This window comes from Microbacterium sp. M1A1_1b (assembly GCF_053345565.1).
Genome location: NZ_JBKFAJ010000006.1, coordinates 109936 through 163919 on the forward strand (window position 1 = coordinate 109936; position 53984 = coordinate 163919).

The window sequence follows — 53984 nt, forward strand, 5'->3', positions numbered from 1 at the left end:
TCCGTGCCCGAGGTGGTGGATGCCGGCACCGTGACCGGCAGCGCCGACGCGGTCGTGCACATGCGGTCGCGTGATCTGCCCGCACTCGAAGAGGCGCTCGACCGCGTCCGGTTGGCCCCCCAGGTCGACCACACCCGCAGCGCCGTGGTGCTGTCCCGCCTGGTTTCCCGCGAGACCGCGTAGCGTCCGGCCCATGGCTCGGATCGCGTCGTCCAGGAGGCCCGACTCGGCTCCCACAGGATCGCGTCACGCCCGCCGCCTGGTCACCGCCGCGACCGCTGCGTACGTCGCGAACTGCGTGTGGGGCACCGCCGTGGCCGTCCGGCTCATCCGGACGAAGAAGCTCCGGATCGTGCACCACGGTCTGTTCGTCGTGACGGCGACCCTGACGGGTGCCGCCGCGACGACCCCGCTGTGGACACACTCGCGCTCGGCGCTGTTCCTGCTCCCCGCTCTGGTCCCGCTGGCCGTCGCGCCGCGCACGAACCCCCGGTCGAGAGCACACTGGAGCGTTGCGGTCGCCGCCGCGCCGTCCTACCTGGGGGCGCTGCTCGCGCGGCGTTGACCGGACAGGAAGGACAGCACGTGGAGCTCTTCGAGGCCATCCGGCGACGGCGCACGACGAACGGGCCGTTCCTGCCCGACCCTGTCTCCCAGGAACACCAGCGGCTGCTGGTCGAGTTGGCCGGGCGGGCACCGTCACAGCTCAACAGCCAGCCGTGGCGGTTCGTCCTGGTCGAGGAGCGGCCGACCATCGAACGCGTCGCCGAGATCAGCGGCCGCTCGATGACCCGAACGATGGCCGAGGGCACGTTCTTCCAGCGCTACAAGCCGTACTTCCGGTTCAGTCAGGCCGAGATGGACGAGCGACGCGACGGCATGCTGTTCGACAAGCTCCCCGGGCCGCTCAAGCCGTTCACCAAGCAGGTGTTCACCAAGCGCGGGCAGACCCTCATGAACGCCCTGCGCGTGCCGCAGACCCTGGGCGAGGAGAACCGGAAGCTGGTCGCCGGGTCGCCGTTGCTGCTGGGCGTGATGCTCGACCGTCACGAGTACCGGGCAGAGGAGTTGTCGGGCTTCTACTCGGTGTTCAGCATGGGCGCGGCGATGGAGAACGTCTGGCTCGCGACGACGGAGCTCGGACTCGGCATCCAGTTCGTGTCCTTCCCGATGGAGACCCCGGGTGCGTGGGTCGAGATCGAGGGCCTGCTGCGGGTCCCGCCCGAGCTCGAGCTGATGGCCGTGTACCGGATCGGCTACCTGCCACCAGAGCGTCGGCGACCCGCGATCGACTGGACGTCGAGCGAACGGAAACGGCCGTCGCAGTACGTCTTCCGCGGGACCTGCGACACCCCGCAGCAGGGATGGGACGACGCGCCGGTCGCCGGCCACATCGACGAACGGAGTGACTCGTGACCGCCGGCCGGATCGACGGAGGCGGGTCGGGCCTCCAGTCCGTGTCGTCGGCCGCGCCGGCCCTGACCGGCCGTCCGTGGATCTCGCAGGACTGGCTCGACGTGGTGTTCGTGCACTGGCGGGTCGACGTGTCGGCCGTGGCGCCGCTGCTGCCCGCCGGCACCCGTCCGGACACCATGGCACTCGACGGCAGCGACGACGACGTGACGACCTGGGTCGGACTGATCGGCTTCCGCTTCACCGACACCCGGTTCCCGCCGCTCGGTCGACTCGGGCGCACCGGCAGCATCGGCGACTTCGTCGAGGTGAACGTGCGCGTCTACACGCGGGACGACCAGGGCCGACGCGGGGTGGCGTTCCTGTCGCTCGACGCGGGGAAGTTCCTGCCCACGCTCGGCGCACGTGTGGCCACCGGCCTGCCGTACTGGTGGGCGGACGCCGAGACCCGCAAGCGCGACGGACGCGTCGGCTACGCGATGCGGCGGCACGGCACCCACGTGCGCTCGACGTTCGACGTGCGGGTCGAGCCGCAGGTCGCCGAGCCGACGGCGCTCGAGACGTTCCTGACGGCGCGGTGGGGCATGCACGTGCACCGCGCCGGGCGCACGCAGTTCTGGCCGAACGAGCACGCGTCGTGGGAGCTGCACCGGGCCTCGGTGGTGTCGCTGCGGGACGACCTGGTCCGTGCGGCCGGGCTGCCCTTCGCCCTGACGACGCTCGAGCCGGACTCGGTGCTGTACTCGCCCGGTGTGACGACGCGGTTCGGCGCTGGTCGGGGCTGACGCGCCGGGCGGGGTGCTGGTGCGACAGGGCCGATGTCGTACGACACCGTGGATGTCGTTCGACCAGCGGACCGGCCCGGCCCGGACCCGCAGACCGTCAGTCGCGCGGTGCCCCCACTGTGCCGGTTCTCCGGCCGAGCCGGTACAACGGGGGCATGAGCGCACACGAAGGCCACTCGTCCGCGACCGCCGTCGAGGGAGCCCGCGCCGTCCTCGGCGCCCTGCACCTCATCCGCTCGGGTCGGGACCGGCGGACGGCGACCTTCCACCGGGTGATCGGTGTGCGCCAGGTCGTGCAGGCCGGGGTGCTCGCCCGCGCCGGCTCCGGGAACGCCCACACCGTCGGAGCCGCGATCGACGCCGCGCACGCCGTGACGATGCTGCCGCTGCTGGTCGCGCCGGCTCCGTGGCGCCGGGTGGCTCTGCGACAGGTCGTGCTCGCGACGGCGTTCGCGATCGCTGAGGTCGCGCTGGTCGGCACGGGTCGTCGACACTAGCCGGTCCTGCGACGGCCGGACGACGGGGCTGTCGCGCTCCGGCTCGAGCACAGGGGACGCTCAAGAGCCGGAGCGTCGACGCTCTGGCGAGCCTCGGTGGGCAGGGGACCCGCCGATCGGGGTTGCTCGCTGACGAAGACACTACCCGGTCCGCACGAAGGGGGACAGACAGGTCCGTACCCCACTTCGGGCGTCAAACGGCCAGACCGCACGGTGCTCACCGGGTCGCCGCGTAGCGTCCGGTCCATGAGCAACAACGAGGAACAGACCGAGCCCGTCATGGACGGTGCCACCGACGCCACCAACCACGAGAAGCTGTCGGGCTTGATCGAGCAGGTCAACCACGACCACGGACACGAGGGCGCCGCGTCGATGGCCGACCACCTGCGCGATCGCATGGACGAGACCGGCGTCGAGTCCGAAGAGGCCGGCGACACCGAGGACTGAACCGGCCGCGCACTCAGGTGACGGGCGCGCGGAAGGTGCGCAGAGCCTCCAGGTCGTCTGCGTCGAGACCGGACCGGGCGGTGAACCGGTCTGCGTCGAAGTCGGCGACGACGGCGCGGAACGCGTCGGCGACGGTGGTGCCGTGCTCCGCGCACAGTGCCTGGATGCGGGCTTCCTGTCCCTGCACGCCCATCGCGGCGAACAGGTCGTTCGACACCGACAGGGTGCGCAGGTAGTCGTCGACGATCGCCTGCGGCTCGACGTCCGCCAGGGCCAACAGCACCAGCGCGACGATGCCCGTCCGGTCCCGGCCGCCGGCGCAGTGGAACAGCGCGCCTCCCGGTGCGGCCCGGGCCAGCGCCACCAGGGCCGCGGCCGTGCGCTCCGGCTTCCGGTCCAGGTGCGGGCCGTAGTACAGGGGCGTGCCGACCAGGCCGTTCGACCAGTAGCCGGACCAGAACGCGGTGTCCTGCAGGTCGTCGTGGTCCACCGCCACCGTCGTCAGCCAGCCCGGGCGTTCGCTGGTGTCCTGCGCACGCTCCTCGGGCGTCCGCAGGTCGACGACCGTGCGGATGCCCGCGTCGCGGAGTGCGTCCCATCCCCGTTCGGTGAGCCGGTCCACGGACTCGGACCGGAAGTACCGGCCGCGCGGCGTCGTCCCACCCGAGCGTCGTGGCAGTCCGCCGAGGTCGCGCGCGTTGCGCAGGCCGTCGGCGACGAGGGTGCGGTCGTCAGACATCCGGCCACGAAAGTGCATGATCCTCATGGATTCCTGGGAGAGTGAACGGGTGACCGACTGGCGGAACGACCTGCTCGACCGGATGCGCGCGTGGCCCGCGCTCGACGCCGTGCAGCTCTACGGGTCCGTCGCCACGGGCACGGTGGACGGCTGGAGCGACCTGGACGTGCGGGTCGTCGCCCACGCTCCGCTCGACGTCGAGGCCCTGCTCGACGCGCCGCTGTGGGCCTGGCAGCAGGCCGGCGCGCAGCTGCGGCTGGTCACCGGGGACGGTCGTTTCGTGGACCTGTCGGTCCAGGGCGCCGAGATGGTGCTGCCCCGGCCACCGTCCGACAATGCCCTCCGGTTCGACGCGGCACTGGCCGCCGTCCGGCTGGGTCGGGGGAACCTGCTCATCGGGCTCCACCTGGTGCTGGGGATCGGAAGGGAGGCCCTGGTCGAGTCGATGCGCACCGCCGACGCCGCCACGGGGACCGTCCACCACCCGCAGCCAACCCCGTGGGACGCGGACGCTGCCGAAGTGGCCGCGCTGACCACCGCACCGCTGGCGCCGGAGACGGCGCTGCGCGCGCTGGAGCTGGCCGGACGGCGGCGAGCCGCACGACAGGAGGGGTTCGTGCCCGACGAGACGGGCTTGCGTGCGCTGCTGCGGCGCGCCGACGCGTTCAGACGCGCAAGTCGCTGAACTCGGTGTCCACCTCGCCGAAGCGGTGCGCCGTGATCGAGACGGACTGCTCGCGCAGGTAGGGCAGCATCTCGATCAACCCGGCCTCGACCACCGGTGCCGCGTGGATCGCGACGTCGATGCTCGCGCCCAGCGCCTCTTCGAGCGCCAGTGGATCACCGCCGACCAGTCGGATGCGGGCCCCGGGTCCGCCGAACGCGGTGTGACGCGGCCGGTCCTGTCCCTGGGCGAGCACGACGTCGATGGCGTCCTGGGGCTGGTCGTCGGGGTTCGACCAGTCGTCCTGGAACACCGCGCCCGACGCCGCCCGGCGCAGGAAGTCGTCGTCCGACTCGACGACGTGGTCGACCACGTCGAGCGGTGCCCGGCGCGCGGCGAACAGCTGCGTGAGCGGCCCGGGCAGCGGGCGGGCGGTGCTCAGCAGCACGTGCGCACGACTGGCCGTGGCGGCAACGAGGGTCCGGACCAGGTCACCGTTCGAGGCGCCCTCGGCCTGCCGCACGATCACCGACTGGGGACGCCACCGCAGCACGTTCCGCTCGACGACCAGGCCGGCGGGGTCACGTGAGACCCCGAACTCGGCCGCCCGGGCCTGCACGTCGCTCAGAGCCCCGGCACGGACCTGGTCGAACTCCTCGAACGACAGGCCACTGCGCGCTGCCTCGACCACGGCAGTCACGCGGTTCGACAATCCGTGCAGCTGGATGCTCTTGTGGACCGTGCGGGGCGTGGGCTGCCACCGGCCGAGCGTGGCGACGGACATCGAGCCACCCGGCCGGGTACCGGTGCCGACGGCGGAGCGCTTCCACCCGCCGAGCGGGTTCCGACCGACGACCGCGCCGGTGGTGGGGCGGTTGACGACGAGGCTGCCTGCCTGGACCCGCTGGACCCACTCACCGACCTCGTCGGCGTCGAGCGAGTGCAGGCCCGCCACCAGCCCGTGGTCGGTGCCGTTCTGGATCGCGATCGCGTCGCCGAGGGTCTCCGCGTGCATGATGCCGAGCACGGGCACCGGCTGCGCGGTCTGGTGGGCGTCGCTGCCCGGCCGGACACCGTCGCGGATGCCCGGCGACCACAGCCGCCCGGAGTCGTCGAGCGGCGCCGGCTGCACCAACCAGGACTCCCCCGGTCCGAGCTCCGTCAGCGCCTGCAGGACCGCACCCGTCGGTTCGGCGACGAGTGGACCCATCTGTGCCGTCGGGTCGTCCGGCCACGCCACCCGGATCGTGCGGGTGGCGTCGACCAGTCCGCGACGGAAGCGTTCACTGTCGGCGAGGGAACCGACCAGCACGACGAGCGACACCGCATCGACTCCCTGCCCTGCCCGACCGAAGGCCGACCGCACGATGTCCTGCACGGCCAGGTCGACGTCCGCCGACGGGGTGACGACCACGACGTTCGTGCCGCCGGTCGCCGCGGTCAGGGGCAGCCCGGCACGCCACCACGTGAACGACCGGGCGGTGTCGGCAGCACCGGCGAACACGATGCGGTCGACGGCGGCGTGCGCGATGAGCTGACGCCCGAGGACGTCCTCGTCGAGGTCGACGAGCTGCAGCAGGGAGTGCGGGACTCCGGCGTCCCAGAGCACGTCGGCCACGACCGCGGCGGACCGCTTGGCCTGGGGCGCGGGCTTGAGCAGCACCCCGCTGCCCGCGGCGAGCGCCGCCAGCACGCCGCTGGCCGGACCGGCGACGGGCTCGGACCACTGCGGGACCACCACGGTCAGGCGGGGCGGGACGAAGGCGGCACCGGTGACGTCCACCAGGTGGCGCGCGCGGTCCGCGAAGTGGTGCGCGAAGTCGACCGCACGGCTGACCTCGGCATCGGCCTCGGTGAGGGTCGCGCCGGTCTCGGCGACGGCGACCTCGACCAGGTCGGCACGGCGGCCCTCGAGCTCGTGCCCGATCAGCTCGAGCAGCTCGGCGCGGTCGACCGGGTCCTGCCGACCCCAGTTGACGCCGGCCTGGGCGGTGCTGCGGACGATCCGCTCGAGCTTGGTGCGGTCGAGCACCCGCGAACCGCGGATGGTCTGCGCGCCGAGCTGCGACCGGGGCACCCGCCGCAGGACGTCCGCGGCCCACTGCCGGTTGGCCGGGACCGTCGGGTCGGTGACGGGCGCGTTGCGGAAGGCGTCGCGCGGGATGGGGTCGCCCGGGGACAGCCGGCGGTCCTGCGTGCGGTTGGTCGGCGGGACGGGCGCGTCGAGCGCGTCGACGGCAGCCGTCCAGCGGGCGTGCTCGCGGTCGAAGGCGGCGGGGTCGTCGCCGATCGCGAAGGCGGAGGACATGAACCCGTCGGCGCTGGCGTGCTCCTGCAGCCGCCGCGCCAGGTACCCGATCGCGGACCGGAAGTCGTCCGGGTGCACGACGGGGGTCGAGAGCACGACCCGTCCGACGTCGGCGCGGACGGCGTCGGCGTGCGTGGCCGTCATGCCGAGCAGCATCGCGACGTGCACGGCGTCGGTGACACCCCGGCGCTGTGCGAGCACCCACGCGGTGGCCAGGTCGAACAGGTTGTGTCCCGCGACCCCGATGTGGACGGCGTCGGTGCGCTCTGGCGTCAGTGCGGCGTCGAGCATGCGCAGGTACGCCGTGTCGGTCTCGCGCTTGCTGCCCCAGGTGGCCATCGGCCAGTCATGCAGGATCGCGTCGACGTGTTCGGTCGCCAGGTGCGCGCCCTTGACGAGCCGCACGGTGATCGGTGCACCGCCACGAGCACGTCGCGTGAGCGCCCACTGCGTCAGGGTCTCGAGTGCTGCGGCACTGTCGGGCAGGTACGCCTGCAGCGTGATGCCGGCGTGCAGTGCGTGGAACTCGGGACGCTCGAGCACGGCGCGGAACACGGCGACCGCCAGGTCCGTGTCACCGTGCTCGTCGACGTCGAGGGTGATCGTCGCGGGCTCGGGACGCGCTGCGGCCAGGCGATACAGGGGCACCAGCCGGTCGACGGCGCGCGCCACGGTCTGGTCGAACGCCCACGGCGCGGGCTGCGGCACGACGGATCCGATGGACACCGACACGCGGTCGACGTCGTCCCGCGCGAGCAGGTCCTGCACGCCCTGCAGCCGGCGGTCGCTGTCGGCGCTGCCGAGCACCGGCCCACCCAGCAGGGAGATGTCGAGGTCCGTGCCGTCGCTGCGGAGCTTGGCGAGCGCCGGTCCGAGCTTGGCGGGCGCGGCGTCGACCACCAGGTGGCCGGTCATCCGGCGCAGGATGCGGCGCGCGGTCGGGATGACGGCCCAGGGCGCCATCGTCGCGAAGCCACCACCGAAGGACACCGCGCCGCGCAGGTACCAGGCGAGCGCGTCCGGCACGCCCTGGCTGAGCTGCTCGAGGTGCCGTGCCGCCACGCGGGGGTCGTCGGGACGGATCACGCGGTCGATGAACCCGAGCGTGAAGTCGAGTCCCTGGTCGTCCTGCAGCACCTCGGCCAGACGGGCTGCACCGGGGTCGGGCTTGACGTCCGCCGATGCCGCGAGCCACCGTCGCACGAGTGCGGTGGCGTCGTCGGTGCAGTCCTTCAGGCGGGCGGTCGGCATGCTCCGATCGTAGGCGGGGGCGCCGACGCCACCTCGGAGCGCGCCGAGTGCTCGCCAAGTGTCAGTGATGTGCCAGCGTCGCGCCGCCTGCGGTCCGCATGGATACGCTGAGGGGATGCCGAAGCAGGGGGCCGACCGTCACGACTGGGCGACGTGGGACGCGTACCACGACGTGTGGCGCCGGTTGGACCGGGCGCTCGACCACGCCGTGCAGCAGGGTGCCGGCATCTCGATCCCGGAGTTCGAGATCCTGATCGGTCTGCACCGACAGCCCGACCACCGGCTGCGGGTCCGCGACGTCGCGGCGGGCATCGGCTGGGAGAAGTCCCGCGTCAGCCACCAGGTCACACGCATGGTCTCGCGCGGACTGGTCGAGCGCGCGGACTGCCCCACGGACGGCCGAGGCAGCTGGGTCGTCATGACCGCGGACGGCCGCCGCGCGGTGCTCGCCGGCATCCGCGCGCACACCGCGGCACTCGAGCACCTGTTCTGGAGGCCCGTGGCCGGTGACGCGGACACGCTGCGGTCCGTCAGTGCACGGATGCAGGACGCGCTCGGCCCCACCGACCCGGGCCTCTGACGCGGCGCGCCCATGCGCGCCGCGCAGGTCCCGCCGCGGACGTCCGTTTCGCACCCTGCTGCGGACATCGCGCCCCGGCAGTACGGGGCGCGATGTCCTCACGCGGGTGCGATGCGAGCCTCTCAGGCTGTGGTGCCCTGCAGGGCGATGGCCTTCCACACATCGAACTCGCGGTCGTTGCCCGTGACCGGCTGCCCCCACGCCTTGATCGCGACCTGCAGTTCTTCCTGGTTCTTGAGGCCGCGGAAGTACCCTGCTCCGACGACGGCGATGCCACGGTTGGTGGACTGGATGAGCTTCATGATGTTCTCCTTGCTGCGTTGATGGGATCGGCCGTCAGGCCTTGGTGCCGCCGATGGCGATCGACTTCCACACGTCGAACTCGCGGTCGTTGCCGATGAGCGGGTCGCCGAGCAGCGCCACGGCGCACGCCTGGAACTCGGCGGTCGGCAGCGCGTTGAAGTAACCGGGGCCCACCACAGCCGCCCCGCGCCCGCTCGACTTGATGATGATCAGCTCGTCATCGAGCTGCTGCGGCGGCGACGACGTGTCGTTGGCGAGCGGCGCATCCTCGATCAGCGGTGCCGGGTCGATGAACGATCCGTCCTTCGTGATGCCGAGGTGCAGGTGCGCACCGGTGGACACCCCCGTGCTCCCGACGAGGCCGATCTTCTGTCCTGCGGAGACCTTCGCCCCGGTGGACACCTGGAAGGCACTCTGGTGTCCGTACCAGCTCACGTACCCGTCGCCGTGATCGATGCGCGTCAGGTTGCCGTACCCGGTGTTCGTGCTGGTCTCGACGACCGTTCCGGACGCGACCGCGTAGATCTGCGTTCCGGTGCCCGCGGCGAAGTCCAACCCCTGGTGGTTGGTACTCCCGATGTCCCCGGGCGACTGACGCGGACCGAACGCCGACGAGATCGTGTGCCGCTCACGGAACGGGTACCGCCAGGCGACCGCGGCGAATGCCGGCGTCGCTCCGAACCCGAGACCGCCGAGCGCCGTTGCACCCGCCGCAATCCCGGCATAGGCGAGGATCTGGCGCCTGGTCGGGCCGTCCTCTCGACGTGATGTGTCCACGTTTCCCCTCTCGGGGGACGACCCCTTCGCCCCCATCCCGACGGTACCGACTTCGGTGAGGAGGTTGCAGTCGGCAACTCGGCCGACCTTTCCTGTACCCTTGTGCAGCCTTTTGTTCAGTGGTGACGGTGGTCCTGGATCGTCATGCGCGGGCCGAACGCGGGCTTGCGGAAGCCGCTCCCGCTGATCAGCCGCACGACGCGCTCCCGGTGTCCGCGCCACGGCTCGAGCAGCTCGAGCATGCCGTCGTCGTCGACCGGCCCACCCGTCAGCGCCCACCCGACGAGCGCCGGCACGTGGAAGTCCCCGACGCTCGGCGAGTCCGGGTCGCCGTGCGCGCGCTGCGTGGTCTCGGCAGCGGTCCACCGGCCGATGCCCGGGATCGACTGCAGCCGTGCGGCGACGACCGACCCGCCGCGGCCGAGCGTCAGCGTCCGTTCGAGCGCGGGCGCGACCTTCACCGCCCGCATCACCGTCGCGGAACGCCCGGGTTCGATGCCCGCGCGGTGCCATTCCCAGCTCGGGATCCGCGCCCACTCGTCGGCGGCGGGCGGCACGATCATGCCGGCCGGGGCCGGACCGGGCGCGGGTGTGCCGTACCGCCGAAGCAGGTACCGCCACGCGCCCCAGGCCTGGCGTGATGTGACTTTCTGCTCCAGGACGGCCGGCACGAGCATCGCGACGACGGTGTTCGTGCGGCACAACCGCAGCCCGGGTTGCCGGTGCCGGGCGTCGGCCAGGAAGGCGTTCCCCGACACGTCGAGGTCGGACCAGTCGTCGCCGCGGCCCACCAGGTCGGGTCCGTGCTGCACCGCCCAAGCCGCGCCGTTGCCCCACGCCGAGATCGCGATCGTGTCGCCGGCCTGCCGGATCGCGACCGAGGCCGGCCCGTCGGGTGTCCGCAGCGCGAGCCACACGTCGGGCCCGACCACGCGGAAAGCCGGGTCGCCGGAGCCGCGCTGCAGGGGCCGCAACGTCGCGGCCACGTCCACCGGGCCTCCAGGTCGGTACACCGTGTCGAGCCGGGTGTCCCCCGACGGACGCGGGGCGAGACGGACCTGGGGCATGACAGGGATGGTAAGCGAAACCACCGTCGGCCAAGATGGGACCTGTCCCACCCACCCGACAACGGAGTTACCCATGCGTATCGGCATCCTCACGTCCGGCGGCGACTGCCCCGGGCTCAACGCGGTGATCCGGGCTGCGGTCCTGAAGGGCATCGCGATCCACGGCTACGAGTTCGTCGGGTTCCGTGACGGCTGGCGTGGCGTGGTCGAGGGCGACATCGTCCCGCTCGGCCGCAAGGACATCCAGGGCATCGCGAAGCAGGGCGGCACGATCCTCGGTACCAGCCGCACCAACCCCTTCGAGGGCGAGAAGGGCGGCGTCGAGAACATCCAGCGGGTGCTCGAGCGCCACGGCATCGACGCCATCATCGCGATCGGCGGCGAGGGCACCCTGGCCGCCGCGAAGCGCCTGACCGACGCCGGGCTGAAGATCGTCGGCGTCCCGAAGACCGTCGACAACGACCTCGGCGCGACCGACTACACGTTCGGGTTCGACACCGCCGTCGAGATCGCGACCGAGGCGATGGACCGCCTGCGCACGACCGGTGAGTCGCACTCGCGCTGCATGGTCGCCGAGGTGATGGGCCGGCACGTCGGGTGGATCGCCCTGCAGAGCGGCATGGCCGCGGGGGCGCACGCGATCCTCATCCCCGAGCAGAAGACGAGCATGGCGCAGATCGCCGCGTGGGTGCAGTCCGCCTACGACCGCGGACGCGCCCCGCTCGTCGTCGTGGCCGAGGGCTTCGTCCCCGACCACGAGGACAACGCGCACACCGAGCGCGGACTCGACGCCTTCGGGCGCCCGCGCCTGGGCGGCATCGGCGAGCGCCTGGCGCCGCTGATCGAGGAGATGACCGGGATCGAGACGCGCGCCACCACCCTCGGGCACATCCAGCGCGGCGGAACGCCCACGGCGTTCGACCGGGTGCTCTCCACCCGGCTCGGGCTGGCCGCGGTCGACTCCGTGGTCGAGGAACGCTGGGGCCGCATGGTCGCGCTGCGCGGCACCGAGATCGTGCACGTGTCGTTCGAGGACGCGCTGGGTGAGCTCAAGACGGTGCCGCAGTCGCGGTACGACGAGGCCGCGATCCTGTTCGGCTGACCGGTCGCGCCCGCCCCGCCGGTGCGTCCGGTCGCGGCCTGGAGGCCCGGGGTAGCGTTCGGCGCGTGACCCGCGCCGTCCTCGTCTCCAGTTCCACCGCCCCCGTCGTCACCGACGTCGACGTCCCCGACCCGGGAGAGGGCGAGGCCCTGGTCGATGTCGCGTTCTCGAGCGTCAACTACAAGGACGGGCTCGCCCTGGCGCGGGACCCCGGTGTCGCGCGCATCGACCCGCTCGTGCCGGGCATCGACGTCGTCGGCACGGTCGCCGCGCTCGGCCCGGGGGTCCACGACGTGCGGATCGGCGACCGGGTGGTGCTGAACGGCGCCGGTGCGGGCGAGAACCGGCACGGCGGCTGGGCCGTACACGCCCTGGTGCCGTCGGCGTCGCTCGTCGTCCTGCCCGACGAGGTCGCCGAGGACTTCGCCGCGGCCGTCGGCACCGCCGGGTTCACCGCGGCGCTCAGTGTCATCGCGCTCGCCCGGTTCGTGGACCCGGCGGACGGTCCCGTCCTGGTGACCGGGGCCTCTGGCGGAGTCGGCTCGGTCGCGATCCCGCTGCTGGCGGGCCGGGGGTACCGGGTGACCGCGTCGACGGGTCGCACGGGGAACGCGGATGCGCTCCGGGCGCTCGGCGCGACCGACGTCGTCGATCGCGCGGCACTCGGCGAACGGGGTCGGCCGATGCAGCGGGCGACCTGGGCCGGCGCGGTGGACAGCGTCGGCGGTGCAACGCTCGCGAACCTGCTCGCGTCGACGCGGTGGGGCGGCGCGGTGACGGCGTGCGGCCTGGCGCAGGACGCCGAACTGCACACCACCGTGCTGCCGTTCATCCTGCGCGGGGTGTCCCTGCTCGGCATCAACTCAGTCGACGCACCCGCGGCGCTGCGCCGTCACGCGTGGGAGGTGCTCGCCGCCGAACTCGATCCGGTGCTGCTGGCCGGGGTGACCCGGACGGTGAGCCTGTCCGAGGCGATCGACGTCGGCCCCGAGGTCGTCGCTGGTCGGGTGCACGGCCGCACGATCGTCGACGTCCGCCGGTGACCGACGTCCCGCTGGACATAGCAAGCGTTTGCACATCAACACGTTAGGATCGGCATGTCAGACACCCGTTGCTGAGTGGAGTTCGTGATGCCGGTACCCAAGTCCTCGATCGAGACCTCACCGCGCAAGCTCCTGCGTGACGTCGTGTACGAGAAGATGCTCGCCGCCCTGCGCGACGGCACCCTGCAGCACGGCGAGCGCCTGAACGACGACGAACTGGTGCAGTGGCTGGGCGTCAGTCGGACCCCGATCCGCGAGGCCATCGCGAAGCTCGTCGACATCGGCCTGGTCGAGATGGAGGCGAACCGCTACACCCGCGTGGCGACGCCCACCCTGGACGACTGGGTGACCGCGACCCGCGCGATGGTCGGGTTCTTCGAACTCAGCCTGCGGTGGGGCGTGCCGGAGTACGACGACGCGACGGCGGACCGGATGGAGCAGCTGCTCGACCGCGCCGACGGCCTGCGCAAGGTCCGCGACAACGGCTTCAGCGGCGCTGTCACCGACATCGTCGAGTTCGCGATCGCGCACTCGGGCAACCCGCTCGTGCAGACCGCCGCGCAGGGTGCCCTCGAACGGGTGCGCTTCACGCTCAACCCGACCCCGGCGTTCGAGCAGTACGGCTCCGAGGCGTTCTTCTCGATCCTCCGCGAGGCCCTGCCGGAGCGCGACGGCGAGACCGCCGCCGAGGCTGGTCGCGCCCTGACCCGCAACTTCGAGCAGCACATCGAGTCGGTCCGCGCCGCGCGCGCCTGACCATGCTGCCCGTCGGCGAGGACGCGGAGCCCCAGCCGTACGAGCAGGCGTACCGCCGGATGCTCGCCGCGATCCGTGACGGCACCCTGGCGCGCGAGCAGGACCACGACGAACTCGAGCTCGGCCACCGATTCGGCGCCGGTCCCACCGAGCTGCGCGGTGCCCTCTACCGACTGACCTACCTCGGCCTGGCACGGCGGACGGGTGCGACGACCGTGCGCATCGAGTCCCTCGCACCCGAGCGGTGGGCCGAGGGCAGCTGGGCGGTCCTCGACCTGCTCGAGATCGCCGTCCGGGCCACCGTCCCGGAGATGACCGACGAGCAGGTCGCGCGCCACGGCGAACTCGTCGCCGCAGCCGGACGCGACGCCCGGCTGCGCTCGGACGCCCTGGACACGTCGATGCTCGCGACCGTGGCGTTCTGGGCGGACGAGACCCCGAACCACTTCGTCGGACGGCTGCTGCACCGCGTGTTGGAGCAGTACCGGTACGGTCTCGAGCCGTCGCCCCGGTGGCGCGTGGCCGGGATCGACCGCTGGCTCGCCGCCTCGGCACAGGCGGTGCAGCTCGGCGACCCCGTCAGCGCCCAGCAGGCCGTCCACGTCCTGGCGCGGATCTGGCCCGAGCACCTGCGGGACGTCGCGGTCGCCAGGGGGATGGACGATCCCGATGCGCTCCGAGCGCCCGCACCAGCGACGGACGCGACGGTCCTGGTCGACGACGAACCGGACCCCGCCTGGTTCGACCTGCTCGGCGCAGTCCGCGACGGCACGTGGGCGCCCGGCGAGGTCGTCACGACGGCGCGCCTCGCCCGGCAGTTCCGCGTGCCCGTCGCCCGGCTCGTCCCGATGCTCCGGCGACTCGAGCTGACGCGCCTGGTCCGTGCCGTCCCGGGCACCGATGACGCCGTCGTCGTGCACACGCCGGACCTGCGCGACTGGTCGGACTCGGTGCAGCTGGCGACGGGCATGTTCGAGGCCGCGTTCCGGCAGCGCGTCACCGACCTGTCCGACGCGGACGCCGAGGTGGTCCTGGCGTCGCTGCGGCGGATCGGGCAGCTCGGTCGCGCCCGGGACTACGGGTACGTCGTCGCGCTGCTGTCGTTCGCGCGCTCGTGCATCGACGGCCTGCGGAACTCGTTCCTGCGCGACTCGGGCCGGATCGCGATGGACCGGACCGCGTACATCATGGAGCGCCAGACGCCCTTCCGGCAGTGGGAGCTCGACGACTTCCTCGCGATGGCGGCGGACGCCGTCCGGGCACGCGACCCCGGGCTCGCGACCGAGGCCATGCACGCGTACGGCCGGCACATCGACGTGCACGTCGCCGAGGTCCGCGCGCGGTACGGCACGATGGAGCGATGACCGACGTCCTCGTCCATGCCACCGGCGTCCGCGTCACCCGCTCGGGTCGCGACCTGCTGCACGACGTCGACCTGACGGTCCGCGCCGGCGAGCACTGGGCGCTGCTGGGACCGAACGGCGCGGGCAAGTCGACCCTGCTCGCCGTGCTCGGCGCGACCGGGCACCCGTCGGCCGGCACCGTCGAGCTGCTCGGACACCGGCTCGGCCGCGTCGACGTGCGATCGCTCCGCGAACACATCGGCCACGTCGACCCGCGACACCGGATGCTGTCCCCGCTGACCGTGCACGAGACCGTGCTGACCGGCCGGACCGGGACGACCGACCTGATGCCACGGTGGGAGCCGAGCGCCGACGACCTGGCCCGGGCCGAGCAGCACATCGCCGACGTCGGGCTCACCGCGCGTCGGGATGCCCGGTGGCCGGTGCTGTCGCAGGGTGAGCGCGGCCGGGCCCTGATCGCCCGGGCGCTGATGGCCGACCCCCGCCTGCTGCTGCTCGACGAGCCGGCGACCGGGCTCGACGTCGCGGCCCGCGAGCACCTGCTCGACACCGTGGACGCCCTGCGGCACCGGCACCCCGACCTGGGCAGCGTGATGGTGACGCACCACCTCGAGGACCTGCCCACCTCGACGTCGCACGCGATGCTGCTGCGGGACGGCGCGGTGGTTGCCCGGGGAACAGCCGACCAGGTGATCACGTCGTCCGCGGTGTCGCACGCCTTCGACTTCCCGCTGGCGGTCGTCCGCGCCGAGGGTCGCTGGCACGCCCGTCGGGCAGGGCACGCCGTGTGATGCCGACCGTCGCGCGTCGGGTCGGCACGGGAGCGTGACGCGAGCGGTACCCAGGTGCCACGTGCCTGGAATGCGACGTCTCGTATTCTGCATGCGTGACGATCGCCGACACCCAGTCCACCACCGCGCACCGGCCCGCAGCGCTCCCGGCACCCACCCGGTCGATCTCGGTCCACACCCGTGCCGTCGCGGTCGTGCTCGCCGGGTACGCTCTCGCGCGGCTGGTGACCGTGAGCCTGCTGGCGGTGGGACACGTGCTCGCGCGGACCGGGTGGTGGCCCTGGACCAACTACGACGCCAGCCGTTCGTTCGGGGGCTTCCTGCAGTGGTGGGACGGCCACGCGTACCAGGTGATCGCGACGACGGGGTACCCGAGCACGCTGCCACGCACCACTGACGGGCTGGTCCAGCAGAACGAGTGGGCGTTCCTGCCCGGTTACCCGGCCGTCACACGCTGGGTGATGGACTGGACAGGGTCCGACTTCCCCGCCGCCGGCGCGCTGGTCAGCATCGTCGCCGGTGCCGCCGCGGTGGTCGCGCTCTACGCCGTGGTCGTGCACCAGTTCGGCGTCGACCGGGCCGTCCGTGCCGCGGTGCTCTTCGCGTGCAACCCCCTGGCGATCGTCTTCCACGTCACCTACGCCGAGACGCTGTTCCTGGCACTGTCGTTCACCGCCCTCGCCCTGCTGGTGCGCCGACGGTGGCTCACTCTGGTGCCCCTCGCGGTCGCGGCTGCGGCGGTGCGCCCCGGTGCGCTCTTCATCCCCGCCGCGCTCGGCGTGGTCTTCGTCGACGCCGTCCTGCGTCGCCGCCGGATGCCGTGGACACGATGGGTGGCCCTGGTCGGCGCGGGCCTGGTCACCGCCGCTGCCGGCCTGGCCTGGCCCGTCGTGGTGTCGGCGGTCACCGGGACCTCGGACGCGTACGTCCTGACCGAGCTCGCCTGGTGGCGGGACATCATCGGGGTGGTCGAGTTCGTCCCGCTTACCCCGTCGTTCCTGCTCGGCTGGTCGCTCGGTGGAGTGCTCGGTGTCGCCGTGGTCGCGGTCGCACTCGGCACCGTCACCGTCGTGGCGGTCCGACGCTCACGGGGCGCCGCACTCCCCCTGCGGGCCGCGGTGCTGTCGTACGGGCTGTACGTGGTCGCGGTGTTCCTGCCGCAGCAGAGCCTGTTCCGGCTGCTGCTGCCCGCGGCGCCGGCGCTCGGGTCGTCGACGTTCACCGGCACCCGCAGGCGGTTCGTCGTCACGTGCGGCGTCTTCGTCGCGCTGCAGCCCGTCGCGATCGTGTTCCTCTGGCTGACCTGGCCGCTCTGAGCGACGTCGGCCCGGCCGCTGGACCCGGACCCGCATCGGACGGGAGGCCCGTGGCGGCGTCGCCACGGGCCTCCCGTCCGATCTGGACTGCGGCTAGGGCCGCGCGCTCGCAGCGGCGCGCGCCGCTGCCGGCAGCGCCTGCAGCACCCGGTCGACGGCACGCTCGTCGTGGGCAGCCGTGACGAACCACGCCTCGAACACGCTCGGCGGCAGGGTCACGCCGGCGTCGAGCATCGCGTGGAAGAACGGCGGGTACCGCCAGGTGTCCTGCGCGCGGACGTCGTCGTAGTTGCGCGGCGCCGTCTCGGTGAAGGCGAACGAGAACAGGTTGCCGGCACGCTGCACGGTGTGGGCCACGCCCGCTGCGCTCAGCGCCTCGCTGGTCGCGGTCGAGATCACCGACGCCGTGCGGTTCAGCGACTCGTAGACCGCCGGGGTCGCTGCCCGGAGCGTCGCGATGCCCGCGGCGACCGCCAGCGGGTTGCCCGAGAGCGTGCCCGCCTGGTAGACGGGACCGAGGGGTGCCAGGAAGTCCATCACCTCGCGCTTGCCGCCGAGCGCGGCGAGCGGCATGCCCCCGCCGATGACCTTGCCGAACGTGATCAGGTCGGGCTTCCACCCGGCCCCGTCGGGCACCGTGCGCGAGGCCTCGAGCCCCCACCAGCCGGCGGACCCGACCCGGAACCCGGTCAGGACCTCGTCGACGATGAGCAGCGCGCCGTGCGACTGCGTGATCTGCGCCAGCGCGCGGTTGAACCCGCGGTCCGGTGCCAGCACGCCCATGTTCGCGGCGGCGGCCTCGACGATGACGGCAGCGATGCGCTCGGAGTGGGTGTCGAACGCCGCGCGCACGGCGTCGAGGTCGTTGTACGGCAGCACCAGGGTCTGCGCGGCGGTCTCGGCGGTGATGCCCGCACTGCCCGGCATCGCCAGGGTCGCGACCCCCGAGCCGGCCTCGGCCAACAGCGAGTCGGAGTGGCCGTGGTAGTGGCCGGCGAACTTCACGAGCAGGTCGCGGCCGGTGTACCCGCGCGCCAGGCGGATCGCGGTCATCGTGGCCTCGGTGCCGGTGGACACCATGCGGATCTTCTCGATCGGCCCGTCACCGTCGACGGACACCCGCTGCTTGACGAGTTCGGCGAGCTCGGTCTCGCCGGGGGTCGATGCCCCGAAGGACAGTCCCCGCGCTGCGGCCTGCTGGACCGCCTGGACCGTCTCCGGATGCGCGTGCCCGAGGATCGCGGGCCCCCACGACGCGACCAGGTCGACGTACTCGCGCCCTTCGGCATCGGTGACGTAGGGGCCCTTCGCCGACACCAGGAAGCGCGGGGTCCCGCCGACCGAGCCGTACGCGCGCACCGGTGAGTTCACGCCCCCGGGGATGCTGTTCTTCGCGCGCCCGAACAGCTGGTCGTTGGTGGTCGCTGTCGTGGTCATTCGGGGGCCTTCCCGGTCGAGGCGATGCCGGCGACGGCAGCGGTGGTGCCGGCGGTGCGCAGGCCGGCTTCCTGGTTCAGTCTGCGTGCGATGTTCACGGCGAAGTACGTCAGGATCGCGTCGGCTCCGGCGCGCTTGATGCCGACGAGCGACTCCATCGCGGCGGCGTCGCGGTCGATCCACCCGTTCTGCGCTGCCGCGGTGATCATCGCGTACTCGCCCGAGATCTGGTAGGCCCAGACCGGCACCGGCGAGGTGGCAGCGGTCTCCGCCAGCACGTCGAGGTAGCTCATCGCCGGCTTCACCATGACGATGTCGGCACCCTCGTCGACGTCGAGTGCGACCTCGCGCAGCCCCTGCCGACCGTTCGCGGCGTCGATCTGGTAGGTCCGCCGGTCCCCCACGAGCGAGGACGACACGGCTTCGCGGAAGGGGCCGTAGAACGCCGACGCGTACTTCGCCGCGTACGCCAGCAGCGCGGTGCCGCTGTGCCCGGCCGTGTCGAGCGCGTCGCGTGCGGCCGCGATCTGGCCGTCCATCATGCCGCTCAGGCAGACGAGCTCGGCACCCGCCCGGGCCTGGGCGACGGCCATGTCCCGGTACCGCAGCAGCGTCGCGTCGTTGTCGACGGAGCCGTCGGCCGCCAGCACCCCGCAGTGCCCGTGGTCGGTGAACTCGTCGAGGCACAGGTCGGACTGCACGACGAGCGCGTCGCCGACCTCGGCCTGGGCGACGCGGATCGCGACGTTCAGGATGCCGTCCGGGTCGGTCGCCCCCGAGCCGGTCGCGTCCTTGTGCTCGGGCACGCCGAACAGGTTCACACCGCCGATCCCCTGCTCGGCCGCCTGCACCAGCGCCCGGCGGAACGAGTCGAGCGAGTGCTGCTGCACGCCCGGCATGCTCGAGATGTCGATCGCCTCGGTCGCCCCTTCGCGGATGAACATCGGCAGCACGAGCTCGGCGGGGTGCAGCCGGGTCTCGGCCACCAGGCGTCGCATGGCGGGGGTCGCACGCAGTCGACGCGGGCGGACCTGGGGGAAGCGTCCAGTCACGGGGGGCCTTCCTGATCGGGAGTGGATGGGTCGAGGGCCTCGACGACGGCGTCGAGCAGGGCTTCGGCGGACCGCGAGTCCGCGGTCACGTGGACGGGCAGCCCGGCGGCACGGGCATCGGCCGCGGTGCCCGGACCGATGCAGGCCACGATCGTGCCCGGGTCGAGCGGGCTCATCCGGCGGGCGACCTCGCGGGCGACGCTGCCGCTCGTCACGAGCACCGCGCGGGGCACGGCGTCGAGGACGACGGGTCCGTCGCCGGTCCCCACGGTACGGTACGCGACCGGGTCGTCGACCTCGATGCCGCGCGCGCGCAACCCGTCGACGAGCGTGGTCGCGGCGATCTCGGAGCGGGGGAACAGGACGGCGCCGTCGGTGTCCGGCAGCGCCTGCACCAGTCCGGCCGCCGACGTGTCGTCCGGTACCAGGTCGACCCGCCAGCCGACAGCACGTGCGGCTCGCGCAGTCGCGTCGCCGACCGCCGCCACCCGCAGGTCGGACGGGAGGCTCGGGGCGCGTCCGGCCAGGACCGTCACGGCCGTCGCGCTGGTCACCACCAGCCAGGAGTACCCAGTCGGGATGGTTCCGTCCTGACCGTGATCTGCTCCGCCGTCCGGGTCGGCTGGTCCGCCCGCGCACAACCGGCCGAGTGCGCGCTCGAGCGGCCCGTCGTCCAGCGGCGGCTCGGTCCGGATGAGCGGGACGATCCGGGGGTCGAGGCCCCGCGCACGGGCGGCCCCGGCGACGCGCTCGCCCCAGTCGCCATCCCGCGGGATGACGACGACGGGCGGGTGCGTGTCCGTGTCGACCTACTTCGTGGAGTCGGCGAGTTCGGCGAGGTCACCGGCGCCGTTCTCGAGCAGTTCGGCGGCGACACGGGTGCCGACCTCGAGCGCCTCGGCCAGACGGTCTGCCGGCGAGCCGTCGAGCACCGCGGCGTGCGACGCCGTCCGGTACTCGGAGCCGTCGGGACGGTACACCGTCGCCGAGACCAGCAGCATCTCGGCGTCGACGATGGCCGTCGCGCCGATCGGGGCCGAGCACCCGGCTTCGAGCTTCGCGAGCACCTGCCGCTCGGCCGACACGGTCAGCCGCGTGGGCGCGTGCTCGATCTTGCGGAGCGCCGCCACCAGGTTCCGGTCGGACTCGTCCGCACGGGTCTCGATCGCGAGCGCACCCTGCCCCGGGGCACTCGGCCAGAAGCCCAGGTCGAGCAGCTCGGTCGCTTCGGACAGGCGGTCGATGCGGCTCAGCCCGGCGGCGGCGAGCACCACGGCGTCCAGGTCGTCGAGCACCCGAGCCAGCCGGGTGTCGATGTTGCCGCGGATGTCCACCACGTCGAGGTCGGGACGCTTCGCCTTGAGCTGCGCGGCACGACGGGGCGACCCCGTGCCGACCTTGGCGTGCTCGGGCAGCGTGTCGATCGTCGCGGCGTTCCGGGCGACCAGGACGTCGCGGGCATCGGCGCGCTTGGGGACTGCCGCGATGGTCAGCCCCGGGTAGGGCGCCGTCGGCAGGTCCTTGAGCGAGTGCACCAGGACGTCGACCTCGCCCGCGACCAGTGCTTCACGCAGGGCGGAGGCGAACACGCCCGTCCCGCCCAGGCTGGCGAGACTGGCGCGGTTGGTGTCGCCCTCGCTGGTCACCGTGACGAGCTCGACGGGGCGACCGGCTGCCTTGGCCAGGCGGTCGGCCACGTCCTGGGACTGGGCGACCGCCAGGCGACTGGCACGGGTGCCGAGGCGGATGGGACGGACGGGGTCGCTCGGGTCGGCGGCCGCGGTCACGGGGCGACGCCGGCGGCGGCCGGCTTGAACCCGGCGCGCTCGTTCTCGCAGCACCCCGGACGGCAGACGTCGTACCAGGGCCCGATGTCGGTGAGGTGCGGACGCTCGGCCTTGGACAGACCGTTGACCCGCTCGAGCACCAGGTCCACGAGCCCGGAGACGTACGCCGGGTCGACACCGGGCGTCTGGGTGCGCAGCGACCACAGCCCGAGTTCACCAGCGGTCTCGGTGGCTTCTTCGTCGAGGTCCCACATGACCTCCATGTGGTCGCTCACGAAGCCGAGCGGCACGATGAGCACGGCGCGGGTCGGGCCGCCCTTGACGTCGTCGTTGAGGTGGTCGTTGATGTCGGGCTCGAGCCACGGCTGCGTCGGGGGGCCCGACCGCGACTGGTAGACGAGCTTCCACGCGGGCTTGGTCGTGCCCTGCAGGTGTGCGTGCTCGGGCTGCTCGACGAGCTCGGACCAGGCCTGGTCCAGCACCACCTGCGCCACCGCCTGGTGTTGGGCTGCATAGGCACCACCGTCGCCGAACCCGCGGAAGTCCGGGCCGGACTTGGCAGCGTCGGACGAGGGGATGGAGTGCGTGGAGAACAGGATGCGCAGCTCGGTCGCGACGTCGAGCCCGTCGTTCTCGGCAATCGCGCGGGCCATGCCGTCACGCACGCCGTCGACGAAGGGCCGGACGAAGCCGGGGTGGTCGAAGAACTGCCGGATCTTGTCGATCTGGATGGTGTCGATCAGCCCGGTGGCGTCGAGCACGCGGGCGTAGTCCTCGCGGTACTGGCGGCAGCTCGAGAACGACGAGTAGGCGCTGGTGGCGATGGCGATGAGCTTGGTGTAGCCCTTCTGCCCGGCCTCGGTGAAGGCGTCTTCCAGGTAGGGAGCCCAGTTGCGGTTGCCCCACAGCACCGGCAGGTCGATGCCGCGCGCGGCCAGTTCGGCCTCGAGTGCGGCCTTGAGCGCGCGGTTCTGCGCGTTGATCGGGCTGACCCCGCCGAAGTGCCGGTAGTGGTGCGCGACTTCTTCGAGTCGCTCGTCCGGGATCCCGCGGCCACGGGTGACGTTGCGCAGGAACGGGATGACGTCGTCCTGACCCTCGGGGCCGCCGAAGCCGGCCAGCAGGATCGCGTCGTACGCGGTCGGGGTCTCGACGTGCTCGGGGCCGGACGCCGCCGCGGGGGTAGCTGCCAGGACGGGCTGTCCGTTGGTGATCAGGCTGGTGTCGGTCACGACAGGATCTCCGGGAGTTCGGCGGTCGTCACGCGACGACCGGTGTAGAAGGGCACTTCTTCGCGGACGTGCATGCGGGCCTCGGTGTAGCGGAGGTCACGCATCAGGTCGACGAGGTCCACCAGGTCGGGGCTCTCGAGCGGCAGGATCCACTCGTAGTCGCCGAGGGCGAAGGACGCGATGGTGTTCGTCAGGACCCGACGGTACTTGGCACCGGCGACACCGTGGTCGCGGAGCATCTTCGAGCGCTCGTCCTCGGGCAGCAGGTACCACTCGTAGGACCGGACGAACGGGTAGACCGTGATCCAGGCCTCGGGGTCCTTGCCGCGCAGGAACGCCGGCGTGTGCCGCTTGTTGAACTCGGCCTCGCGGTGCATGGCCATCGCGTGCCACACCGGCTCGGCGTCCTGGAACACCGCGGTGCGGCGGACCTGACGCAGCACCGCCTGGATCGCCTGGGCGTCGTCGCCGTGCAGCCAGATCATGACGTCCGCATCGGCGCGGAAGCCGGAGACGTCGTAGAAACCGCGGATCGTGACGCCTCGCTCGGCACCGGCGGCCACTACGGCGTCCAGCTCGGACACCCCGTCGGCGCCGACGGTGTCGACGTGACCGGTCGGCCGGCGGAACACGGCCCACAGCGCGTACGCCGTCATCAGGTTGGGGTCGATGCCCGAGTCCGGTGCGGTCTCGTGCGGTGCGGTCTCGTGTGCTGGTGTCGTCGGCTCGGTGGAGCTCATCTGGTCCGTGGTCCCATCAGTTGCAGAACGTGGTCCGCCGGTCCCCGACACCGGCGAGCACCCCTGTGACCGCGGCCGACCCCTTCGGATCTACCGCCGTCGGAGCACCGTCACGACGATACCCCCGACGACCACCGCGCCCGCTGCGAGCCCGACCAGGTACGGGGGACGCTTCTCGCTCACACCACGCTTCACCTTCGCGGCGGCGATGCCGAGCTGCTTCGGGACGTTGAGCTTGTCCTCGATCGCGTCGAGCGTGTCGAAGAGCTGCGCGCGCGTCGACGCGACGTCGGCGGCGAGCTTGTCGTGCGGGTGCTGGTCGGTCACTGGTCCTCCGTGGATGGTGCGTGGGTGCTGACGCGGCAGCGTCAGAACCGGCCGCCGACGTCCGGCGTCCGAGACGCGTGCTGGGTCTCGGGGGTCGGCTTCTTGCCCATGCCCCGGACCGCGCGGATGTCGTTCTTGACGCTGTCGATCGTGCGCTCGGGCGTGATCGGCAGGCCCTTCTTGAAGCGCTTCCACCCGACCAGGCCGAGGATCGCTGCGACGACGAGCATCACGAAGGCGACCACGAGCGCCGCCAGCCAGGCCGGCATCACGGTCGCCAGGCCCATCACGGCCGCGGTCAGCAGGACGCCGATCGCGTACAGGACGATGACGAGCGCCACGACGAGCAGCGCGGCCGCCAGGGCGAAGACCTTCGCCTTGCCGACGAGCTCGGCCTTCAGGAGCGCGATCTCACCCGTGACGAGGTTCTTGACGAGCTGGGGCACGTCCCCGACGAGACCGAACAGCGATCGCGGCTTCCGGTCACGTGTGTCCGTCATGAGGTCGCGGCGTCCTTCTTCTGGCCGACCTTGCGGACGACCTTCTTCGTCTGCTCGCCGACGAACTCGGCGACGTCCGGCGTCTTGTCGGCGACGAACTCCTCGACGTTGTGGACGCCCTTCTGGACGCCGTTGCTGTTCCAGATCTTGCCGCTGACGGTCTTGATCTGCTCGTACCGCGCCCGTCCGGCTCGCGATCCCAGGACGTACCCGAGTGCTGCGCCGGCGACGAACAGGAGCCTGCCTCGCATGGTTCCTCCGAGAGTTCAGTGTGCGGTGGTCATACGTCGAGCGGAATGTCTCGGCGTGAAGACCAACAGTAGCCCTCGGCCGGTGCGGGGTCCGCTCAGGAACCCAGGAGGTCCCGGATGCGCGACCGCGTGGTGCCGACGATCCCCGCCAGACCGCGCCCGTTCGAGGCTTCGCCGATGCCGACGACGCCCTCGTCGAGCCCGGCCGGCTCGGTGTCCGGCCCGTGCCAGCGGACGCTCGCTGCGCCGAGCACCTGGTCGGCACCGATCGGTACCCCGAGCAGCGTCGCCGCGTCCGCTGCGGCACGCGTGCCGGTGGCGTCCGACGGGTCGACCAGGAGGCTCCTCCCGACGTCCGCCGCGTCCGCTGCGGTCGTGCGGTAGCTGAGTCGCAGGACGTGCCGACCGTCGGCCGCCTCGGCCAACCACGGCCACTTGGCCGTCGCGTGGGTGATCGCCTTGGCCCGCACGCCGGTGGCGTCCGGGTGCACGAGGACCCCGGTGCCACGGGGAGCGGCGTCGAGAGCCGGTTGGTCCACGACGAGCGTGACGAGCTCGATGCCCGTCCGCGTCGGGCTCGCCGGACGGCGGGGGTCCGGCACCGTCGACAGGACGTGGTCGGCGACCAGGCGCTCGGTCGTGCCGTCCGCGCCGGTGACCTCGACCGCGGCCCGTTCGATGCGGGTGGCGCGCGTGTGCAGGCGGACGTCGACGTGCCAGGTCTCGAGGTCGGCGACCAGCTCGTCGACCAGTCGGACGATGCCCCCACGGATGCCCTGCACCGCGGAGCCGGCGGTGGCGCGGGCACGCAGGGCGATGACCGCACGCGCGAGCGAGCCCTCGCGCTGGAGTGACGCGCGGAGCCCGGGCGCGACCCGGTCCGGGTCGAGGTCGTCCGGGTGCGTGGAGTGCACGCCGGCCACGACGGGGGTCACCAGGTCGTCCAGGACCTTCGCGCCCATCCGCTTCCGGACGAGCTCGCCGAGCGAGGTCGCACGCGCGCCCACCGGCGACGGCAGCAGCGAGTCCATCTGCGCCCGGAGCGCGGCGCCCTGGCCCACGACGGCGATCACGTCGGCGGCCATCGGGGTGCCGGGGATGCCGAGCAGACCGGTCGCGGGCATCTTCGCCGTGCGTCCGTCGCGCGTCGTCAGCCAGGCGCCGCGGGGGTCCGGGTCGACCAGGTCGTTGCCCAGGCCGAGTTCGACCGCCAGCGTGGCGACGGCGTCGGTGCGGGTCGCGAACGAGTCGGCCGCCATGTCGAGGTCGATCCCGGCGACCGTGTGCCGACGGACCATCCCACCCAGCTCCCCGGACCCCTCGACCAGGACGACGTGCACACCGGCCTTGGCGAGGTCGCGGGCGGCGAGCAGGCCCGCGACCCCACCGCCGACGACGACCGCCTCGGTCATGCGGCCGCTCCGCTGCCCAGGGAGTGCACGAGCTGCACGACGCGGGTCAGGACGTCGGGATCGGTCTCCGGCGGGACCCCGTGCCCGAGGTTCACGACGTGTGCGCGGGCCGCGCCACCCCGGCGGACGACGTCGCGCACGTGCTGCTCGAGCACACCCCACGGTGCGGCGAGCATCGCCGGGTCGATGTTGCCCTGCACGGTGACGTCGTGGCCGACCCGCTCGACGGCGGTGTCGAGCGGCAGCCGCCAGTCCACGCCCACGGCCTCGACGCGGGGACCAGCCGCCTGGTCACCGAGTGTGGTCATGTCGGCCAGGACCTCGCCGCTGCCGACCCCGAAGTGGATGCGGGGCACCCCGAGGTCCGCGACGTGCGACAGCGCCCGGACGGAGTGCGGCGCCACGTGGTCGAGGTAGTCACGTCGGGACAGCGACCCGACCCACGAGTCGAAGAGCTGTGCCGCCGAGGCACCGGCGACCACCTGCGCGCGGAGGAACTGCCCCGACACGTCGGCCGCCCAGGACAGCAGACGCGACCAGGTCTCCGGCTCGGCGTGCATGAGCGTGCGGGCGCGGATGTGGTCCTTCGACGGGCCACCCTCGACCAGGTAGGCGGCCAGCGTGAACGGTGCGCCCGCGAACCCGATGAGCGGTGTCGACCCGAGTCCGGCGACGGTGCGGGCGACGCCCTCGTGGATCGGTGCGAGCGCGGTCGGATCGAGTTCGGGCAGCGCGTCGACGTCGGCCGCGGTGCGGACGGGCGAACCGAGCACCGGACCGCGACCGGGGACGATCTCGACGTCGACGCCCGCCAGCTTGATCGGCACGACGATGTCGCTGAAGAAGATGCCCGCGTCGACCCCGTGCCGACGGACCGGCTGCAGGGTGATCTCCGAGGACAGGGCCGGATCGAGGCACGCGTCGAGCATGGCTGTGCCGACTCGAAGGTCGCGGTACTCGGGCAGCGAACGCCCGGCCTGGCGCATGAACCAGACCGGCAGCGTCTCCGGGCGGTCACCGCGGAGCGCCCGGACCAGTGCGGATCCGGCGGTGCGCCCGTCGGCCAACGGATGCGTGGACGGGAGGGCGGTGGTGGGTGCATCGGTCACGTCCTGATTGTCGCAGCAGCGACTGTCGGACATGCGCGGTACCATCGAGTACGTGCTCATCTGTCTCACGGCGTCGCATCGCAACGCCAGCTTCGACCTCCTGGAGCGACTGAGCATCGGCGCCCCCGCGGCGGCCTCGCGTCTGGTCACCGGATCGGACGTCCTCGACGGCGCCGTGGTGCTCGCCACGTGCAACCGGTTCGAGGCCTACCTCGACATCGCGGGCGACGACGGCGACTCCGCGGTCGCGACCACGGTCGACGCGGTGGCCACCGCCAGTGGCCTCGCCCCGTCGGACGTGCTCGACTCCGTGACCGTGCTCGACGGCAAGGACGTCGTGCAGCACCTGTTCGCCGTCTCGAGTGGCCTGGAGTCCGTCGTCATCGGCGAGACCGAGATCTCCGGGCAGGTCCGCCGCTCGCTCGAGGACGCGCGCGCCAACGGGACGACCACGTCGGACCTCGAACGGCTCTTCCAAGAAGCGGCGCACACGTCCCGCGGCGTCAAGACCCGCACCCGCATCGGTGCCGCCGGCCGGTCGCTCGTGCGCCTCGGCCTCGAGCTGGCGTCCTCGCGGGTCACGGACTGGGGCCGGGCGCACGTGCTGCTGGTCGGAACCGGCAGCTACGCCGCCACCACCATCGCCGCGCTGCGCGACCGCGGTGCCACGCGCATCCAGGTGTACTCACCGTCCGGGCGCGCAGCGTGGTTCGCCACCAAGCACGACCTGGTCGCCGCACACGACCTGCGCCAGGCCATCGCCTCGAGCGACGTCGTGATCACGTGCACCTCGAGCGAACAGCCGGTCATCAGCGCCGGCGACCTCGACGACGGGATCCGCCGCATCGTCATCGACCTCGGCCTGCCGCGCAACGTCGACCCCGAGGCCACCCACGTGGGTGGCGTCGAGTTGCTCGACCTCGAGACCATCAGCATCCACGCCCCCGTCGCCGAGCTGAACGCCGAGTCCGAGGCCCGTGCGATGGTCGACGACGCGGTGTCGCGCTTCCGGGCGCAGGCACTCGAACAGTCGACCACCCCGGCACTCGTGGCCTTCCGCAAGCACGTGTTCGGCATCCTCGACGACGAGATCGAGCGCTCCACCCGGCGCGGCGACGTCACGCCCGAGTCGGCCGAGCAGACCGAACGGGCGCTGCGGCACCTGGTCGGCGTCCTGCTGCACCGGCCCTCGGTCCGCGCCCGAGAACTCGGTCGTGCCGGTCGGGGCGAGGAGTTCGTGGGCGCGCTCGACGCGCTGTTCGGGGTCCGTCCCGAGCCGCAGGAAGTCGCCGACGTCGCGGTGCCGGTGGTGCCGTTGACCGACCGGTCCACCTGCCCGCGTGACACGCCCGAGGCGGACGCGAGCTGAGCCTCCCGTCCGTCCTGCGGGTCAGCGCGCTGCTGCTGCTGCGTGAGGGCCGCGTGCTCATGGTCCGCGCCCGTGGGCGCGACGTGTTGTACCTGCCCGGCGGCAAGGTCGAACCCGGGGAGACCGCGGTGCAGGCGGCGATCCGCGAAGCCCACGAGGAGACCGGGCTGGTGGTGACCGCCGCCGACGTCGACGAGTTCGCCGTGGTCACCGAACCCGCGCACGGACAGCCGCCGGGCACGGTGGTCGCGATGACGCTGTTCCTCGCCCGGTCACCGGGCGCGCTGGACACGGCGACGCCGGTCGCGTCGGCCGAGGTGGACGCCGTCGAGTGGGTCACCGCCGACGATGCGGACCGGTGCCCACCCGCCGGCGTGGCGACGCTGCGACTGCTCGTGGATGCGGGTCTGCTCGACGGACCGTCGCGCGGCTAGCCGTTCTCGGTGTCGTCGGTGCCGGTCCCGGAGTCGACGTAGTGACCGACCTCGTCGGAGAGACGCGGCTCGTTCTCGCCCGGGATGTCCGACTCGACGTACTCGCCGTCGGTGCCGGTGGTCGTGGGGACGTCCTCGCCGGGGATGTCGCTGCCGACGAACTCGCCCACCGGTTCGTCTGAGTGCACCGTCGGCTCGCCGGGGATGTCGCTGTCCGTGAAGGCCCCTGCTCGCGTCTCGACACCGTCCGACCGGTCCGATTCGCCGCGGATCTGCTCGTGCTTGCCTGCCATGGTGGATCCTCCAGGTCTGGGACGGCCACTGCGCCGCCCGCCCGCGAGTGTGCTCGTGGACCCTGAGTGCGCCCTCGGACGTACCGCGATGGAAGTGGTTTCGTGTGGGACATGCACCGCAGCAGACGACCACTCGTGACCGGACTCCTCGCCCTGGCGGCCGCCGGGGTCCTCGCCGGCTGCTCGTCGGGCGGCAGCACCGGCGGCACGCCCACCGCCACCGCGACGACGACGGTGACCGCGGCCCCGTCGGCGGGGGGATCGCCGACGGGGGGCTCGTCGACGCCGTCCCCGTCGCAGGGCAGCGCGACGAGCGGCGGGGACGAGGCGTCCGGCGGTACGGGCACGTCGGGTGGCTCGGCGTCCGGTCGCTGCGCCACCGGCGACCTGACCGGATCCATCGCGCCGGGCGGCGGTGGCGCGGCCGGCAGCGTGGACGTCCACCTCGTGCTCACCAACACCGGGTCCACGACCTGCACGCTGCAGGGGTGGCCGGGCGTCTCGTTCGTCGGCGGGGGCAACGGCACCCAGATCGGCGCTGCGGCGACCCAGGAGCAGGGGTCTCCGCACCCGACCGTCACCCTGGCAAGCGGTCAGGCGGCCGTCGCCCCGCTGAAGATCGGGCAGGCCGGCAACTACGACGTGGCGGACTGCGGCCAGACGTCGCCGGACGGCTTCCGCGTGTACCCGCCCGGCTCGAAGCAGTCGCTCTTCGTCAAGGAGACCGCGTACACCGCGTGCCGCGGGTCCGGCGCCACGCTGCTGTCCGTCCAGGCACTCGTTCCCGAGGGACAGGCGACATCCTGACGACCGGGATGTGAAGATGTCGGTGTGAGCACGTCGTCCAGCAACGGATTCCGCAAGCAGCGGTTCACGGACGACGACGGCTCGGGCTACGACACGATCTTCACCTCGGAGTACGGCGGGTCGGACTTCGCGTCCGACACGTACGTCGCCCCGGGCACGCACTACGAGTACCTGGTCGTGGGCGACGACGACCTGTCGCTGCGGACGATGCGCGCCACGGGCGGTCGTCGGACGGGCGTGATCGGTCCGCGCGAGGACCACGTCGTCTTCTGGCTCGCACAGGGACACCTCGAGATGCACTTCGCCGACCGGGTCCGTGTCGTGCGGCCGGGATCGCCGTACATCGCCTCGGCGTCCGAGGCGTACCGGTTCGAGTCCGAGGAGACGATCTACAACGGCGTGCACCTGGCGGATGCGTTCCTGCGACGCGTCGGGCGCGAGCTCGGGTACCACCAGCCCGAGGGCCCGATGCTGTTCGAGCAGCAGGACGAGGTGATCGCCCGCCGCGAGCCCCTGCGTCGGCTGATCCGCGAGCTGAGTCCCGCGCTGATGGACGACCGCGTGCAGGGCGCCATGCGGACCGCGTTGAACCGCCGGCTCGCGGTCGTCGTCCTCGACACCTTCCCCCTGCGCGACCGCGGCGACGACGTCCCCGTGGCCAACCGCCTGCGCGACGCGATCCGGTTCATCGAGGAGCACGCGCGCGAGCGACCGGCCGTCCGCGCGATCGCCGACGCCGCGGGGCTGTCCGAACGCAGTCTGCAGGACGTCTTCGTCCGAACCCTCGGGGTCACCCCGAGCCGCTTCCTGCGCGACCACCGGCTGGACGAGGCGCGCCGGTCCCTGCTGCACGGTGTGGGGGAAGGCGGCGTGGCGGACGTCGCGAGCGCGTGGGGGTTCTCGAATCCGGGACGCTTCGCCACCGCCTACCGCGAGCGGTTCGCCGAGAGCCCCGGCGCGACCATCCGCGCGGCACGAGGCCCCCGGCCGGAGAACGGCACCGTGTCCGCCCGGGTCCGCCGAGCCCTGTCGTTCATCGAGGACCACGCCGACGAGGCACTCACCGTGGAGCGCATCGCCGATGCCGCCGGGGTACGTCCGCGCCGGCTGCAGCAGCTGTTCCAGGCCGAGTGCGGAACCAGCCCGATGGCCCGGGTCCGCCATGTCCGCGCGGAACGTGCAGAGCGCAACGCGGCGGACGAAAAACGCGTCGACCACTGACCCGTCCGGCATCCGGGGGACAAACCAGCGGCGGAACGGCCCGAGTCTGGCAGGTGCCTGGGAAGCGTGACGGCGGCGTGACTTCTCTCTGAGTCAGCCCGTCTCATCCGTGAACAGCAACCGCTGGGAACACCCGGCGGGCACATCGGAAGGAGACCCCATGGCCGACACCACGAACACCACCGCCACGACCGCCACCCCGGCGACGCGCGCCCAGAACACCTCCGGCACGACCACCGGCAAGACCGTCATCGACGACACCGTCGTCTCGAAGGTCGCCGGCATCGCCGCCCGTGAGGTCAACGGCGTGCACGGACTCGGCGGCGGCGCAGCCCGCGCCATCGGCGCCATCCGCGACGCCATCGGCCAGCGTGACCTGGGCCAGGGCGTCAAGGTCGAGGTCGGCGAGAAGCAGGTCGCCGCAGACATCGTGATCGTCGCCGAGTACCCGGTGCCGCTGCAGCAGGTCGCCGACGGCGTCCGCTCCTCGGTCGCCCGTGCGCTCGAGCAGATCGTCGGCATGGAGGTCGCCGAGGTCAACGTCACCGTCCAGGACGTCTACATCCCGGGTGACGACGACAACGACGACGACAAGAAGGAGTCGCGAGTCGCATGAGCAACACACTGAGCGGCGCCCTGATCGGCGCCATCCTGGCAGTCGTCGCACTGCAGTTCGGGTTCTGGGGCTTCGTCCTGGTCATCGTCTTCGGTGCGATCGGTGCGCTCGTCGCAGCCCTCGTGTCCGGCAAGATCGACCGCGGCGCCCTGACCGACGTGCTGACCGGACGCCGGAGCTCCCGGTGACCGGCGGCCCGGTCGTCCCGGGCCGCGCCGAGATCGGTGGTTCGGACGTCCCGGGCCGCGTCGAGATCACGGCGCGGGCCCTGACCTCGTGCGCCCGCGCCGTCGCCGCCGAGCGCCTCGGCGCTCCGGCCAAGCAGGTCCGCGTCGCCCTCGGCGACCACCGTGGCCTCCTCGCCCTCGACATCACGGGGCCGATCGCGGCGTCCGACGACATCGTCGGCCGATCGATCGCCGCCGCGTCCGAGGTCAAGGACCGCGTGGGCGCCCTCACCGGCCGTCAGGTCGGCAGTGCCCACATCGAGCTGACCGGGATCGTGCGCGAGCGCGACACCCGAGTCCGGTAGGAGACATCATGAGCAACAACAGCGTCGAGCGTCGCATCCGTCGCCGGAGCATCCACAGCTCCCGGTCGACCGCGGTGTCGATCGCGCTCGTGGTCCTCGTCCTGGTGGCCGCCTGGATCGGCACCGAGTCGGTCCTGCGCGCAGTCGGCTCGGCTCCGCTCCTGGCGGACCCGCAGACCGCCGTGGACGCGGCACTCCGTCCGGATGCCACGTTCGTCACGATCGCCGAGGTGATCGCCGTCGTCCTCGTGGTCCTGGGCATCGTCCTGATCGTCCTGGCCCTCAAGCCCGGCCGTCAGCACCGATCGGTGGTGCCGCACGACCGCGGTGCCGTCGTCATCGACACCCGCATCATCGCAGCCACCGCCGCCAACGCCGCGAGCTCCGCCGCCGGCGTGCCCGAGGGCAACACCTCGGCCAGCTCGCGCGGCACCACCACCGAGGTCCGGGTCGTCCCGGTCTCCGGCATGGCCGTCAACGAGTCCGCGGTGCAGTCCGCCGTGCAGGAACGCCTCTCCCACCTCGACGAGCGCTTCGGTCGCCGCGTCAAGGTCCGGGTCGCAGAACAGGGGACGCTGTCATGACCAAGAGCAACCGCACCTTGAACCGCATCATCCTGTTCGTCCTGGGTCTGGTGGCCGTCCTGGTCGGGCTCGCCATGGGCGCCGGCGTGCTGCCGGCGGTCCGCGACGCGACCAAGCAGTACATCACGTTCCCCAAGAGCGTCGACGTCCCGTCGGCATCCCTGTGGATCGTCGCGGTCGTCTGCGCCGTCGTCATCGTCCTGTCGCTGCTCTGGGTCTTCACCCGCGGTGGCGGCGGTACCTCGGTCGCCGTCCGGGAACGCTCCGGCGACGACGCGGTCACCATCAACGTCGCACTCGTCCGTGACGTCGTGGACCACGAACTGCGCGGTGTCGGCGACGTCGTCAACGCGAAGGTCGACGTCTACCAGGTCAAGAAGCAGCGTGCCGCCCGCATCCGCGTCGCGGTCCGCCGCGGCGGCGACGCGGTCGCCGTGCTCGACGCGGTGGACCACGCCCTCAGCGTGCTCGACCGCACCCTCGGCCGCCCCGTTCCGGTGCTCGTGCACCTGACCGGCGGGACCCGCTCCGCGCTGGCGAAGTCGGTCCGCGTCCACTGACACCGGTCATCGGACGCACCCCGGGCCTCCCGGCCCACCCCACCCTCATCTGACACACCGGGCAACCAGCCCGACCGACGGAAGGAACCCACCATGGGTCTCGACGACAAGATCAAGAACGCTGCTCAGGACATCGCCGGCAAGGCCAAGGAGGCCCTGGGCAACGCGACCAACGACGACTCCAAGGTCGCCGAGGGCAAGAAGGACCAGGCCGCCGCGAGCGCCAAGAAGACGGGCGAGGACGTCAAGGACGTCTTCAAGAACTAGGCAGCTGCAGTGACGACGACGGGGCATCCGCCAGCGGGTGCCCCGTCGTCTCCTGTCCGGACCGAGGAGGACATCATGGAGAACGAGACCCACGCCCGCACACACGTCACCGATGTGGCGCTGCCCGCGTCGCTGACCGAACCACTGCCCGAGGACGCCAGCGCCCTCACCGTCGCAGCACGCACCGCAGCAGTCACCGCGATCGGCGTCGACGGCGTGCACCACCTGGGCGGCGTGCTCGAACGCGCGGCCGACCAGGTCCGCTCCCGACTCGGCCGGACCGCCAGCGCCCTGGGCGTCAAGGTGGACGACGCCGACGGCACGCTCGACGTGCAGGTGTCGCTCGTCGTCACCTACCCCGAGCCCGTCACGAAGGTCGCTGACGAGGTCCGCGCACAGGTCGCACACGCCGTCGCGCAGGTGGTCGGCCAGCCGGCGACCGTCGACGTCCGGGTGACCGACGTGCACGGCCCGTTCGACGACGAGCCGTCAAAGGTCTCCGAGGCCCTCGACACCGTGCGCGAGAAGGCCACCGAGGCGACCGACCGGGTCAAGGACGTCGCGTCCGACGCGGCCGAGAACGTCAAGGGCGCAGCCTCTGACGCGGCCGCGAAGGCGCAGGAGGTCGGGGCCGACGTCGCCGACCGCACGCGTGACGCCGCCGACCGCACCCGCGAGGCCGCCGCCGAGGCGCTCGACCATGTGCGCGACACCGCGTCCGAGACCGCCGACCGTGCCCGCACGGCAGCGGCCGAGGTGCGCGATTCTGCGTCCGAGACGGTGGACCGTGCCCGCGAGGCCGGCTCCGACGCGGTCGACCGTGCCCGCGAGGCCGGCACCGACGCGGTCGACCGTGCCCGCGAGGTGGGATCGGACGCGCTCGACCGCGCGTCCGAGGCCGCCGGCGACGCCGCTGACGCCGCCGAGGACGCAGCCGACTCCGCGAAGCAGGCGGCCCAGCACGCACGCCACGCGGCCGAGGACGCCGCCGAGGTGATCGCCGACAAGACCGGTGACGCGGTCGACACCGCGAAGGCGAAGACCGGTGACGCTGCGGACGCCGTGGCCGACAAGGCCGACGACGCTCGGGACGCCATCAGCCCCGAGGCCGAGGACGCCGTCGACGCCACGAAGCGTGCCGCCGACGACATGGCCGACGCTGCCGAGCACGCCGCGGACGCGACCAAGGCCGCAGCGGACGACGCGCACGACGCCGCAACGACGGCGCACGACACGGACGCACGCGCATGACCGTGTGGTCCGGCCGCCGCGGGCTGCGATCCGGCCGGGAACGTCCGCCGCGCGCCCGCGGCGTCTGGATCGCGACGGTCGTCGGCATCCTCGCCGTCCTGCTGCTGTTCGTCGGCGCGTTCCTGCCGCTGACCGGGTTCCTGGCCGGCGTCACCGCCACCACCGCGGGACTCGTGCCGTTCCCGTTCATCCGCGTCACGCTCGTGACGATCCTGGGTGGGGTCATCGTCCTCGCCCTGCTGATCCTCGCGGTGACCCGGCGACGGAGCGTGGCGGCATGGGTACCGGTCGTGTTCGCGATCCTGGTCACCCTCGCCGTGACGGCCTACCCGCTCGTCACCGTCGCGATCGGCTCGGCCGACCGGGCCGGCGACGTGTGGCCGATCATCACCGACCTCGTACGACGGATCACCGGCTGACCGGCCGGGATCCGACACTGAAGGGACTCACCATGCGCAACCGTCTGCTCGTCATCGCCGCCATCGTGCTCATCGGCTTCTGGTTCGGCTCGCGGTCCAACCGGACCGTCGTCAAGCAGTCCAAGGGCGAGACCGCCCGCAAGATGTGGAACGACCCGCACGCCCGCAAGGCGCGCAAGAAGCTCCGCGAGAAGATCGAGAAGGCCGCCAAGAAGCACAGCTGACGGCCTGGAGGCCCAGATCGCCTCCGCCACGAACGCCCCGACCGACATCCGGCCGGGGCGTTCGTGCGTGTGGTCGCGTCCGGTCAGCGCGTCACGGTCACGTGGACCGCGTCGAGCACCTCGGTACCCATGGTCCGGAGCGCCTCGACGACGGCGAGACGCCGGTCGAGCGTGTCGTCCTCGAACGTCACGGTCACCGCGTAGCTGACGCTCGACCCGGGCCCGCGCAGCACCCCGGCCTCGGACCGGACACCCGGCCCGGTGCCCGTCACGGCGACCGACTGCAGTCCGTGGTCGAGCGCCCGGTGCGCCAGGGGGTCCAGACCGAACGCCCCGGCGACCAGGGTGAGGTCGCTCGCCAGGGACAGCCACCCGAGGACCCGGTTCGACACGCCTTCGTCGACGACCTCGCCGAGCGCCAGACCCCGCATCACCCAGCTGAGCTCGCCAGCAGCGGCCACGGCGACGTCCGGGGCGTCGTCGGGGCCCCGGCGGTCGCGGACCCGGTCGATGAACGCGGACCGCTCGACCCCGAGCGACTCGGCACGTTCGCGCACGGCGTCGATGCCGACCGTCGACAGCAGCGCGTTCGTCGCCCACGCGTCCGCGGTCGCCCCGACCAGCGTCGCCAGGTCGGACACCTGCATCGTCGGCTCCTGCAAGAACTGCCACAGCCCGGGCCCGCCGGCGGTGTCGCGGGCCATGCGCTGCAACCGGTCGCCGTGCAGCCGACCGTCCTCGAGCCGCGCGGCGACCTCGATCAGCAGCAGGATCCGCCCGAGGCCGCCGACGGACTGCACCAACCGGTCGTCGACGGCCAGCAGGGCCTTGCCGCTCGACGTGTCGATGACGGACGCGCTGACACCCGCACCGTCGAACGCGAGCGCGCCGAGGGCCTCGACCGTCGCCGAGAACCGTTCCTCACCGCCGCCGCGATGCCGCCCTCGGGCACGGCTGCCCGCGCCGGCACGGCTGCCCGCTCCCGCGCGGCCGTCCTGGCGTCGCCGCCGCGAGGACGGAGCCGCGTCGGGTTCGACCATCACCAGATGGCGACGCGCTCGGCCGGGTCGAGGTACATCGCGTCCAGCTCCGTCACGCCGAAGGTGTCGTAGAACACGTCGATGTTCTGCACGACCTGGTTGCAGCGGAACTCGTTCGGCGAGTGCGGGTCGATCGTCAGCAGCCGCTCTGCCTCTTCCGGACGGATCGCCATCCGCCAGGCCTGCGCCCAGCTGAGGAAGAACCGCTCGGCGCCGGACAGCCCGTCGATCACCGCGGGCTCCTGCCCGTCGAGCGACAGCAGGTAGGCCTTCCACGCGATGGACAGCCCGCCCAGGTCGCCGATGTTCTCGCCGATCGTCAGCGCACCGTTGACGTGCCCGTCGGGGACCTCGGTCGGCACGAGCGCGTCGTACTGGGCGATGAGGGCCTTCGTGCGCTCCTCGAACGCGGTGCGGTCGGCCTCGGTCCACCAGTTCTGCAGGCGTCCGTCGCCGTCGTACTGCGAGCCCTGGTCGTCGAACCCGTGGCCGATCTCGTGCCCGATGACGGCGCCGATCGCCCCGTAGTTGGCCGCGGCGTCGCGGTCGGCCTCGAAGAACGGGAACTGCAGGATGGCCGCCGGGAACACGATCTCGTTGAAGCCCGGGTTGTAGTACGCGTTGATGGTCTGCGGGGTCATGAACCACTCGTCGCGGTCGATGGGCTTGCCGATCTTGCCGAGCTCACGGTCGACCTGGAAGTCCGCGACCGCGCGCACGTTCCCGAGCAGGTCGTCCGCGGTGACCGACAGCGCCGAGTAGTCGCGCCACTGCACCGGGTAGCCGATCTTCGGCGTGAACTTGTCGAGCTTCTCGAGAGCACGGGCGCGGGTCTCGTCGGTCATCCAGTCGAGGTCCGTGATGCTCTGCCGGTACGCCTCGACCAGGTGCGCGACGAGGTCGTCCATCGTCGCCTTCGACGTCTCGTCGAAGTGCTCCTGCACGTAGATCCGGCCGACGGCCTCGCCCATGGCGCCCTCGACCAGCGAGACACCGCGCTTCCAGCGGTCTCGCTGCTTCGGAGCACCCGTGAGCGCCGTGCCGTAGAACGAGAAGCTCGTCGCCGAGAACGCCTTCGTCAGGTAGGGCGCCGAACCGCGGATGACCTGCCACGCCAGCCAGTCCTTCCAGACCTGCAGGTCCTCGGACTGCAGGAGCTCGGCCAGGCCGGTCAGGAACGACGGCTCACGGACGACGACGGTCTCGAACGCGCCAGCGGGGGCGTCGATCGCCTGCCACCAGCCCTGCAGGTCGATCCCGGGCGCGAGTGCCGCGACCTCGGACCACGGCAGCTTGTTGTAGGTCTTCTGGCTGTCGCGCGTGGCGACGTTGTCCCAGTGCTTGCCGGCCAGGGCGGTCTCGAGTGCGATGACGTGCTCGGTGCGCTCGGCGCCGTCGTCGAACCCGGCCAGGGGGAACATCGCGGCGACGAACTCGCGGTACTTCTGGCGGATGTCGGCGAAGCGGTCCTCGCGGTAGTACGACTCGTCGGGCAGACCCAGTCCGGACTGCTCGAGGAAGACGACGTAGGACTCGGGGTCGCCCGGGTCGTTGTCGACGAACAGCTGCAGGAAGCTCGGCAGGCTCAGGCGCTCGAACCGGCCGACCAGGCTGATGACGTCGGCGGGGCTGGCGACCGCGGCGACCTCGGCGAGCAGGGGCTCGATCGGCGCGGTGCCGAGCGCCTCGAGCGCGGCCTCGTCCATGAAGGACGAGTACAGGTCGCCGACCTTGCGCTCCTCGGTGCCCGGGTCGGCCTGCTGCGAGCGCTCGATGATGTCGCGGACGGCGACCTCGGCCGCCTCGGCCAGCACGGTGAACGAGCCGTACCGGGCCTTGTCGTCGGGGATCGGTGTGGCGTCGATCCACTTCCCGTTGACGTGGCGGTACAGGTCGGTCCCCGGCTGCACCGTCTCGTCGAGTTCGTCGGTCTGGATCCCTGTGGTCGCTCGGACGTCGGTCATGCGATCCACGATAGTCACCGAACGGCGCCGGGCATCGGGCTGCCGGTACGGTGCTGCCATGGGACTTCCGTGGAAGCTGCACGGTGACGGCACGACCGTCTCCGCGACGACGATCGTGGCGCCGGACGAGCGCCTGACCTGGCCGCGGACCATCGGCCTGGGCGTGCAGCACGTCGTGGCGATGTTCGGCGCGACGTTCCTGGTCCCGCTGCTGACGGGCTTCCCGCCGTCGACGACGCTGCTGTTCAGCGGCATCGGGACGATCCTGTTCCTGCTGATCACGGGGAACCGGCTGCCGAGCTACCTCGGCTCGTCGTTCGCGTTCATCGCGCCGATCGGTGCCGCGACGAAGATCGGCGGCATCCCGCTCGCCCTGTCCGGCATCATCGTGGTCGGTGCGCTGCTGGCGGTGGTCGGTCTGGTCGTGCACCTGGCCGGCGCCGGGTGGATCGACCGTCTCATGCCCCCGGTCGTGTCCGGCGCGATCGTCGCCCTGATCGGGTTCAACCTGGCCCCGGCCGCGCGCGACAACTTCACGAAGTCCCCCGTCGTCGCGCTGATCACCCTGCTGTCGATCATCCTGGTCACGGTCCTGTTCAAGGGGCTGCTCGGACGCTTGTCGATCGTGATCGGCGTCGTCATCGGGTACGTCGCCGCGCTCATCGGCGGCCAGGTGGACTTCAGCGCCGTGTCCGACAAGCCCTGGATCGGCCTGCCGACGTTCACCGCGCCGGCGTTCGACCCGGCACAGCTGCCGATCTACCTGGCGTTCGTGCCGGTCGTCCTCGCACTGGTCGCCGAGAACGTCGGCCACGTCAAGGGCGTCGGGCAGCTCACGGGCCGCGACCTCACCCCGCTGACCGGGCGGGCCCTGATGGCCGACGGCATCTCCACCGTGCTGGCCGGTGTCGGCGGTGGCTCGGCGACCACCACGTACGGCGAGAACATCGGCGTGATGGCCGCCACCCGGGTCTTCTCGACCGCCGCGTACTGGGTCGCTGCGATCGCCGCGGTGCTGCTCGGGCTGTCCCCGAAGATCGGCGCGGTCATCTCGAGCGTGCCGGCGGGCGTGCTCGGCGGTGCCACCACCGCGCTCTACGGCCTGATCGGCGTCATCGGCATCCGCATCTGGGTCGAGAACCGCGTCGACTTCGCCAAGCCCAAGAACCAGCTGACGGCGGGCATCGCGCTCATCATCGGCATCGCGGACTTCACGTTCTCGTTCGGGCAAGCGAGCTTCAGCGGCATCATCGTCGGCACCGTCGCCGCGATCGTCGTCTACCACCTGATGGACCTGATCGGCCGTGCCCGCGGGACCGACCCGGCCGAGCCTGCGGCGTCGGAGACGGCGCACGCCGCCACCGGCGGCGTGCCCGCGGAACCGCGCGCGGACTGACGGTCGGACGGGAGGCCGTGGTCGGTCCGTCTGCGCACCGCACGCTGCGTGGACGGCGCGACCAGGGCCTCCCGTCCGGTCCGGCATGATGTCCTGATGCCCTCGTCACGTCGCGCCGTCGACCGCGACATCGTGCGGTTGGCACTGCCGGCGCTCGGTGCGCTCGTCGTCGAGCCGTTGTTCCTGATGACGGACACCGCGCTGGTCGGGCACCTCGGGGCGACGCCGCTGGCGGCCGTCGGACTCGCGAGTGCGGTGCTGCAGACCGTGACCGGGCTGCTGGTGTTCCTGGCCTACTCGACCACGCCCGCCGTCGCCCGGGCGCTCGGCGGCGGTGACCGTCGCGCCGCGGTGCACGCGGGCATCGACGGGATGTGGCTCGCCCTCGGGCTCGGGGTCGTGCTCGCAGTGGTCGGCTGGCCGCTCGCCGGGCCGCTCGTGTCGCTGTTCGGTGCCGACGACGCCGTGTCCGACGCGGCGACGGCGTACCTGAGCGTGTCGCTGATCGGGCTGCCCGGGATCCTGGTCGTCACCGCGTCCACCGGACTGCTGCGCGGGCTGCAGGACACCCGGACGCCCCTGGTCGTCGCGACGATCGGCTTTGTGGCGAACGGGCTGCTCAACGCACTGCTCATCTACGGACTGGGGTGGGGCGTGGAGGGCTCGGCCGCCGGCACCGTCATCGTGCAGTGGGCGATGGCCGCGGTGTACGTCGTGATCGCGGTGCGCGCGGCGCGGGCGGTGGGTGCACCGTTGCGGCCCGGGACCTCGGGCGTCGCACGGGCACTGCGCTCGGGCGCCTGGCTGTTCCTGCGCACGGCGTCGCTGCGCGTGGCGATGCTCGCGACGATCGGTGTCGCGGCCGGGCTCGGGACGACCGGGCTCGCCACCACCCAGGTCGGGCTGACCGTGTTCAGCACGTTGGCGTTCGCGCTCGACGCTCTGGCGATCGCCGGGCAGGCACTCGTCGGGCATGCGCTCGGCGCACGGGACGCCGACCGGGTCCAACTCGTGACGACGCGGCTGGTGGTGCTCGGGATCGGCGGCGGCGTCCTGCTCGGAGCGCTGACGCTCGCCGCCAGCGGTGTGCTCGGGCCGGTGTTCTCGGACTCGGACGCGGTGCAGGGTGCGCTGCCGCTCGTGCTCGTGCTGATCGCGGCGGGGATGCCGATCGCGGGCTACGTGTTCGTGCTGGACGGGGTGCTCATCGGCGCCGGGGACGCGCGGTACCTGGCGGTCGCGGGCGGGCTGAACCTGGTCGTGTACCTGCCGCTGCTGTGGGCGTTCGGGGACGGGCTCGCGACGCTGTGGGCGGTGTTCTCGTTCGGGTACATCGGGGTTCGCGCGGTGACGCTCGGCGTGCGGGCGCACCGGCCGGGGTGGATCTCGGTGGCGCTGGCGCGCTGAAGCGGCGCGCACGGCGGCGTGAGCACGGTGCGAGGTTCGGCGCGCGGTGCGGAGTTCGGCGGCGCACGCACGGTGCGAGGTTCGCTCCCGGTGCGAGGTTGGCGACTCGGTGCGAGGGAACAATCCGGCACCGAGCGGGCAACCCTGCACCGGAGCCCGGGCAACCAGCACGGTGCGAGGTTCGCCGGCCGGGGTCAGGACGCGCGGGGCGGCCCCGTCGTGTCGCCGATGCGGAGCTCGGAGCGGAAGGACGCCGGGCTCGGCGCCGCACCCTCGAGCATGGCCAGGGCAGCGCGGGCGGCCGCCTGCCCCTTCTGCACGAAGGGCTGCACGAGCGTGGTCAGGTGCCGGATCGGCGACCGGTGCAACAGGCTGTCGTCCACGTGGATGCCGTCGAAACCCACGACGCTGACGTCCTCGGGAACGCGCAACCCGGCCTCGAGCGCTGCCGAGATCACCCCGACGGCGAGCAGGTCGCTCTGCGCCACGACGGCGGTCGGTCGGCTGCCACCGGGGCCGAACAGGGCGTCACCGGCGATGCGCCCCTCTTCGACCGAGCTGCCGCCGGCCTCGATCGCGACGGCGTCCGGGAACACGCCCCGCACCCCGCGCAGCCGCTCCATCGTCGTGTGGGCGGCACCGGCGGCGAACCGCTCGTCGGACATCGGGCCGCGGTGCCGCGAGGCGTCGAGCGGCAGCGTGACGACCGTCACCGCCTGGTGCCCGAGGTCACGCAGGAACGCGGCCGCGCGGCGCGAGGCCTCGCGGTTGTCGAGCTGGATGGGGACCGCACCCGCGATGTCGTCGGCCTCGATCGCGACGACGGGGATGCCACGGCGTCTCAGGACCGCGACCGCGGGGTCGACACGGACGTTGCAGCCCACCAGCACCACCGCGTCCATCGGGGCGTCGACCAGCGGACCGGCGCCGCGCTCGTCGTCGAGCGGACTGCGGACGAGCAGCAGGGACACCCCGGCCTCGCCCGCGACCTCGGCGATGCCGTCGAGCGTGAGCACGTTCACCGGGTCGCGGAAGGCGTCGCTCAGCCGCTCGTCCATCACGACGCCGATGACGCCGGAGCGGCCGCGGCGCAGGGACCGGGCGCGGGGGTCCGGTCCGTCGTACCCGAGTTCGGCAGCGGCGGCGAGGACGCGCGCTCGGGTGTCCTCGGACACCGGGCCGGTGCCACTGAAGGCGAGTGATGCCGTGGACGGTGCGACCCCGGCGGCGCGGGCGACGGCGACGAGCGTCGGCCGAGAGCGCCGTGCGCCGACAGCGCCGGCAGCGGCAGGCGCGCCGGAACCAGCAGCGCCGGGCGCGCCAGCGTCGGGAGCGCCCGACGCGCCGGGAGGTGTTGCCGTGTCGTCCATCGCCGGTTAGCGTATCCGACAACCCCACTCGAATCGATTCGACAGGATCAGCACCATGACGACGGCGTCAGCCACCCGGACCACCCCGAGCACCACCGCCTGGCGCAACGCGGTGTTCGTCGTGTTCACCCTGTCCGGCCTGGCGATCGCGACGTGGCTCGGCCGGATCCCCAGCGTGCGCGACGAACTCCACGCCAGCACGTTCGAGATGGGCCTGCTCGTGGTCGGCATGAGCGTCGGCTCGATCGCCGGCCTGACCTTCGCCGGGCACATCGTCGGTCGACTCGGCGCGAAGCGTGGCGTGCAGATCGCCGCCGTCTGCCTGGCCCTCGGCCTGGTGATGGCCGGTGTCGCCGTCAGCTCCGGGTGGGGCTTCGCCGCGATCTGGGTCTGCCTGATCGCCTTCGGCTTCGGCAACGGCCTGTGCGACGTGTCGATGAACGTCACCGGGGCCACCGCCGAGCGCCTGGGCGGCCGCACGATCATGCCGCTGTTCCACGCCGCGTTCAGCCTCGGCACGCTCGCCGGCGCCGGCCTCGGAGCCCTGGCCGAGGGGCTCGAGGTCCCCGTCGCGCTGCACTTCATCCTGATCGGTGTCGTCACCTGCGTCGCGCTCGGTACGGCCGTGCGGTGGTTCGGCGACGAGCGGATCACCGAGCCCGAGCCGACCGAGACCAGCCCGGTCCCGCTGCCCGTCTCGCGCTGGGCCGTGTGGAAGCAGCCGTCGACGCTGCTGATCGGCGTGATCGTCCTCGGCATGGCGCTGGCCGAGGGGTCCGCCAACGACTGGCTGCCCCTGGCCATGATCGACGGGCACGGGCTCGACAACGCCAGTGGCTCGGCGGTGCTGACCGTGTTCCTGGCCGCGATGACCGTCGGCCGCGTCGCCGGCAGCCCGCTCATCGACCGGTTCGGACGCGTCCCCGTCCTGCGCACCAGCGCGGCCGTCGCCGTGCTGGGGCTGGGCATGCTGATCTTCGTGCCGAGCATCCCGCTGGCGATCGTCGGCGTGGTGCTCTGGGGGCTCGGGGCCAGCCTGGGCTTCCCGATGGGCATGTCCGCTGCGGCCGACGACCCCCGCACCGCGGCCGCGAAGGTCAGCGCCGTGGCCACCATCGGCTACGTCGCGTTCCTGGCCGGCCCGCCGATCATCGGGTTCGTCGGCGAGCAGTTCGGGCTGCTCAACGGTCTGCTCATCGTGTTCGTGTTCATCGTCGCGGCCGGACTGGCATCCGGGGCCGCACGCGAGTCGACGCCGGACGCGACGCGGACGACGGAAGCCGAGCCGGGCCTCCAGGGCCGTTAGGCTTCCCGGGTGCGTCTCGTCATCGCCCGCTGCTCCGTCGACTACGCCGGTCGCCTGTCGGCCCACCTGCCCCTGGCCACCCGGCTGCTCATGCTGAAGGCCGACGGCTCGCTGCTGGTCCACTCGGACGGCGGCAGCTACAAGCCGCTCAACTGGATGAGCCCGCCGTGCTCGATCGAGATCGGCGAGCCGACCGACGACCAGGCCGAGGCCGGCATCGAGCAGGTGTGGACGGTCACGCAGAAGAAGACCCAGGACAAGCTCGTCGTCGCGATCCACGAGGTGATCGCCGACCAGACCCACGACCTGGGCGTCGACCCGGGTCTGGTGAAGGACGGGGTCGAAGCGCACCTGCAGCAGCTGCTGTCCGAACAGATCGAGCTGCTCGGCGACGGCCACACCCTGGTGCGTCGCGAGTACATGACCGCGATCGGGCCGGTCGACATCCTGGCGCGGGACGACGCTGGGGCGAGCGTTGCCGTCGAGATGAAGCGCAACGCCAACATCGACGCGGTCGAGCAGCTCACCCGGTACCTCGAGCTGATGAACCGCGACCCGATGCTGCGCCCGGTGCAGGGCGTGCTGGCCGCGCAGACCGTCGCACCACAGGCCCGCACGCTCGCCGAGGACCGCGGCATCCGCGTGCTGGTGCTCGACTACGACGCCATGCGGGGCATCGAGGGCGGGCACACCCGCCTGTTCTGACCGTCGTTCCGTCCGGGCGGACTGGAGGCCCGGGTCGGGTCCGCCCCGCCCGTGCCGACCCGTGGTCGGCCGGTCCACGGCCCCGGATAGGCTGGACGGGTCATGACAAGCCCGTTCAGCGCCATCCTCTTCGACCTCGACGGAACCATCAGCGACTCGGCGCCGGGCATCCTCGACAGCCTGACGTACACGTTCGGTCAGCTCGGCGTCCCCGTGCCGGACCACGAGACGCTGCTGTCGTTCGTCGGTCCGCCGATCCTCGACACGTTCCACATCGCGATGGGGATGGACGACGCGCTCGCCGACCGCACCCTGTCGGTGTACCGCGAGCACTACCTGTCGCACGGCGCGCTCGACTCGGCGATGTTCCCGGGGATCGACGTCGTGCTGCGCACCCTGCACCAGGCGGGCCTGCCGATCTCGACCGCGACGAGCAAGCCCGAGACCCCGGCGACGTACATCCTCGACCACTACGGCCTGACCGGGGACATCGACATCATCACGGGTGCCAGCGACGACGAGGTGCGGTCGTCGAAGGCCGACGTGGTCGAAGAAGCGCTGCGACGGCTCGAGGCCCGCGGGTTCGACGTCTCGCGTCCGGTGCTCGTCGGCGACCGGCGGCACGACGTCGAGGGCGCGGCGGTGCACGGTGTCCCGACGGTGTTCGCGGCGTGGGGCTACGGCTCCCCCGCCGAGGCCGAGGGCACCATCGCCCAGGCCGCCACCCCGCTCGACCTGCTGCCGATCCTGCTGCCCGACCCCGCCGGTCAGGCGTGAGCGGCGCCACCGCCCTGCGCCGTGCCGGGTGGGTCCTGCCCGTCGCGATCGTCCTGGTCGCGCTCAACTTCCGCGGGCCGATCGTCGCGCCCGCCCCGGTCATCGGTGACATCAGGCTCGACCTCGGCCTGACCACGACCGTCGCCGGGCTGCTGACGACGATCCCCGTGCTCTGCTTCGCGCTGGCGACCCCGCTCGCCAGTTGGGTGATCGCCAAGGCCACCCCGGAGCGCGCCGTGTCGATGTCGCTGCTGGTCGTGCTGATCGGCACCGTCGTCCGGTCGCTCCCGAGTGCCGCCGCGCTGCTGGTCGGCACCGCCGTGATCGGCATCGGCATCACGATCGGCAACGTGGTGATCCCGGTCGTGATCCGCCGCGACACCTCGCCCGAGCGTGTGGGGATCGTCACCGGCGTGTACACGTCGGCGCTCAACGTCGGGTCGATGACCACCTCGCTCGGGACCGCGCCGATCGCCGCGCTGTGGGGCTGGCCCGTCGCGATCGCGCTGTGGGGCGTGCTGGCCGTCATCGCTGCCCTGGCGTGGTCGTACGCCGTCGGCACCCGCGCTGCGTGGCTCGGTCCGCGTCGGGGGTCCTCCGCCGAACCGCTGCCCGTCACCGGGCCGATCGACCAGGTGCTCGACACCGGCTCGATCCGGACCCAGACCCACACCACCGTCACCGCCGCGGGCACGGCGCAGGCTGCTCGTCCGGCGCGGTGGGTCACCATCGGGCTGACGTTCGCCTTCGGCGGCCAGGCGTTCTCGTACTACGCGCTGACCGCCTGGATCCCGACGTTGCTGCACGACGAGATCGGCTTCTCGAAGGCGTCGTCCGGTGCCAGCTCGTCGGTGTTCCAGATCCTGGCGGTCGTCGGCGCGCTCGGCGTGCCGGTGCTCGCATCCCGCTGGCGCCCCCGCGCGATCCTGTCCCTGGTCGCGTTCTTCTGGCTCGCGATGCCCCTCGGGCTGCTGTTCGCCCCGCAGCTCTGGCTGCTGTGGTCGGTCCTGGGTGGAGCAGCCCAGGGCGGCGGCATCACGGTGATCTTCATCATCATCGTGCGGCTGGTCTCGAACGACGTCGACGCCCGCCGGATGTCCGCGTTCGTGCAGGGCGGCGGGTACCTGCTCGGCTCGGCGGGGCCCCTGGTCGCCGGAGCCCTGCACGACGCCACGGGCGGGTGGACGGCCACGCTGCTGACCGTCCTGGTCGCAGTGCTCGTGCTCGGGGTCGTCGGCACGCTGTCGGCGCGCCGGGTGCCCTGAGCCGTCAGCGGTCAGCCCGCCAGCGCCTCCGCGCATGGTCGGTCGAATCGCGCGTATCGGGTCAGTTCTTCCGACCACCAACGCGCGATTCGACTTTCCATGGGGGTCGTCAGGCCGCCCGCAACACGTCCTGCAGGGTCATCGGGGGTCGGCCCGTCACCCGCTCGACGTCGCCCGACACCCGCGCCAGTGCCCCCTCGGCGATCGCCGTGTAGGTGCTCACCCACGCGTCGGCCTGCCAGGGCTCCGGGTCCCACTGCGCCCGCGATGCGTAGGCCTCGTCGAGCGTCTCGCGGTGGTACGTCACGGCGCGGCCTCGTTCGGCGCTGACCGTGGCCGCCGCCTGCTCGAGGGTGATCGCCACGGGCCCGGTCAGCTCGTACGTCCGGTCGAGGTGCGCGGTCGGGTTCGCCAACACCGTGGTCGCCACGCGGGCGACGTCGGCGCGTGCGACCGCTGCCATGGCCCCGTCGCCGGCCGGTCCCCGGATCACGCCGTCCTCGCCGACCAGGTCCTCGACGAAGTCCAGGTAGAAGTTGTCCCGCAGGAACGTGTGCGCCATCCCCGTCGCGCGGACGGCTTGCTCGGTGGCCCAGTGGTCGCGCCCGAGGGTGAAGGTCGCGTCAGCGGCCGCGCCGGAGAACGACGTGTAGACGACGTGCCGCACCCCGGCGGTGGCCGCGGCACCCACGAACGTGCGGTGCTGCTGCAACCGGTCCTGGGCCTCCGCTCCGGACACCATGAGCAGGACGTCGACGCCCTCGAGCGCAGCGCGGGACGCCTCGGCGTCGGCGAACGTCGCGGTGCGGACCTCGGTGCCGGGCAGTTCCGGCGCACGCGACGCATCGCGCACGATCATGCGGAACGGCACGCCGTCCGCGGCGAGCGCGCGGGCGACGGCGCCGCCGATGTTGCCGGTGGCTCCGGTGATGGCGATGGTCATTCGGGGGTCCTCTCGCAGGTGGTCAGGTCCGGATCGTCCAGGAGGCTCGGCTCGCCGTGGGCGCGACCCGTGCGGCGTTCACACCGTCGACCTCGACCGCCCAGGTACGGGCCGCCTCGTGGTCGCGGCCGTGGCGCATGTGCCGACCGACCAGGCGGTCCACGCGCACCCGGTCGTCGACCGCGCAGAACCACGTCTCGGTGAACAGGGTGGGGAGCGCTGCCCAGGGGTCGCTGTCGTCGAGCAGGTAGTTGCCCTCGGAGACCACCAGCCGGGTGCTGCGCGGGACGGCGATGCTGCCCGCGACGGGCTCGTCGACCCGGCGGTCGAAGTCAGGTGCCCAGACGACGGGCTCCGTGGCGGCGACCAGGCGCCGGACCAGCGCGACGTAGCCGTCGGCGTCGAACGTGTCGATCGCGCCCTTGCGGTCGTGCCGGCCCAACGCGTCGAGTGCGCCGTTCGCCAGGTGGAAACCGTCCATCGGGACCTGGACGGCGACCCCGGTGCCCAGCCGCGTGTCGACCTCGGTCGCGATGCGCCGTGCGAGCGTCGACTTGCCCGCGCCCGGTGCCCCGGCGATGCCGAGCACGGTGCGCTCGCCCGACGAGGCCAGCTCGACCGCGCGCTCGACGGCCTGGTCGACCGTTCCTACCGCGCGCACACGCACATCCTGGCAGAGGTGTTCACTGTCGGTCATGAGCATCGATGCGACGAAGGCGTTCAGCGGGTTCTCGGTCCGGGACACCGCCCAGGCGAAGGCGTTCTACACGGACGTCCTGGGCCTCGAGGTGACCGAGGAACACGGCATGCTGTGGATCCAGCTCGGCGACGGCCACCGGGTGCTGGTCTACCCGAAGGGCCCGTCGCACGAGCCCGCCGCGTTCACCGTCCTGAACTTCCCGGTACCGGACGTCGACGCCGCGGTGGACGAGCTCGCCGGCAAGGGCGTGACCTTCCTGCAGTACGAGGGCATGACCGACGAGAAGGGCGTGAACCGCAAGGGCGGCCCGCTCATCGCGTGGTTCACCGACCCCTCGGACAACGTGTTCAGCGTCGTCGCGGAGTAGTCAGGGGGTGAGCTCGCCGGCCCATCCGAGCGCGATCGGCACGATCAGGCCGTGGCGGTGGTGCGGCAGGTCGGCGATCGGGATCCACTCGGCGCGCTCGGTCGAGCCGTCGGTCTCGTCACGGAGCTCGCCGCCGGTCACCGTGACCCGGAACACGACCTGCACGGCCTTCATCGGCCTGCCGTTCTCGTGCATGCGGCGCTCGGCGGGAACCAGGTGGTGCCGCACCCCGAGGAGCTTCCCGACAGAGACCTCGTACCCGGTCTCCTCCATGAACTCGCGCACGACGGCCCGTTCGACGCTCTCGTCGTAGTCGACCCCGCCGCCCGGCAACGCCCAGGTGCCCGCCTCGGGGAAGCGCTGCATCGCGAGCAGCACGCGCCCCTCGTGCGTCGCGACGCCGTAGGCGGCGAGCCGGGTGTCGTAGTCCGTGTACTCCATCGAGCGACCATCCCAGCAACGGGAGACATCCTCGGGATGCCGCGCCGAGCCTCCAGGCCGTGGTCGGACTACCCTGACGGCCAACCGAGCCGAGGAGGCGGACGTGATGGCGACCACGGTGGACACCGAGACGGGGCCGGTGACGTTCCGGCCCGGCAACGATGTGCCCTGGGCGGACCTCGACCTGGTCTTCGGCGAACGGGGCGACCCGGCGAGCTGTCACTGCCAGTGGCTCAAGACCTTCGACCGCACGTTCACGGACATGCCGAACGACGAGCGGACCCGGCGTTTCCGAGCCGAGGTCGGGTGCGACGACCCCGACGCGCGCGAGACCACCGGCGTCGTGGCCTACCGCGACGGCGAGCCCGTCGGGTGGGCTGCGGTCGAACCCCGGCCGGCGTTCGTGCGCCTGCGGAAGACCCGTGTCGCGTGGGCAGGACGCGACGAGGACCGGACGGACGAGGGCGTCTGGGCGATCCCGTGCTTCGTGGTGCGGAAGGAGTACCGGCGGCAGGGGATCAGCCACGCACTGGTCGTCGGCGCCGTCGAGCACGCCCGGCAACACGGAGCCCGCGCGGTCGAGGGGTACCCGATGCAGTTCGCGGCCGGCAAGGAGGACGTGTGGGGCGAGCTGTTCGTCGGACCGCGTTCGGCGTTCGTCGCGGCAGGGTTCCGCCAGGTGACGCACCCGACCGTGCGCCGGTACGTGATGCGCCTCGAGTTGCGGTGAGTCCAGCGGGCCCGGCCGTCGCTCACCGGCTGAGACGGATCAGCCGTCTGAGCCGTCGGAGACCGTCACCGGTGTACTCGTCGCCGCCGTGCAGCGCATCGTGCAGTGCGAGCTGCGCCTGAGCGACGTCGAGGTCGTAGCCGATCGCGACCAGGGCGCGCTGGTCGGTCGCTGATCCGAGCGGTGCCACGTGGGGAACGGTGCCGACCACGTGGACGACGAAGGGCCGCGTCGCAGCCCCCACGCGAACGTCGACGACGCCCTTCACACGACGCACGCCGTCCGGCACCCCGTCGATCAACCGCACCAGGGCAGCGGCGCTCGTGGGTCCGCGCTGGTCGACGGTGACCGCGGTCGCGTGTCGGTGCGGCGGCCCGTCCCCCATCACCGCGGCGAGGTCGAGCACCGTCGGGTCGACCCGGTGCGCGACGTCGAACACCATCACCGGGTCGATCCCTCCGTGGACCGCCGCCACGACGGTTGCGCCACGACTCAGTGCCCTGATCTGCCGCAGGAGGGGACCGACGGCCCGCACGCGGTCGGCCTTGTTGACGACCACGATCGTCGCCGACCGGAGACGACGGTGGTCAGCGCGATCCCCCGGCGACGCATGGACGAACTGCGCGGCGTCGACCACCTCGACGACCCCACCCCACCGTGCCCGCGGCGCCCCGGAGAACCGGATGAGCCGGGACAGCGCCGCCGGGTCAGCCACGCCGCTGGCCTCCACCAGCACGGCGTCGAGTGTCAGACGCGGATCGGTCAGACGCGTCAGCGCGTCGTCGAGCCCACCCGAGTCCGGCAGGCAGCAGATGCACCCACCGGTGATCGAGGCCACCTCGTCGACTTGCCCGATGACCAGGCCGGCATCCACGTTGACGGCACCGAAGTCGTTCACGACGACGCCGATCCGCGCCCCCGGGGCCCGTAGCAGCGCGTTCACGACGCTCGTCTTCCCCGCGCCGAGCGGTCCGGTCACGGCGATCACCGGGACGGTCGTGGCTGCCATCATGCTCCTCGGGTACTAGTGTGTTGAGAATAATTATCAACAAGGTACGGCACTCGGTCGTGGTGCGGGCATCGGTTCGGGTCGCCGCCGCGGTCCTCCTCACCAGCACGCTCACCACGCTCGGGCTCGCCCAGCCGGACGTCGCCCACGCCGCGCACACCGACCGACCGGACTGGTTGCTCGTCGCGGACGCACCTGCTGCAGTGCTCTCGGTCGTCGACGAACACACCGGCGCCCGACGCGACCACCTGGACGGCGTGCGGCTCGGCACCCACGCCGGGGTGATCCAACTCGGACACGGGCACGTCGCCTTCGTCGACGAAGCCCGACGAGCACTCGACGTCCTCCGCATCACGCAGTCCGGACGCATGCGGATCGTCCAGTCGTTCGCGATCCCCCAGGTCGCCGGCCCGTGGAACCGTGCCGGGTGGATCTCGACCGACGTGACGCGGCGCTACATCGCGGTCGGGTCAGACGTCGACGACTCGACGCGCCAGCAGGTCACGCTCGTCGACCGGACGCGCAACCAGGCACACACGGCGTCGATCACGACGCACCGGGTGCAGCTGGCGACGACCGGCAAGCCGGGCACCGAGGAGATGGAGACGTTCCTGGTCGGCCACCCGCTCGAGCTGGTCGTGACGGCAGGTGGGGTGTTCGACGCCTACTCCGCACGGTCCGTCCTCGCTGGCGACACGGCACCGGGGGTGATCGCCTCGACACCGCTCGGGCAGTACCCGCACGGACCGATCGTGGACGCATCCGGCACGACGATCGGCTCGACGCTGCACGACGGCATCGAGACCGTCCGGGTCGACCAGCACGGGTTCAGGCCGGCGACCACCGCCCCGTACCCGGTGCCTGCGGCCCAGAGCTTCCGCCCGCGGATGGCTCAGGACGGCACGACAGCGGTCGGCACGCAGGCAGGGAGCTCCCCGACGGCGCCGGCCCTGCTCACGTCGTCGTCGACGGTGCACCCGGGCGTGCGGACCGTGCGGTTGCAACCGGGGACGGTCACGCGGTCCGTGGTGACTGCGACGTGGGCCGCCGCCGTGGTGACCAGTGCGCAGGGTACTGACACGCTGGACGTCGTGGACCGCGCCGCGGACGGGTCGTTCACCGGGCACGTCACCCGGATCACGGTCGACCGGGCACGGACGCCGACCACGGGAGCACGGTTCCTCGCCGCCTCGGCGGACGGCACCAGGCTCTTCCTCAGCAGAGCCGAGGACACGACCGTCACCGTGGTCCGTGTCCAGGGTCACGCGGCGACGGTGGTCGCGCACCTGTCGGCGGGCTCGGCCATGTCGGACGGCGGCTACCTGGCGACGGTCGACGCCGGGGTCCGCCCCTTCGACCTCATCGGCCGGTGACCGAACGCGCAGACGGTCGTGGGCACGGACGGAGGTGTCCGTCGGCGCAGCGCGGTTTCCTCGCCCGTCGGCGCAGCGCGCTGTCCTCGCCCGTCAGCGCAGCGCGGTGTACTCGTCCGTCAGCGCCGAGCGCCAGCCGACCCGCATCCGGGCGACGGCACGGTCGAAGCCCGGCAGCACGTCGGCGTCGTCGCGGAGCAGCGACTGCATCTGCAGGCCCTCGTACAGCGCCAGGAGCTGCTCGGCCGCGATCCGCGGGGACACCCCTCGGCTCTCCCGCCCGCGCACGACGTCACGGACGAGTGCGAGGGTGAGGTCCTCGTAGGTCAGGGCGTACTGGCGACGGAACCACCCTGCCGCCGCGTGGCCGGGGTTCGACGCCGCGCTCAGCAGCGCCAGGCGCAGACGGACGAGCGCGGGGTCGGCCAGGCCGGTCTCGAGCCGGGCGCGGACGTGGGCGACCGCGCCGTCCTGTTCCGCGATCTGCCGGAAGGCCGTCTGCTGCGCGGTGGACCAGCGGTCGATGACGGCGATGATGAAGAGCTCCCACACCGGGTAGGCGCGGTGGAACTCCTCGACCGTGACGTCGGCGTGCTGGGCGACGGCCCCGACGGTGACCTGGTGGAAGTCGGCGGCACGGTACGCGAAGATCCCCGCCGACACGATGCGGTCGCGGAGGTCGACCTCGGTCGCTGACATGCGTCGATTCTCCTGTCTGGGCTCGCGGCACGCGACCGCCCGTTCGGGGGATCGCGCCGGACGGGTGGTGGCGACGCCCTGGAGGCCCGGTGCGGGTCCGACGGACCGGCACCGGGCCTCCAGGCGGTCGCCTCAGCCCCGGTCGAACGTCAGCGTCTCGTCGTCGGCTGCCGTGACCCGACCCGTCCGCGCGAACTCCGCCCAGATCGCCCGGATCCGCGGGCCGCGGCGCTCGACCTCGGGCCAGTCCCGCTCCGGCACGAACCGGCTGCCGGCCCAGGCGTCCCTGCGACCGAGCAGCAGTGGCAGGTCGCTCATGTGCACCGCCCCGGTCGGCTCGACGGTCGCACCGCGGAGCAGCCGGTAGACGATCGCGGTCCCGCCGGCCTGCCGGTGCCGTTCCGCGAAGGCCCGGGCGTCGCGGCCGTAGATCACGGCGGTCAGCGGGCGGACGACCCACCAGCGCACGAGGGACCGGACCAGGCGGTCGTGGACGATGCGCTTGAGCACCGGGGTCACGGGCACGTACATGCCGGCCTCGTCCGACCCGGAGCCGATCAGCACGTCGTACTGCGCAGCCACTCGGCGCCAGGCGTCCTCGCGGTCGCGTTCGGCCGGCAGCGGTGCGTGGCCGTACTGCGTGCCGTACGGCATCCCCGCGCGCAGTCCGTACGGCGCAGCGGCCTTGGTGCCGAGGGCCTGTCGCTCGAGCAGTTCCGGCACGGGAGTGTCGTCGGAGAGTTCACCCACTGCCCGCACCATCGCCGCGTTCATCCGGGACCGACCGCGCGACAGCCCGAGCGGCGCACTCTGGATGACCGCCCGACGGAACAGCCCCTCGACGCCGTCGCTGATCATCAGGTTC

Annotated in this window: 62 protein-coding genes (2 of these 62 only partly in view); 36 read left to right on the forward strand and 26 right to left on the reverse strand. The window is 72.4% G+C overall.

Annotated features, from left to right (window positions below):
• The 6 genes from ACLBWP_RS14635 to ACLBWP_RS14660 all read left to right on the forward strand — a co-directional run.
• Window positions 1-183, forward strand: partial view of an Lrp/AsnC family transcriptional regulator gene (locus tag ACLBWP_RS14635; protein WP_243563451.1) — the 3' end only. Its footprint begins 255 nt before the window's first position; the window shows 183 of its 438 coding nt (coding positions 256-438); the start codon falls outside the window, past its left edge; it ends in the stop codon at window positions 181-183.
• A gap of 10 nt (window positions 184-193) precedes the next feature.
• Entirely contained in the window at window positions 194-565 is a 372-nt protein-coding gene (locus ACLBWP_RS14640) for a hypothetical protein (RefSeq protein WP_447655736.1), read from the forward strand.
• 20 nt (window positions 566-585) lie between these two features.
• Window positions 586-1416, forward strand: coding sequence for a nitroreductase family protein (locus tag ACLBWP_RS14645; RefSeq protein WP_447655737.1), 831 nt, complete (start codon window positions 586-588; stop codon window positions 1414-1416).
• Window positions 1413-2198, forward strand: a complete 786-nt coding sequence (locus tag ACLBWP_RS14650; protein ID WP_447655738.1) for a YqjF family protein — start codon at window positions 1413-1415, stop codon at window positions 2196-2198. Before ACLBWP_RS14645 ends, ACLBWP_RS14650 begins: the two co-directional genes overlap by 4 nt.
• Window positions 2199-2353: 155 nt before the next feature.
• The gene (locus tag ACLBWP_RS14655) at window positions 2354-2695 is read left to right on the forward strand and encodes a hypothetical protein (protein ID WP_447655739.1); all 342 of its coding nucleotides are present in this window, start codon (window positions 2354-2356) and stop codon (window positions 2693-2695) included.
• Window positions 2696-2941: 246 nt separating this feature from the next.
• Window positions 2942-3142: a hypothetical protein gene (locus ACLBWP_RS14660; protein ID WP_243563445.1), complete on the forward strand. Its 201-nt coding sequence runs from the start codon at window positions 2942-2944 to the stop codon at window positions 3140-3142.
• 13 nt (window positions 3143-3155) lie between these two features.
• Here ACLBWP_RS14660 and ACLBWP_RS14665 read toward each other — a convergent pair whose 3' ends face one another.
• Window positions 3156-3881, reverse strand: a complete 726-nt coding sequence (locus ACLBWP_RS14665) for a tyrosine-protein phosphatase (protein WP_447655740.1) — start codon at window positions 3879-3881, stop codon at window positions 3156-3158.
• 49 nt (window positions 3882-3930) lie between these two features.
• On the opposite strand from ACLBWP_RS14665, the gene ACLBWP_RS14670 reads away from it, so the two are divergent.
• Window positions 3931-4566, forward strand: coding sequence for a nucleotidyltransferase domain-containing protein (locus ACLBWP_RS14670; protein WP_447655741.1), 636 nt, complete (start codon window positions 3931-3933; stop codon window positions 4564-4566).
• Here ACLBWP_RS14670 and ACLBWP_RS14675 read toward each other — a convergent pair.
• Window positions 4547-8104, reverse strand: coding sequence for a proline dehydrogenase family protein (locus ACLBWP_RS14675; RefSeq protein ID WP_447655742.1), 3558 nt, complete (start codon window positions 8102-8104; stop codon window positions 4547-4549). The two genes, ACLBWP_RS14670 and ACLBWP_RS14675, sit on opposite strands and share 20 nt — an antisense overlap.
• 115 nt (window positions 8105-8219) lie before the next feature.
• Between ACLBWP_RS14675 and ACLBWP_RS14680 the strand changes: the two genes are divergently transcribed.
• Window positions 8220-8684 carry a MarR family winged helix-turn-helix transcriptional regulator gene (locus ACLBWP_RS14680; RefSeq protein WP_243563442.1) on the forward strand — a complete coding sequence of 155 codons (465 nt, stop codon included), beginning with the start codon at window positions 8220-8222 and terminating at the stop codon, window positions 8682-8684.
• Window positions 8685-8806: 122 nt separating this feature from the next.
• On the opposite strand, the gene ACLBWP_RS14685 is transcribed toward ACLBWP_RS14680, so the two are convergent.
• The 3 genes from ACLBWP_RS14685 to ACLBWP_RS14695 form a co-directional block, all read right to left on the reverse strand.
• The gene (locus tag ACLBWP_RS14685) at window positions 8807-8986 is read right to left on the reverse strand and encodes a hypothetical protein (RefSeq protein ID WP_243563441.1); all 180 of its coding nucleotides are present in this window, start codon (window positions 8984-8986) and stop codon (window positions 8807-8809) included.
• Window positions 8987-9020: 34 nt separating this feature from the next.
• The gene (locus ACLBWP_RS14690; RefSeq protein ID WP_243563440.1) at window positions 9021-9764 is read right to left on the reverse strand and encodes a M23 family metallopeptidase; all 744 of its coding nucleotides are present in this window, start codon (window positions 9762-9764) and stop codon (window positions 9021-9023) included.
• Window positions 9765-9880: 116 nt separating this feature from the next.
• Window positions 9881-10831 carry a DNA-3-methyladenine glycosylase family protein gene (locus ACLBWP_RS14695; protein ID WP_447655743.1) on the reverse strand — a complete coding sequence of 317 codons (951 nt, stop codon included), beginning with the start codon at window positions 10829-10831 and terminating at the stop codon, window positions 9881-9883.
• A gap of 73 nt (window positions 10832-10904) precedes the next feature.
• On the opposite strand from ACLBWP_RS14695, the gene ACLBWP_RS14700 reads away from it, so the two are divergent.
• The 6 genes from ACLBWP_RS14700 to ACLBWP_RS14725 all read left to right on the forward strand — a co-directional run bounded on the left by ACLBWP_RS14700 (window position 10905) and on the right by ACLBWP_RS14725 (window position 17203).
• Window positions 10905-11933, forward strand: a complete 1029-nt coding sequence (locus ACLBWP_RS14700; RefSeq protein ID WP_243563438.1) for a 6-phosphofructokinase — start codon at window positions 10905-10907, stop codon at window positions 11931-11933.
• A 65-nt stretch (window positions 11934-11998) separates the two neighbouring features.
• A complete protein-coding gene (locus ACLBWP_RS14705) occupies window positions 11999-12976 on the forward strand; it encodes an acrylyl-CoA reductase family protein (protein WP_447655744.1) in 978 nt (325 codons plus the stop codon).
• 87 nt (window positions 12977-13063) lie between these two features.
• Window positions 13064-13732, forward strand: coding sequence for a GntR family transcriptional regulator (locus ACLBWP_RS14710; RefSeq protein WP_243563436.1), 669 nt, complete (start codon window positions 13064-13066; stop codon window positions 13730-13732).
• A gap of 2 nt (window positions 13733-13734) precedes the next feature.
• Window positions 13735-15096: a hypothetical protein gene (locus ACLBWP_RS14715; protein ID WP_447655745.1), complete on the forward strand. Its 1362-nt coding sequence runs from the start codon at window positions 13735-13737 to the stop codon at window positions 15094-15096.
• Window positions 15093-15887 (forward strand): ABC transporter ATP-binding protein, encoded by a 795-nt coding sequence (locus ACLBWP_RS14720; RefSeq protein ID WP_447655746.1) that lies wholly within the window; start codon window positions 15093-15095, stop codon window positions 15885-15887. The genes ACLBWP_RS14715 and ACLBWP_RS14720 overlap by 4 nt, the downstream gene beginning before the upstream one ends.
• 95 nt (window positions 15888-15982) lie before the next feature.
• Window positions 15983-17203 carry a hypothetical protein gene (locus tag ACLBWP_RS14725; RefSeq protein ID WP_447655747.1) on the forward strand — a complete coding sequence of 407 codons (1221 nt, stop codon included), beginning with the start codon at window positions 15983-15985 and terminating at the stop codon, window positions 17201-17203.
• A 93-nt stretch (window positions 17204-17296) separates the two neighbouring features.
• On the opposite strand, the gene hemL is transcribed toward ACLBWP_RS14725, so the two are convergent.
• From hemL to hemE, 11 genes are all read right to left on the reverse strand, one after another.
• On the reverse strand, window positions 17297-18640 hold the full coding sequence (hemL, locus tag ACLBWP_RS14730; protein ID WP_447655748.1) for a glutamate-1-semialdehyde 2,1-aminomutase: 1344 nt from the start codon (window positions 18638-18640) through the stop codon (window positions 17297-17299).
• On the reverse strand, window positions 18637-19692 hold the full coding sequence (gene hemB / locus ACLBWP_RS14735) for a porphobilinogen synthase (RefSeq protein WP_447655749.1): 1056 nt from the start codon (window positions 19690-19692) through the stop codon (window positions 18637-18639). Before hemB ends, hemL begins: the two co-directional genes overlap by 4 nt.
• Window positions 19689-20333: a uroporphyrinogen-III synthase gene (locus ACLBWP_RS14740; protein ID WP_447655750.1), complete on the reverse strand. Its 645-nt coding sequence runs from the start codon at window positions 20331-20333 to the stop codon at window positions 19689-19691. The genes hemB and ACLBWP_RS14740 overlap by 4 nt, the downstream gene beginning before the upstream one ends.
• 168 nt (window positions 20334-20501) lie before the next feature.
• Window positions 20502-21479, reverse strand: coding sequence for a hydroxymethylbilane synthase (hemC, locus tag ACLBWP_RS14745; protein ID WP_447655751.1), 978 nt, complete (start codon window positions 21477-21479; stop codon window positions 20502-20504).
• Window positions 21476-22711: a ferrochelatase gene (locus ACLBWP_RS14750; protein ID WP_447655752.1), complete on the reverse strand. Its 1236-nt coding sequence runs from the start codon at window positions 22709-22711 to the stop codon at window positions 21476-21478. Before ACLBWP_RS14750 ends, hemC begins: the two co-directional genes overlap by 4 nt.
• Complete coding sequence (hemQ, locus tag ACLBWP_RS14755; protein ID WP_447655753.1) at window positions 22708-23451, reverse strand: hydrogen peroxide-dependent heme synthase; 744 nt, start codon at window positions 23449-23451, stop codon at window positions 22708-22710. Before hemQ ends, ACLBWP_RS14750 begins: the two co-directional genes overlap by 4 nt.
• Before the next feature lie 90 nt (window positions 23452-23541).
• Window positions 23542-23778 (reverse strand): DUF3618 domain-containing protein, encoded by a 237-nt coding sequence (locus tag ACLBWP_RS14760; RefSeq protein ID WP_243563428.1) that lies wholly within the window; start codon window positions 23776-23778, stop codon window positions 23542-23544.
• A 41-nt stretch (window positions 23779-23819) separates the two neighbouring features.
• Window positions 23820-24278 carry a phage holin family protein gene (locus ACLBWP_RS14765; RefSeq protein ID WP_243563427.1) on the reverse strand — a complete coding sequence of 153 codons (459 nt, stop codon included), beginning with the start codon at window positions 24276-24278 and terminating at the stop codon, window positions 23820-23822.
• Window positions 24275-24529: a hypothetical protein gene (locus ACLBWP_RS14770; protein WP_071301257.1), complete on the reverse strand. Its 255-nt coding sequence runs from the start codon at window positions 24527-24529 to the stop codon at window positions 24275-24277. Before ACLBWP_RS14770 ends, ACLBWP_RS14765 begins: the two co-directional genes overlap by 4 nt.
• Before the next feature lie 95 nt (window positions 24530-24624).
• Window positions 24625-25941, reverse strand: a complete 1317-nt coding sequence (locus ACLBWP_RS14775) for a protoporphyrinogen/coproporphyrinogen oxidase (RefSeq protein WP_447655754.1) — start codon at window positions 25939-25941, stop codon at window positions 24625-24627.
• Entirely contained in the window at window positions 25938-27083 is a 1146-nt protein-coding gene (hemE, locus tag ACLBWP_RS14780) for a uroporphyrinogen decarboxylase (protein WP_447655755.1), read from the reverse strand. The genes ACLBWP_RS14775 and hemE overlap by 4 nt, the downstream gene beginning before the upstream one ends.
• Window positions 27084-27102: 19 nt before the next feature.
• Between hemE and ACLBWP_RS14785 the strand changes: the two genes are divergently transcribed.
• Complete coding sequence (locus tag ACLBWP_RS14785) at window positions 27103-28419, forward strand: glutamyl-tRNA reductase (protein WP_447655756.1); 1317 nt, start codon at window positions 27103-27105, stop codon at window positions 28417-28419.
• Window positions 28420-28433: 14 nt separating this feature from the next.
• Entirely contained in the window at window positions 28434-28853 is a 420-nt protein-coding gene (locus ACLBWP_RS14790) for an NUDIX hydrolase (RefSeq protein WP_447655784.1), read from the forward strand.
• On the opposite strand, the gene ACLBWP_RS14795 is transcribed toward ACLBWP_RS14790, so the two are convergent.
• Window positions 28850-29146 carry a hypothetical protein gene (locus ACLBWP_RS14795; protein ID WP_243563421.1) on the reverse strand — a complete coding sequence of 99 codons (297 nt, stop codon included), beginning with the start codon at window positions 29144-29146 and terminating at the stop codon, window positions 28850-28852. The genes ACLBWP_RS14790 and ACLBWP_RS14795 overlap by 4 nt on opposite strands.
• Window positions 29147-29257: 111 nt before the next feature.
• Here ACLBWP_RS14795 and ACLBWP_RS14800 point away from each other — a divergent pair, with 111 nt between their 5' ends.
• The 11 genes from ACLBWP_RS14800 to ACLBWP_RS14850 all read left to right on the forward strand — a co-directional run bounded on the left by ACLBWP_RS14800 (window position 29258) and on the right by ACLBWP_RS14850 (window position 35627).
• Window positions 29258-29953: a DUF4232 domain-containing protein gene (locus ACLBWP_RS14800; RefSeq protein ID WP_447655757.1), complete on the forward strand. Its 696-nt coding sequence runs from the start codon at window positions 29258-29260 to the stop codon at window positions 29951-29953.
• A 24-nt stretch (window positions 29954-29977) separates the two neighbouring features.
• The gene (locus ACLBWP_RS14805; protein ID WP_447655758.1) at window positions 29978-31174 is read left to right on the forward strand and encodes a helix-turn-helix domain-containing protein; all 1197 of its coding nucleotides are present in this window, start codon (window positions 29978-29980) and stop codon (window positions 31172-31174) included.
• 160 nt (window positions 31175-31334) lie between these two features.
• Window positions 31335-31790 (forward strand): Asp23/Gls24 family envelope stress response protein, encoded by a 456-nt coding sequence (locus tag ACLBWP_RS14810; RefSeq protein WP_447655759.1) that lies wholly within the window; start codon window positions 31335-31337, stop codon window positions 31788-31790.
• Window positions 31787-31978 (forward strand): DUF2273 domain-containing protein, encoded by a 192-nt coding sequence (locus ACLBWP_RS14815; RefSeq protein ID WP_243563417.1) that lies wholly within the window; start codon window positions 31787-31789, stop codon window positions 31976-31978. Before ACLBWP_RS14810 ends, ACLBWP_RS14815 begins: the two co-directional genes overlap by 4 nt.
• The gene (locus ACLBWP_RS14820) at window positions 31975-32322 is read left to right on the forward strand and encodes a hypothetical protein (protein ID WP_243563416.1); all 348 of its coding nucleotides are present in this window, start codon (window positions 31975-31977) and stop codon (window positions 32320-32322) included. Before ACLBWP_RS14815 ends, ACLBWP_RS14820 begins: the two co-directional genes overlap by 4 nt.
• Before the next feature lie 8 nt (window positions 32323-32330).
• Complete coding sequence (locus tag ACLBWP_RS14825; protein ID WP_243563415.1) at window positions 32331-32906, forward strand: DUF6286 domain-containing protein; 576 nt, start codon at window positions 32331-32333, stop codon at window positions 32904-32906.
• Window positions 32903-33466, forward strand: a complete 564-nt coding sequence (locus tag ACLBWP_RS14830; protein WP_447655760.1) for a hypothetical protein — start codon at window positions 32903-32905, stop codon at window positions 33464-33466. The genes ACLBWP_RS14825 and ACLBWP_RS14830 overlap by 4 nt, the downstream gene beginning before the upstream one ends.
• A 93-nt stretch (window positions 33467-33559) precedes the next feature.
• Window positions 33560-33733 (forward strand): CsbD family protein, encoded by a 174-nt coding sequence (locus tag ACLBWP_RS14835; RefSeq protein ID WP_243563413.1) that lies wholly within the window; start codon window positions 33560-33562, stop codon window positions 33731-33733.
• A gap of 75 nt (window positions 33734-33808) precedes the next feature.
• Window positions 33809-34984: an Asp23/Gls24 family envelope stress response protein gene (locus tag ACLBWP_RS14840; RefSeq protein WP_447655761.1), complete on the forward strand. Its 1176-nt coding sequence runs from the start codon at window positions 33809-33811 to the stop codon at window positions 34982-34984.
• Window positions 34981-35403 (forward strand): MFS transporter permease, encoded by a 423-nt coding sequence (locus tag ACLBWP_RS14845; protein ID WP_447655762.1) that lies wholly within the window; start codon window positions 34981-34983, stop codon window positions 35401-35403. The genes ACLBWP_RS14840 and ACLBWP_RS14845 overlap by 4 nt, the downstream gene beginning before the upstream one ends.
• Before the next feature lie 32 nt (window positions 35404-35435).
• Window positions 35436-35627, forward strand: a complete 192-nt coding sequence (locus ACLBWP_RS14850; protein ID WP_243563410.1) for a hypothetical protein — start codon at window positions 35436-35438, stop codon at window positions 35625-35627.
• Between the two features lie 83 nt (window positions 35628-35710).
• On the opposite strand, the gene ACLBWP_RS14855 is transcribed toward ACLBWP_RS14850, so the two are convergent.
• Both ACLBWP_RS14855 and ACLBWP_RS14860 read right to left on the reverse strand, forming a co-directional pair.
• Window positions 35711-36667, reverse strand: coding sequence for a serine hydrolase (locus tag ACLBWP_RS14855; protein ID WP_447655763.1), 957 nt, complete (start codon window positions 36665-36667; stop codon window positions 35711-35713).
• On the reverse strand, window positions 36667-38631 hold the full coding sequence (locus ACLBWP_RS14860; protein ID WP_447655764.1) for a M13 family metallopeptidase: 1965 nt from the start codon (window positions 38629-38631) through the stop codon (window positions 36667-36669). Before ACLBWP_RS14860 ends, ACLBWP_RS14855 begins: the two co-directional genes overlap by 1 nt.
• A 58-nt stretch (window positions 38632-38689) precedes the next feature.
• Here ACLBWP_RS14860 and ACLBWP_RS14865 point away from each other — a divergent pair, with 58 nt between their 5' ends.
• Complete coding sequence (locus ACLBWP_RS14865; RefSeq protein ID WP_243563407.1) at window positions 38690-40027, forward strand: uracil-xanthine permease family protein; 1338 nt, start codon at window positions 38690-38692, stop codon at window positions 40025-40027.
• Between the two features lie 96 nt (window positions 40028-40123).
• Window positions 40124-41434 carry an MATE family efflux transporter gene (locus tag ACLBWP_RS14870; RefSeq protein ID WP_447655765.1) on the forward strand — a complete coding sequence of 437 codons (1311 nt, stop codon included), beginning with the start codon at window positions 40124-40126 and terminating at the stop codon, window positions 41432-41434.
• 194 nt (window positions 41435-41628) lie between these two features.
• On the opposite strand, the gene ACLBWP_RS14875 is transcribed toward ACLBWP_RS14870, so the two are convergent.
• The gene (locus ACLBWP_RS14875) at window positions 41629-42804 is read right to left on the reverse strand and encodes a LacI family DNA-binding transcriptional regulator (protein ID WP_243563405.1); all 1176 of its coding nucleotides are present in this window, start codon (window positions 42802-42804) and stop codon (window positions 41629-41631) included.
• A gap of 55 nt (window positions 42805-42859) precedes the next feature.
• Between ACLBWP_RS14875 and ACLBWP_RS14880 the strand changes: the two genes are divergently transcribed.
• The 4 genes from ACLBWP_RS14880 to ACLBWP_RS14895 all read left to right on the forward strand — a co-directional run bounded on the left by ACLBWP_RS14880 (window position 42860) and on the right by ACLBWP_RS14895 (window position 46857).
• On the forward strand, window positions 42860-44110 hold the full coding sequence (locus ACLBWP_RS14880) for an MFS transporter (RefSeq protein WP_447655766.1): 1251 nt from the start codon (window positions 42860-42862) through the stop codon (window positions 44108-44110).
• 9 nt (window positions 44111-44119) lie between these two features.
• Window positions 44120-44815 carry an endonuclease NucS gene (gene nucS / locus ACLBWP_RS14885; protein WP_243563403.1) on the forward strand — a complete coding sequence of 232 codons (696 nt, stop codon included), beginning with the start codon at window positions 44120-44122 and terminating at the stop codon, window positions 44813-44815.
• 102 nt (window positions 44816-44917) lie between these two features.
• Complete coding sequence (locus tag ACLBWP_RS14890) at window positions 44918-45592, forward strand: HAD hydrolase-like protein (protein WP_447655767.1); 675 nt, start codon at window positions 44918-44920, stop codon at window positions 45590-45592.
• On the forward strand, window positions 45589-46857 hold the full coding sequence (locus tag ACLBWP_RS14895; RefSeq protein WP_447655768.1) for an MFS transporter: 1269 nt from the start codon (window positions 45589-45591) through the stop codon (window positions 46855-46857). Before ACLBWP_RS14890 ends, ACLBWP_RS14895 begins: the two co-directional genes overlap by 4 nt.
• 109 nt (window positions 46858-46966) lie before the next feature.
• Here the strand turns inward: ACLBWP_RS14895 and ACLBWP_RS14900 are convergent, their stop codons facing one another.
• Together ACLBWP_RS14900 and ACLBWP_RS14905 are read right to left on the reverse strand one after the other, a co-directional pair.
• Window positions 46967-47800 (reverse strand): SDR family oxidoreductase, encoded by an 834-nt coding sequence (locus ACLBWP_RS14900; protein WP_447655769.1) that lies wholly within the window; start codon window positions 47798-47800, stop codon window positions 46967-46969.
• Window positions 47801-47822: 22 nt separating this feature from the next.
• The gene (locus ACLBWP_RS14905; RefSeq protein ID WP_447655770.1) at window positions 47823-48461 is read right to left on the reverse strand and encodes a nucleoside/nucleotide kinase family protein; all 639 of its coding nucleotides are present in this window, start codon (window positions 48459-48461) and stop codon (window positions 47823-47825) included.
• 34 nt (window positions 48462-48495) lie between these two features.
• On the opposite strand from ACLBWP_RS14905, the gene ACLBWP_RS14910 reads away from it, so the two are divergent.
• Window positions 48496-48867: a VOC family protein gene (locus tag ACLBWP_RS14910; RefSeq protein ID WP_447655771.1), complete on the forward strand. Its 372-nt coding sequence runs from the start codon at window positions 48496-48498 to the stop codon at window positions 48865-48867.
• Here ACLBWP_RS14910 and ACLBWP_RS14915 read toward each other — a convergent pair whose 3' ends face one another.
• Entirely contained in the window at window positions 48868-49308 is a 441-nt protein-coding gene (locus ACLBWP_RS14915) for an NUDIX hydrolase (protein WP_447655772.1), read from the reverse strand.
• A 106-nt stretch (window positions 49309-49414) separates the two neighbouring features.
• Between ACLBWP_RS14915 and ACLBWP_RS14920 the strand changes: the two genes are divergently transcribed.
• Window positions 49415-50038, forward strand: a complete 624-nt coding sequence (locus ACLBWP_RS14920; RefSeq protein WP_447655773.1) for a GNAT family N-acetyltransferase — start codon at window positions 49415-49417, stop codon at window positions 50036-50038.
• Window positions 50039-50060: 22 nt separating this feature from the next.
• Here the strand turns inward: ACLBWP_RS14920 and ACLBWP_RS14925 are convergent, their stop codons facing one another.
• Window positions 50061-51047, reverse strand: a complete 987-nt coding sequence (locus tag ACLBWP_RS14925) for a CobW family GTP-binding protein (protein WP_447655774.1) — start codon at window positions 51045-51047, stop codon at window positions 50061-50063.
• A 62-nt stretch (window positions 51048-51109) separates the two neighbouring features.
• Here ACLBWP_RS14925 and ACLBWP_RS14930 point away from each other — a divergent pair, with 62 nt between their 5' ends.
• Window positions 51110-52420, forward strand: a complete 1311-nt coding sequence (locus tag ACLBWP_RS14930) for a hypothetical protein (RefSeq protein ID WP_447655775.1) — start codon at window positions 51110-51112, stop codon at window positions 52418-52420.
• Window positions 52421-52513: 93 nt separating this feature from the next.
• Here ACLBWP_RS14930 and ACLBWP_RS14935 read toward each other — a convergent pair whose 3' ends face one another.
• Together ACLBWP_RS14935 and ACLBWP_RS14940 are read right to left on the reverse strand one after the other, a co-directional pair.
• Window positions 52514-53119 (reverse strand): TetR/AcrR family transcriptional regulator, encoded by a 606-nt coding sequence (locus tag ACLBWP_RS14935; protein WP_447655776.1) that lies wholly within the window; start codon window positions 53117-53119, stop codon window positions 52514-52516.
• Between the two features lie 132 nt (window positions 53120-53251).
• Window positions 53252-53984, reverse strand: partial view of a carboxylesterase family protein gene (locus ACLBWP_RS14940; RefSeq protein ID WP_447655777.1) — the 3' portion only. It continues 587 nt past the right edge of the window; only the last 733 of its 1320 coding nucleotides appear in the window; its start codon lies beyond the right edge, outside the window — the gene reads right to left on this strand; the stop codon is at window positions 53252-53254.

What these genes read in the sequence shown, in the direction of transcription:
- ACLBWP_RS14710 (WP_243563436.1), top strand. Translation starts at nt 13,064, where the DNA reads ATGCCGGTACCCAAGTCCTCGATCGAGACCTCACCGCGCAAGCTCCTG.
- ACLBWP_RS14850 (WP_243563410.1), top strand. Translation starts at nt 35,436, where the DNA reads ATGCGCAACCGTCTGCTCGTCATCGCCGCCATCGTGCTCATCGGCTTC.
- ACLBWP_RS14875 (WP_243563405.1), bottom strand. Translation starts at nt 42,804, where the DNA reads ATGGACGACACGGCAACACCTCCCGGCGCGTCGGGCGCTCCCGACGCT.
- ACLBWP_RS14925 (WP_447655774.1), bottom strand. Translation starts at nt 51,047, where the DNA reads ATGGCAGCCACGACCGTCCCGGTGATCGCCGTGACCGGACCGCTCGGC.
- ACLBWP_RS14860 (WP_447655764.1), bottom strand. Translation starts at nt 38,631, where the DNA reads ATGACCGACGTCCGAGCGACCACAGGGATCCAGACCGACGAACTCGAC.
- ACLBWP_RS14845 (WP_447655762.1), top strand. Translation starts at nt 34,981, where the DNA reads ATGACCGTGTGGTCCGGCCGCCGCGGGCTGCGATCCGGCCGGGAACGT.
- ACLBWP_RS14680 (WP_243563442.1), top strand. Translation starts at nt 8,220, where the DNA reads ATGCCGAAGCAGGGGGCCGACCGTCACGACTGGGCGACGTGGGACGCG.
- ACLBWP_RS14855 (WP_447655763.1), bottom strand. Translation starts at nt 36,667, where the DNA reads ATGGTCGAACCCGACGCGGCTCCGTCCTCGCGGCGGCGACGCCAGGAC.
- ACLBWP_RS14910 (WP_447655771.1), top strand. Translation starts at nt 48,496, where the DNA reads ATGAGCATCGATGCGACGAAGGCGTTCAGCGGGTTCTCGGTCCGGGAC.
- ACLBWP_RS14640 (WP_447655736.1), top strand. Translation starts at nt 194, where the DNA reads ATGGCTCGGATCGCGTCGTCCAGGAGGCCCGACTCGGCTCCCACAGGA.
- ACLBWP_RS14840 (WP_447655761.1), top strand. Translation starts at nt 33,809, where the DNA reads ATGGAGAACGAGACCCACGCCCGCACACACGTCACCGATGTGGCGCTG.
- ACLBWP_RS14935 (WP_447655776.1), bottom strand. Translation starts at nt 53,119, where the DNA reads ATGTCAGCGACCGAGGTCGACCTCCGCGACCGCATCGTGTCGGCGGGG.
- ACLBWP_RS14800 (WP_447655757.1), top strand. Translation starts at nt 29,258, where the DNA reads ATGCACCGCAGCAGACGACCACTCGTGACCGGACTCCTCGCCCTGGCG.
- ACLBWP_RS14815 (WP_243563417.1), top strand. Translation starts at nt 31,787, where the DNA reads ATGAGCAACACACTGAGCGGCGCCCTGATCGGCGCCATCCTGGCAGTC.
- ACLBWP_RS14880 (WP_447655766.1), top strand. Translation starts at nt 42,860, where the DNA reads ATGACGACGGCGTCAGCCACCCGGACCACCCCGAGCACCACCGCCTGG.
- ACLBWP_RS14810 (WP_447655759.1), top strand. Translation starts at nt 31,335, where the DNA reads ATGGCCGACACCACGAACACCACCGCCACGACCGCCACCCCGGCGACG.
- ACLBWP_RS14870 (WP_447655765.1), top strand. Translation starts at nt 40,124, where the DNA reads ATGCCCTCGTCACGTCGCGCCGTCGACCGCGACATCGTGCGGTTGGCA.
- ACLBWP_RS14835 (WP_243563413.1), top strand. Translation starts at nt 33,560, where the DNA reads ATGGGTCTCGACGACAAGATCAAGAACGCTGCTCAGGACATCGCCGGC.
- ACLBWP_RS14900 (WP_447655769.1), bottom strand. Translation starts at nt 47,800, where the DNA reads ATGACCATCGCCATCACCGGAGCCACCGGCAACATCGGCGGCGCCGTC.
- ACLBWP_RS14715 (WP_447655745.1), top strand. Translation starts at nt 13,735, where the DNA reads ATGCTGCCCGTCGGCGAGGACGCGGAGCCCCAGCCGTACGAGCAGGCG.
- ACLBWP_RS14685 (WP_243563441.1), bottom strand. Translation starts at nt 8,986, where the DNA reads ATGAAGCTCATCCAGTCCACCAACCGTGGCATCGCCGTCGTCGGAGCA.
- ACLBWP_RS14830 (WP_447655760.1), top strand. Translation starts at nt 32,903, where the DNA reads ATGACCAAGAGCAACCGCACCTTGAACCGCATCATCCTGTTCGTCCTG.
- ACLBWP_RS14890 (WP_447655767.1), top strand. Translation starts at nt 44,918, where the DNA reads ATGACAAGCCCGTTCAGCGCCATCCTCTTCGACCTCGACGGAACCATC.
- ACLBWP_RS14655 (WP_447655739.1), top strand. Translation starts at nt 2,354, where the DNA reads ATGAGCGCACACGAAGGCCACTCGTCCGCGACCGCCGTCGAGGGAGCC.
- ACLBWP_RS14660 (WP_243563445.1), top strand. Translation starts at nt 2,942, where the DNA reads ATGAGCAACAACGAGGAACAGACCGAGCCCGTCATGGACGGTGCCACC.
- ACLBWP_RS14915 (WP_447655772.1), bottom strand. Translation starts at nt 49,308, where the DNA reads ATGGAGTACACGGACTACGACACCCGGCTCGCCGCCTACGGCGTCGCG.
- hemE (WP_447655755.1), bottom strand. Translation starts at nt 27,083, where the DNA reads ATGTCCGACAGTCGCTGCTGCGACAATCAGGACGTGACCGATGCACCC.
- ACLBWP_RS14695 (WP_447655743.1), bottom strand. Translation starts at nt 10,831, where the DNA reads ATGCCCCAGGTCCGTCTCGCCCCGCGTCCGTCGGGGGACACCCGGCTC.
- ACLBWP_RS14765 (WP_243563427.1), bottom strand. Translation starts at nt 24,278, where the DNA reads ATGACGGACACACGTGACCGGAAGCCGCGATCGCTGTTCGGTCTCGTC.
- hemQ (WP_447655753.1), bottom strand. Translation starts at nt 23,451, where the DNA reads ATGAGCTCCACCGAGCCGACGACACCAGCACACGAGACCGCACCGCAC.
- ACLBWP_RS14825 (WP_243563415.1), top strand. Translation starts at nt 32,331, where the DNA reads ATGAGCAACAACAGCGTCGAGCGTCGCATCCGTCGCCGGAGCATCCAC.
- ACLBWP_RS14770 (WP_071301257.1), bottom strand. Translation starts at nt 24,529, where the DNA reads ATGCGAGGCAGGCTCCTGTTCGTCGCCGGCGCAGCACTCGGGTACGTC.
- ACLBWP_RS14720 (WP_447655746.1), top strand. Translation starts at nt 15,093, where the DNA reads ATGACCGACGTCCTCGTCCATGCCACCGGCGTCCGCGTCACCCGCTCG.
- ACLBWP_RS14775 (WP_447655754.1), bottom strand. Translation starts at nt 25,941, where the DNA reads ATGACCGAGGCGGTCGTCGTCGGCGGTGGGGTCGCGGGCCTGCTCGCC.
- ACLBWP_RS14700 (WP_243563438.1), top strand. Translation starts at nt 10,905, where the DNA reads ATGCGTATCGGCATCCTCACGTCCGGCGGCGACTGCCCCGGGCTCAAC.
- hemL (WP_447655748.1), bottom strand. Translation starts at nt 18,640, where the DNA reads ATGACCACGACAGCGACCACCAACGACCAGCTGTTCGGGCGCGCGAAG.
- ACLBWP_RS14920 (WP_447655773.1), top strand. Translation starts at nt 49,415, where the DNA reads ATGGCGACCACGGTGGACACCGAGACGGGGCCGGTGACGTTCCGGCCC.
- ACLBWP_RS14675 (WP_447655742.1), bottom strand. Translation starts at nt 8,104, where the DNA reads ATGCCGACCGCCCGCCTGAAGGACTGCACCGACGACGCCACCGCACTC.
- ACLBWP_RS14665 (WP_447655740.1), bottom strand. Translation starts at nt 3,881, where the DNA reads ATGTCTGACGACCGCACCCTCGTCGCCGACGGCCTGCGCAACGCGCGC.
- ACLBWP_RS14865 (WP_243563407.1), top strand. Translation starts at nt 38,690, where the DNA reads ATGGGACTTCCGTGGAAGCTGCACGGTGACGGCACGACCGTCTCCGCG.
- ACLBWP_RS14795 (WP_243563421.1), bottom strand. Translation starts at nt 29,146, where the DNA reads ATGGCAGGCAAGCACGAGCAGATCCGCGGCGAATCGGACCGGTCGGAC.